The organism is Candidatus Viridilinea mediisalina (assembly GCF_002532535.1).
Classification (GTDB): Bacteria; Chloroflexota; Chloroflexia; order Chloroflexales; family Chloroflexaceae; genus Viridilinea; species Viridilinea mediisalina.
The window spans coordinates 56,941-104,446 of record NZ_NQWI01000002.1 but is presented as its reverse complement, the minus strand read 5'-3'; the positions used below and the strand labels follow the sequence as shown (position 1 = coordinate 104,446).

General features: G+C 57.8%; 35 protein-coding genes, 1 tRNA gene and 1 riboswitch (1 of these 37 cut by a window edge). Of the genes, 19 read left to right on the top strand and 17 right to left on the bottom strand.

What is annotated here, in order from left to right; genetic code table 11:
* Nucleotides 1-264: 264 nt before the first annotated feature.
* Entirely contained in the window at nucleotides 265-2,547 is a 2,283-nt protein-coding gene (locus tag CJ255_RS01065) for a cobalamin-dependent protein (protein ID WP_097642235.1), read from the bottom strand.
* 469 nt (nucleotides 2,548-3,016) lie between these two features.
* Between CJ255_RS01065 and CJ255_RS01060 the strand changes: the two genes are divergently transcribed.
* The 15 genes from CJ255_RS01060 (at nucleotide 3,017) to CJ255_RS00990 (ending at nucleotide 22,367) form a co-directional block, all read left to right on the top strand.
* Nucleotides 3,017-3,412 carry an ArsR/SmtB family transcription factor gene (locus CJ255_RS01060; RefSeq protein WP_097642234.1) on the top strand — a complete coding sequence of 132 codons (396 nt, stop codon included), beginning with the start codon at nucleotides 3,017-3,019 and terminating at the stop codon, nucleotides 3,410-3,412.
* Nucleotides 3,406-3,642 carry a thioredoxin family protein gene (locus CJ255_RS01055; protein WP_097642233.1) on the top strand — a complete coding sequence of 79 codons (237 nt, stop codon included), beginning with the start codon at nucleotides 3,406-3,408 and terminating at the stop codon, nucleotides 3,640-3,642. The genes CJ255_RS01060 and CJ255_RS01055 overlap by 7 nt, the downstream gene beginning before the upstream one ends.
* Before the next feature lie 142 nt (nucleotides 3,643-3,784).
* Entirely contained in the window at nucleotides 3,785-4,840 is a 1,056-nt protein-coding gene (locus CJ255_RS01050; protein ID WP_097642232.1) for a permease, read from the top strand.
* A 34-nt stretch (nucleotides 4,841-4,874) separates the two neighbouring features.
* Nucleotides 4,875-5,999 carry an ACR3 family arsenite efflux transporter gene (arsB, locus tag CJ255_RS01045; protein ID WP_097642231.1) on the top strand — a complete coding sequence of 375 codons (1,125 nt, stop codon included), beginning with the start codon at nucleotides 4,875-4,877 and terminating at the stop codon, nucleotides 5,997-5,999.
* Nucleotides 6,000-6,059: 60 nt separating this feature from the next.
* Entirely contained in the window at nucleotides 6,060-9,395 is a 3,336-nt protein-coding gene (locus CJ255_RS01040) for a hypothetical protein (protein WP_124681775.1), read from the top strand.
* Nucleotides 9,392-10,414: an MraY family glycosyltransferase gene (locus tag CJ255_RS01035; RefSeq protein WP_097642229.1), complete on the top strand. Its 1,023-nt coding sequence runs from the start codon at nucleotides 9,392-9,394 to the stop codon at nucleotides 10,412-10,414. Before CJ255_RS01040 ends, CJ255_RS01035 begins: the two co-directional genes overlap by 4 nt.
* Before the next feature lie 198 nt (nucleotides 10,415-10,612).
* Nucleotides 10,613-11,266, top strand: a complete 654-nt coding sequence (locus CJ255_RS01030; RefSeq protein WP_245863095.1) for a uracil-DNA glycosylase — start codon at nucleotides 10,613-10,615, stop codon at nucleotides 11,264-11,266.
* Nucleotides 11,267-11,404: 138 nt separating this feature from the next.
* Entirely contained in the window at nucleotides 11,405-11,950 is a 546-nt protein-coding gene (locus CJ255_RS01025; protein WP_097642246.1) for a hypothetical protein, read from the top strand.
* Nucleotides 11,951-12,058: 108 nt separating this feature from the next.
* Complete coding sequence (locus CJ255_RS01020; RefSeq protein ID WP_097642228.1) at nucleotides 12,059-13,735, top strand: ribonuclease J; 1,677 nt, start codon at nucleotides 12,059-12,061, stop codon at nucleotides 13,733-13,735.
* A gap of 233 nt (nucleotides 13,736-13,968) precedes the next feature.
* Nucleotides 13,969-15,426 (top strand): thymidylate synthase, encoded by a 1,458-nt coding sequence (locus tag CJ255_RS01015; protein ID WP_097642227.1) that lies wholly within the window; start codon nucleotides 13,969-13,971, stop codon nucleotides 15,424-15,426.
* Between the two features lie 38 nt (nucleotides 15,427-15,464).
* Complete coding sequence (gene dcd / locus CJ255_RS01010; RefSeq protein ID WP_097642226.1) at nucleotides 15,465-16,031, top strand: dCTP deaminase; 567 nt, start codon at nucleotides 15,465-15,467, stop codon at nucleotides 16,029-16,031.
* Nucleotides 16,032-16,113: 82 nt separating this feature from the next.
* A riboswitch (cobalamin riboswitch) is annotated at nucleotides 16,114-16,261 on the top strand.
* 221 nt (nucleotides 16,262-16,482) lie between these two features.
* Complete coding sequence (locus CJ255_RS01005; RefSeq protein WP_097642225.1) at nucleotides 16,483-18,849, top strand: prenyltransferase/squalene oxidase repeat-containing protein; 2,367 nt, start codon at nucleotides 16,483-16,485, stop codon at nucleotides 18,847-18,849.
* Nucleotides 18,850-19,035: 186 nt separating this feature from the next.
* Nucleotides 19,036-19,980 carry an ABC transporter ATP-binding protein gene (locus CJ255_RS01000; RefSeq protein ID WP_217352373.1) on the top strand — a complete coding sequence of 315 codons (945 nt, stop codon included), beginning with the start codon at nucleotides 19,036-19,038 and terminating at the stop codon, nucleotides 19,978-19,980.
* 224 nt (nucleotides 19,981-20,204) lie between these two features.
* Entirely contained in the window at nucleotides 20,205-21,485 is a 1,281-nt protein-coding gene (locus CJ255_RS00995; protein ID WP_097642224.1) for an ABC transporter permease, read from the top strand.
* A gap of 360 nt (nucleotides 21,486-21,845) precedes the next feature.
* Nucleotides 21,846-22,367 carry a hypothetical protein gene (locus CJ255_RS00990; protein ID WP_097642223.1) on the top strand — a complete coding sequence of 174 codons (522 nt, stop codon included), beginning with the start codon at nucleotides 21,846-21,848 and terminating at the stop codon, nucleotides 22,365-22,367.
* A 159-nt stretch (nucleotides 22,368-22,526) separates the two neighbouring features.
* Here CJ255_RS00990 and CJ255_RS00985 read toward each other — a convergent pair whose 3' ends face one another.
* The 8 genes from CJ255_RS00985 to CJ255_RS00950 all read right to left on the bottom strand — a co-directional run bounded on the left by CJ255_RS00985 (nucleotide 22,527) and on the right by CJ255_RS00950 (nucleotide 28,352).
* Nucleotides 22,527-22,769: a hypothetical protein gene (locus tag CJ255_RS00985; RefSeq protein WP_097642222.1), complete on the bottom strand. Its 243-nt coding sequence runs from the start codon at nucleotides 22,767-22,769 to the stop codon at nucleotides 22,527-22,529.
* Between the two features lie 56 nt (nucleotides 22,770-22,825).
* Nucleotides 22,826-24,094: a serine--tRNA ligase gene (gene serS, locus CJ255_RS00980; RefSeq protein ID WP_097642221.1), complete on the bottom strand. Its 1,269-nt coding sequence runs from the start codon at nucleotides 24,092-24,094 to the stop codon at nucleotides 22,826-22,828.
* A gap of 17 nt (nucleotides 24,095-24,111) precedes the next feature.
* On the bottom strand, nucleotides 24,112-24,567 hold the full coding sequence (locus CJ255_RS00975) for a hypothetical protein (protein ID WP_097642220.1): 456 nt from the start codon (nucleotides 24,565-24,567) through the stop codon (nucleotides 24,112-24,114).
* 126 nt (nucleotides 24,568-24,693) lie between these two features.
* Nucleotides 24,694-25,188, bottom strand: coding sequence for an NUDIX hydrolase (locus CJ255_RS00970; protein ID WP_097642219.1), 495 nt, complete (start codon nucleotides 25,186-25,188; stop codon nucleotides 24,694-24,696).
* Nucleotides 25,189-25,199: 11 nt separating this feature from the next.
* Nucleotides 25,200-25,700 carry an NUDIX domain-containing protein gene (locus CJ255_RS00965; RefSeq protein ID WP_165774516.1) on the bottom strand — a complete coding sequence of 167 codons (501 nt, stop codon included), beginning with the start codon at nucleotides 25,698-25,700 and terminating at the stop codon, nucleotides 25,200-25,202.
* Nucleotides 25,701-25,714: 14 nt separating this feature from the next.
* Complete coding sequence (locus CJ255_RS00960) at nucleotides 25,715-26,887, bottom strand: peptidylprolyl isomerase (protein WP_097642217.1); 1,173 nt, start codon at nucleotides 26,885-26,887, stop codon at nucleotides 25,715-25,717.
* Nucleotides 26,888-27,160: 273 nt separating this feature from the next.
* Nucleotides 27,161-28,117, bottom strand: coding sequence for a GDP-mannose 4,6-dehydratase (locus CJ255_RS00955; RefSeq protein WP_097642216.1), 957 nt, complete (start codon nucleotides 28,115-28,117; stop codon nucleotides 27,161-27,163).
* 158 nt (nucleotides 28,118-28,275) lie between these two features.
* Nucleotides 28,276-28,352 (bottom strand) — tRNA-Val (locus CJ255_RS00950).
* Nucleotides 28,353-28,496: 144 nt separating this feature from the next.
* Between CJ255_RS00950 and CJ255_RS00945 the strand changes: the two genes are divergently transcribed.
* From CJ255_RS00945 to CJ255_RS00935, 3 genes are all read left to right on the top strand, one after another.
* Nucleotides 28,497-29,201, top strand: a complete 705-nt coding sequence (locus tag CJ255_RS00945) for a response regulator (protein ID WP_097642215.1) — start codon at nucleotides 28,497-28,499, stop codon at nucleotides 29,199-29,201.
* Complete coding sequence (locus CJ255_RS00940; protein WP_097642214.1) at nucleotides 29,198-30,385, top strand: sensor histidine kinase; 1,188 nt, start codon at nucleotides 29,198-29,200, stop codon at nucleotides 30,383-30,385. Before CJ255_RS00945 ends, CJ255_RS00940 begins: the two co-directional genes overlap by 4 nt.
* A 100-nt stretch (nucleotides 30,386-30,485) precedes the next feature.
* Complete coding sequence (locus CJ255_RS00935) at nucleotides 30,486-32,741, top strand: VC_2705 family sodium/solute symporter (RefSeq protein WP_245863093.1); 2,256 nt, start codon at nucleotides 30,486-30,488, stop codon at nucleotides 32,739-32,741.
* 135 nt (nucleotides 32,742-32,876) lie between these two features.
* Here CJ255_RS00935 and CJ255_RS00930 read toward each other — a convergent pair whose 3' ends face one another.
* Together CJ255_RS00930 and ligA are read right to left on the bottom strand one after the other, a co-directional pair.
* Complete coding sequence (locus CJ255_RS00930) at nucleotides 32,877-36,077, bottom strand: hypothetical protein (protein ID WP_097642212.1); 3,201 nt, start codon at nucleotides 36,075-36,077, stop codon at nucleotides 32,877-32,879.
* Between the two features lie 675 nt (nucleotides 36,078-36,752).
* Entirely contained in the window at nucleotides 36,753-38,780 is a 2,028-nt protein-coding gene (ligA, locus tag CJ255_RS00925; RefSeq protein ID WP_097642211.1) for an NAD-dependent DNA ligase LigA, read from the bottom strand.
* Nucleotides 38,781-39,189: 409 nt separating this feature from the next.
* On the opposite strand from ligA, the gene CJ255_RS00920 reads away from it, so the two are divergent.
* Nucleotides 39,190-39,531, top strand: a complete 342-nt coding sequence (locus CJ255_RS00920; RefSeq protein WP_097642210.1) for an isoamylase early set domain-containing protein — start codon at nucleotides 39,190-39,192, stop codon at nucleotides 39,529-39,531.
* A 207-nt stretch (nucleotides 39,532-39,738) separates the two neighbouring features.
* Here the strand turns inward: CJ255_RS00920 and CJ255_RS00915 are convergent, their stop codons facing one another.
* The 6 genes from CJ255_RS00915 to CJ255_RS00890 all read right to left on the bottom strand — a co-directional run.
* Complete coding sequence (locus tag CJ255_RS00915; RefSeq protein ID WP_097642209.1) at nucleotides 39,739-40,917, bottom strand: phospholipase D-like domain-containing protein; 1,179 nt, start codon at nucleotides 40,915-40,917, stop codon at nucleotides 39,739-39,741.
* 367 nt (nucleotides 40,918-41,284) lie between these two features.
* Complete coding sequence (locus CJ255_RS00910; RefSeq protein ID WP_097642208.1) at nucleotides 41,285-42,214, bottom strand: ADP-ribosylglycohydrolase family protein; 930 nt, start codon at nucleotides 42,212-42,214, stop codon at nucleotides 41,285-41,287.
* Between the two features lie 288 nt (nucleotides 42,215-42,502).
* Nucleotides 42,503-43,921: a CdaR family protein gene (locus CJ255_RS24595; protein WP_097642207.1), complete on the bottom strand. Its 1,419-nt coding sequence runs from the start codon at nucleotides 43,919-43,921 to the stop codon at nucleotides 42,503-42,505.
* 7 nt (nucleotides 43,922-43,928) lie between these two features.
* Nucleotides 43,929-44,750: a diadenylate cyclase CdaA gene (gene cdaA / locus CJ255_RS00900; RefSeq protein WP_097642206.1), complete on the bottom strand. Its 822-nt coding sequence runs from the start codon at nucleotides 44,748-44,750 to the stop codon at nucleotides 43,929-43,931.
* A 72-nt stretch (nucleotides 44,751-44,822) separates the two neighbouring features.
* Entirely contained in the window at nucleotides 44,823-45,773 is a 951-nt protein-coding gene (locus tag CJ255_RS00895) for a hypothetical protein (protein ID WP_097642205.1), read from the bottom strand.
* 141 nt (nucleotides 45,774-45,914) lie between these two features.
* Nucleotides 45,915-47,506 carry the end of a tetratricopeptide repeat protein gene (locus tag CJ255_RS00890; protein WP_097642204.1) on the bottom strand. 1,696 nt of this gene lie beyond the right edge of the window, so the window shows 1,592 of its 3,288 coding nt (coding positions 1,697-3,288); the start codon falls outside the window, past its right edge; it ends in the stop codon at nucleotides 45,915-45,917.

Genomic DNA, 47,506 nt, shown 5'->3' with positions numbered 1-47,506 from the left:
GACCTCAGCCGACTAACGTCGGCACTACCTAATCTCTCACGTTCGTAGTGCCGACGTTAGTCGGCATCCGGGGGTTGTTGGCGACCTCAGCCGACTAACGTCGGCACTACCTAATCTCTCACGTTCGTAGTGCCGACGTTAGTCGGCATCCGGGGGTTGTTGGCGACCTCAGCCGACTAACGTCGGCACTACCTATGGCACAAACTGAAACCATCCCTTTGCCTTCTTTTGCGGCTATCGGCCTTTCGCCTATCGGCCTTTCGGCTATTTTAGGAATTGGGCCGCAAGTTGACGTGCGGTGGCACGGAAATCGCCTTCGATGAAGTTGCCCCCCTGCACGCGCACCCGCAGATCGGGGCGCTCGTAGAAGGCCATTCCACCAAAGATAAACATCGGACGAGGCGGTTCGATGCGACTCAGAATCTGGCCAGTCTCGACCAGATTATGGGCCGCTTCAATGGTTGTGGCCGAGAAGCCAAGAATCTGGGGGCGCACCTGGCGTACCAGTGATTCCAACGTAGAGTTGGGCACATTCTGGCCCAGATAGATCACGCGGAAACCGGCCCACTTGAGAAAGAGGGCCACCATGAGTGCGCCGAGTTCGTGCATCTCGGCTTGGGCGCAGCCAACCACTGCAAGGGGGCCGGTGGGCTGATTGAGTTGCATATTGAGCAGATTGTGCAACTTGCCCTCCACAAAGCGACTAGCAAAGTGTTCGGCGGCTACCGAGACTTCGCCGCGATGCCAACCTTCGCCAATCGCCACCTGCACCGGCATAAGCAGTTCGGTACAGAGCGACTCGGAGGGGTAGAGCGCACTCGCCTCTTTCCAAATCTCCTCGGCATTATTGACATCAAAGGCAACCAGGGCGCTCATCATGCGCTTCTGGAGCATGGGGAAGCTGCGGCCAGTGGCGACCGGCAGGCCAGCAGGTTGCACCGGCACAGGGGCTTTGGAGGGCGGAATGGGCTGCGATTCAGCCTGGGGCGCGGCGGCACCACCGGCCCCCATACGCAACCAGGGCGGTAGGCCAAAGGTGGGCGCGGATTGCTGTTGGGCAGGCGGCGGTTGATCCGCAGGCTGTCCAGTCCCAAAGGGGCTATTGAACATGCTTGGAGGCGGATTGAAGCTCTGAGCAGCGGGCGGGGGCGGGGGTGGCGGCGGGGCCGCTTGGGGGGGCGCCTGGGGCGGGGCCTGGGGCGGGGGCGCAGAGGCAAAGGGCGGCGCACTCGGCTGAGGCGGCGGGCTACTCGCCTGGGCACCCGGAGCAGAACTAGCGCCACTCGCCATCCAAGGTGGCATGGTAAAGGTCGGCTCCTGCGCTTGCGGTGGCGGCGGGGGCGCGGCGGCGGGCGGCGGCGGCGCCTCAAAGCCTGTCATGTCCTCCACAAACGCCTCTGTCGGCGTAGGGGGCACAAAGGGTTCCCCATCATCCTCGCCAAACTCAGCGAAAGGCGCATTAGCACTCTCAGCCATCACCGGACTATCCGCCTCAACCTTCTTCTCCAGCAGTGTAGCCAAGCCAACGGTACGGGCCACAGAGGGCGAATCGAGCGCATCGGGTTCAGCCAGACCAACCAGCAGCACGCCCCAGGGCTTTGCACGCACACTAATCGGAATAGCAACCGCCGCACCAGCGCGCCCCAGCATACCATATTCGGGATCGCTACTCACCAAGGGTTGCAAGATCAGATGGCCCTGCTGCAACGCCTGGCCCACCAGCCCCTCCTCAGTGGAGCGGGCGGGCGGCGGAGCACTATTGGCACTCCAAGCGACGGGCACCACCACGCCACCAGCATCACGCAGCAGCATCGCACTCACCGCGCCACAATGCTGGCGGAGCGCCTCCATCGCATGGGCAACCACCTGGTCATATTCCAACTCCGGTTCAGCCAGCAGCGCCTGCATCTCGGGCAATTCAGCAAGACAAGCGACCAATTCGAGGCGTTGAGCTTCCGGGTGGGTACCCAGCGCATAGGCAACCCAGGCCCAATGGGCGTAGTTAGCCACCGGGTTGCGCTGCACCTTTTCGAGCGTCGTCTCGCCCCGGGCCAAATTGAGCAGCAGGCTCGCCCGGCTCACCATGCGCTCATCGGTCGTCAGCACACCCTCAAACTGGTAGCGCCGCACCTTCTCGGTACCACGCTCGGTAATCGCCTGGGTAATCATCGCGGCCCAGAAGACCGGGCTATCAACCACAAAGAACCACTCCTGGCTCAGGGGTGTACCAGCGGGCACCGGCACAAAGGTGACATTGGGTATCGCTGGTGGCTCAACATCAGCCTCGCCATAGACAGTCACACTGCGACAGTGGGGGGCCAACTGGGCAATGCGCCCCTGATGGAGTTGAAAGAGCGAAAAGCGCAACGTGCCCAACGAGACATGGGCATCAACGCCCTGATCTTGGGCCATAATCTCCAATTGGCGTCCAATAATAATGAGGGCATCAGCAGGACGACGCCAGCGGCGCTCTGCCGGAATATGGCTCACCAGCTTCATGAGCGAAGTGCCCGATACACGATCTGGGGGCTTGGCAGGGTTGGTCATAAACGCCTTCTTCAAACATGCTCGAAACTACCGAACCTTAACATTGGCAAGCCGAGCAAGGACAATTCCAGATTAGGTCACCATAACACGGCCAAACAACAACATGGCCTCAACGGTTGTAGGGTACAGCTTTGCAGACTTGGGGTATACTCAACCCACTGTATTATACTACACACAAAACAAGGAGGGTGTCAAATTAGTAAAAATTCAACCTTGTTTAAGGTTATATTAGTGTAATTGGGTACAGGAAAAGAAAATTACATATAATTACAGTTTTTTTGTGAGGTGTGCTAAACGCATTGCCACAGCAGTGAAGTGTAAACCCAAAACCCGGAACTAGCATAATTACCAGATACTGCTGTTTTTTTCAGTTTGGAAGCGCTGGGTAGGGGCACGGCGGCGCCGTGCCCCTACTTACAAAGCAATCCCACGGATTTGCAATATGCAAAAAAAGGAATATACTAAGCTCATGGATAACGCAACAGCCACACACCAGGCCCGCCTCTTCAAGGCACTCATGCATCCGGTGCGCATCCAGATCCTCGAACTGCTCCGTGGGGGTGAGCAGTGTGTTTGCCATCTAGAAGCCTATCTCGATCTACGGCAAGCCTATGTCTCACAGCAACTTGCGGTCTTACGCAAAGCGGGCCTCGTGAGCGACCGCCGCGACGGGCCCAACAGCTACTACCAGATTGCGCGGCCTGAACTATTGCAACTCCTCGACCTCGCTCGGACCATGGTCTGCCCAGAGGGTTCAACCCTCGCCAAGCATAGGGTCACATGCCCATGTCCGCGCTGCAACCCATCACGAGATGAAGCAATCCAAACCCGTATCCTGAAACTGAAGGAGGAGCTACCATGCTAACCATCAAAGTCCTCGGCACTGGTTGTGCCAACTGCACTCGCCTCGAAGAGCGTGTACGCAAAATAGTCAATGATCGGGGGCTCCAAGCTGAGATTGAGAAGGTCACTGATTATGGCCAGATGATGCGCTGGAACATTCTTCGCACCCCCGGCCTCGTCGTTGATGATGTGCTCGTCGTGTCGGGGCGTATGCCAAGCGAGGATGAGATTACGAACTGGCTTGCGAAGTAGCAGGAGGCTGTCTGAAAAGTCTATGAACTGGCGTTGGAGTGCCGGCTTCAGCCGGCTAAAGTCGGCACTCCAACGCGTGCCCACTAGCTTTTCAGGCAGATTCTACCAAGGACATTCAATTTTTACTATATGAGGTACTCTGATGGCACAGACGCTACCAACTCCCACTACCAGCAGTCAACGTGATCAGCGCAGTTGGCTCCTGGTGATCACGGCAACCATCCTCTGGTTGCTTGCCTACAACAATGTCAAGCCGGTGGCCAACTGGATCACTTTTACATTGCTGGGCCTAACACCAGGTACCCGTTTGGGCGAGGCACTCGCCTTCTTTATCTATGATGTACCCAAGATTCTGCTGCTGCTGAGTGGCATGATCTTTCTGATCAGCACGCTTCGTACTTTCATTAGTCCTGAGCGGGTGCGTCAGATACTTGGGGGGAAACGCACCGGCATCGGGAATCTACTCGGCGCTGGGTTGGGCGTCTTGACCCCCTTCTGCTCATGTTCGGCGGTACCGCTCTTTATCGGCTTTGTCAAAGCAGGCGTGCCCTTGGGCATCACCTTCTCCTTTCTGATTGCCGCGCCCATGGTGGATGGAGTGGCCCTAGCGATGCTCTTTGGGCTCTTTGGCTGGCACATAGCGGGCCTCTATCTCGTGGCGGGTATGAGCATTGCGGTTATTGCGGGGATGGTGATTGGGCGGATGAAGATGGAGCGCCATGTTGAAGCCTTTGTCTGGGAGATCCGCATGGATGGCGGGGCGGCTGTTGAGCAACAGCTCACCTGGACACAGCGTTTTGGTGAAGCATGGCAGCAGGTACGCGACATTGTAGGGAAAGTGTGGCCCTATGTGGTACTTGGCATTGCCATTGGGGCCGGTATTCATGGCTATGTGCCCGAAGATGCGCTTGCTGGTGTCTTGGGCAAGGAAGCCTGGTGGTCGGTGCCCGCTGGTGTACTACTCGGTATCCCGCTCTACTCCAATGTAGCCGGGGTCATCCCGGTCGTAGACGCCCTCATGGCCAAAGGGGCCGCCATGGGGACAATGCTCGCCTTTATGATGTCCGTTGTGGCCCTTAGCCTACCTGAGTTGATCATTCTGCGGCGTGTCCTCAAGCCCCGCCTGATCGCTACCTTTGCTGGGATTGTCGCGATGGGGATCATCATGGTTGGGTATCTCTTTAATCTGATGATTTAGGATTACCATCCTAGCATCGGCTGAAGGTTCTTGTATGAATGCACAACCCGCAGGTGTAGCACGAAAGTTGTCGTTGTTGGATCGGTACCTGACGCTCTGGATCTTCGTGGCCATGGCGTTAGGGGTGGCACTAGGCTACTTTTTGCCCCAAGTTGAGGGCATTATCAACCGCTTTCAGGTAGGCACAACCAACATTCCAATTGCCATTGGGTTGATCCTAATGATGTATCCACCCTTTGCCAAGGTGAAGTATGAAGAACTAGGCGGTGTCTTTCGCAATCGCAAAGTGCTTGGGCTTTCGCTGCTCCAGAACTGGGTGATTGGCCCCACCCTCATGTTTGCGCTGGCCATCATCTTCCTGCGCGACTACCCGGAGTACATGGTCGGCCTGATCCTGATCGGCTTGGCCCGCTGCATCGCTATGGTGATTGTCTGGAATGATCTGGCCAAGGGCGACACCGAATATGCCGCTGGCATTGTCGCCTTCAACAGTGTCTTCCAGGTCTTCTTCTACAGCATCTACGCTTGGATCTTTATCACCCTGCTACCACCACTCTTTGGCATTGAAGGAATTGTTGTGCAGATCGGTATTCTCCAAATTGCCGAGAGCGTCTTTATCTACCTAGGCATCCCGATGATCGCAGGCTTTCTGACGCGCTTTGTCTTACTACGAGCCAAAGGGCGTAGCTGGTACGAAGGGAGCTTTGTGCCACGGATTAGCCCATTGACCCTCGTTGCGCTCCTCTTCACGATTGTCCTGATGTTCAGCCTCAAGGGCGATATGATTGTGCAGATTCCGTTCGATGCAGTACGAATCGCCATACCCCTCCTGATCTATTTCGTCGTTATGTTCCTCGTCAGCTTTTGGACGGGGCGGCTGATCAATGCCGACTACAGCAAAACGACCACGCTCGCCTTTACAGCGGCAAGCAACAACTTTGAACTCGCCATCGCCGTCGCCGTTGCTGTCTTCGGCATCGGATCGGGCGTCGCCTTTGCTGCCGTGATCGGCCCCCTCGTGGAAGTCCCCGTCATGATTGCCTTAGTCAATGTTGCCTTCTGGTTCCAACGGCGCTACTTTGCCCACGAAGTGCCCGCCGACCCAGCCATGGCCGCTGCCGCCAGCGAAGCGGGCTGTGAGCCGCCAGGCTCACGGTGATGCTACAGTTTGTTGCATTGATGTTGTGGTACAATCGGTTTAGCTACCGCATATTTACCTATGGCTACTATGCAACAGATGCAGACGACGGTTGGGCGTTGGTGTGAGCGGATTGCTGAGGCGTGTTGGCTTTTGGCGTTGACGATCATTCCGCTCTATTTCAATCTCTATTCGGCGCGCCATTTTGAGCCGGACAAGGCGATTATGCTGCGTTCGCTGGCGTTGGTGGCGTTGGCAGCGGTGGTGATCCGTGCGCTTGACCAATTGATCATGCGTGGTGAACAACCTGCGCGTGCGCCCGATCCTGATGCGCCCGCGCCTCCGCCAGCGTGGCGGCGTATGCTTCAGGTGCCTTTGGCTGTGCCAACGCTGCTCTATATTGGCGTCTTTCTCTTTACGACGATCACCTCGGTGGTGCCGCTTGTGAGCTTTTGGGGTTCGTACCAGCGTATGCAGGGTACCTACACCAATATTTCGTACATTATGTTAGCGTTCGCCATTGTTGCGGTGGTGCAACGGCGCGAACAGGTGGAGCGCATCGTTACGCTGAGTATCCTCACTGCTGTGGCGGTGGCGAGCTATGGGATCATGCAGCACTTGCGCCTCGATCCGCTGCCGTGGCAGGGTGATGTGGTTATCCGCATTGCCTCGACGATGGGCAATGCGATCTTTGTGGCGGCCTACATGATCATGGTGCTGCCCTTTGCGCTCTACCGCATGCTTATTGCCCTAGGAGCAATGCGCAAGGCTCAACCCGCCACCGGGCGCGTTGGCAATGAACTGCTCTGGACACTGGCGCGCGGTTTGCTGCTGGTGGCTGGCTTTACCTTGCTGCTGGCGATGCTCAAGTTTGGCGCGGTTGTACGCACGGTGGACTTCCGCTACTGGTGGGTTTTGCCGGGGGCGATCAGTTGTGCCACGGCGCTCTGGTGGCTGCTCACGACCAACTTTGATCGTCCAGGTTCACGCATTGCGCTCTGGCCGGGCCTGTTGGTCTTGGGCTACATGCTCTTTTTTGGCTTCCAGTTTGCCGCGTCGGCTGATGGCAATGTGCAGATGCTGATCACTGATGGCACCGCAGAGCGGGCGCAGGATTGGTGGGCCTGGTTGCTCGCTGCGGGTCTGGCTACTGCTGCGGGCTATGCGTTGGCGCTGTTGTTGCCGCAGCGTTTGGCCCAAACTACGCGCCTGGGGATGGGCATGGAGGCGGCTGCCGCTGGCGTCGCCACGATAGTCATTCTGGCAGCGATCTTCTTCACCCAAAGCCGTGGGCCTTGGTTGGGCCTTGCGGCGGGTGGTTTTGTCTTTCTTTCGCTGGCGCTGTGGCAAGGCTTGCGCCGTGCGAAGGCGCAAGGCATGGCGCGTGAACGCCGTCTGTTGCAGGGTTTGCTCGGTACGTGGGTTGCCCTCAATCTGGCGGGCGGCGCCTTCCTGATCGCCTTCAATCTCTCTGATGCGCCCTTCTTCGAGGAGTTGCGCGAGGTGCCCTACTTGGGGCGTATGGGCCAATTGCTTGAGGTGGACGATGGAACCGGGCTGGTGCGTGTGCTGATCTGGCGCGGCGATGAGCATGCCGGGGGCTCGGTGGCGTTGATTCAGAGTGATCCCCTGCGCACGCTGATCGGTTGGGGGCCAGAGAGTATGTTTGTGGCCTTCAATCCCTTCTATCCGCCCGCGTTGGCCAATATTGAGGCCCGTGGGGCTTCGCCCGATCGTGCCCACCAGGCGCAGATTGATGAACTGATTACCCGTGGCTTCCTTGGCTTTGCCTCACATATCTTTCTGCTGCTTAGCTTTGGGTTGCTCAGTTGGCGCTTGTTGCACCGCAGTAACGAGTGGCGCTGGCAACTCTTCTTTATTGCCTGTCTGAGTGCGGTGGTGTGCCATATTGTTGAGGGCTTTACTGGGATTCCGATTGTTTCGACCCTCATGATGTTCTGGGTGGTCCTTGGTATAACGGTGGCGGGCGGGGCTTTGGCGGGCCACTACCAGATTATGGGCCAACCAGCGGCAGCAGCGGTAGCGGCAGAACCTCCAGCAGCACCAACAAACGAAGCGCCGCCACGCCAAGGGGCTGTGAAACGCCGGGGTGCGGCGGGGCGCGGCGCGGGGGTACGGCCAGCGGCGCCCCGCAGCTTGCAGAAGACCCCACCAGCAGGTGCTTTCTTGGCCTATGGGCTGGTGGCGTTCGTGGCGTTGATTGGTGTCGTGGTCTTTAATCTCAACCCGATCCGCGCCGATATGCGCTTCCAGCAGGGCCAATCGGCTGCCCAACGCACGCCCCAGTCGGCTGAGACGCTCACCATAGCGCTGACGAGTTACCTCGATACGGTGCGGCTCAACCCGCGTGAGGACTTCTACTACCTCAATCTGGGGCGGGTGCTGATGTCGGCGGCTGAAGTGCTGCGCGCCCAAGGGATCGAGACGATTGCCGCTGTGCCCAACGTGAGCGTTGAGAGCCTCTTGCAGCGTAGCGATCAGAATGAGGTGGTGGCCTTCATTCAGCAGGGTACTCCGGGTATGATGTTGAGCTACGCCGAGGCGGTGCTGCTGCGCGCCCATGCTCTGAATCCATTGAATAAGGATCACTACGCCAACCTGGGCCGCCTGCACACCTACTGGTTCCGCTGGACGAACGACCGCGCCCATTTGGAAGAAGCGGCGGCTTGGTATGCACGGGTAACCCCGATTGCCCCCCAGGATGTCATTCTGCTCAACGAGCGGGCGGCGACCCTGATGGCGCTGGGCGACTATACGCGCAATGCAGGCGAAGAGGAAGCCGCTCAGGGCTACTATGAGCAGGCGGCTGAACTGTTGCAGCAGGCAGCCAGCTTTGATCAACGCTACGCCGATACCTTTGTGCGCTTGGGCGATCTGGCGCGCAACGGCTTGAACGACCTTGACCTCGCGGTAGAGAACTACCTCATTGCGATCAGGCTCTCGCACCAGCCAGTCTCCAACGCCATCGAGAATATCTCTAGCGGGCTGGCCGAACGGCGTGATCTGATCATGCAGTTGCACGAGGTCTATGCAGAACTGAGTGCCACCCGTGAAGCGCAGTTGGCCGAACGGATGGCCAATGATCCAAACTTCAACCCAGCGTCAATGAAGAACGATTTGGCGCTGCTGCATGCGGTGACGGGGTTGCTGGCGGTGCGCGGGGGCGAGACGGCGCTGGCCCTAGAGCCCTACGAACGCGCCTCAGAGCTTGATCCGACCAGTTTCATCTACAGCCGCAACTATGCACTGATTCTGAGTGATACACTGCGGCACGACGCGGCTATCTCGGAAACCCACCGCCTGATTGATGCGCTCCAAGGACTGCCCGATAAAGAGCAGAACATTGCCGAGAGCGAACAGTTGATCAGATACTTTGAGTTTCTTGCAAGCCAATGATTCACATTGCGCTGATCGCGTTATTATCGCTCATCTTCTCCATTGTGGCGACGCCGCTGGCCCGGCGGGCGGCGCTGCGCGTGGGGGTCGTCTCGGTGCCACGGACGCGTGATGTGCATGTGGCCCCCGTGCCGCTCTTGGGGGGCGCGGCAATCTATGCGGGCTTTGTGCTGGCACTGCTCATCCTCGGGGATCGTGAATACATTGTTGAACTTGTCGCCATCCTGGTGGGCGCAACGCTCGTGTCGCTCTTGGGGCTTGCCGATGACCGTTGGGGCTTGCATGCGGGCCTAAAGCTCGGCGGCCAAATCTTGGCCGCGGGGCTGCTCTTTTGGGGCGGAACGCAGGTGCAATTTTTGCCCTATCTCTGGCTCAATCTGGCGGCAACCATCTTGTGGGTGGTGGGGATCACCAACGCGATCAACTTTCTTGACAACATGGATGGGCTTTCGGGCGGTATCGTCAGCATTGCTGCCGCCTTCTTTCTGTTGCTGGCCGCCATGAACGAACCGAGGCAGGTCTTGGTAGGGGCCATGGCCGCCGCGCTGATTGGGGCATGCATCGGGTTTTTGCGCTACAACCTCAATCCAGCCACGATCTTTATGGGCGATACGGGCAGCCTCTTTATTGGCTTCATTCTCGCTGCCATCGCCATAAAGTTGCGCTTTCCAGCCAATACCCCCCTGGTAACTTGGATGGTACCGATCTGCGTCTTAGCGTTGCCCATCTTCGACACATGCTTAGTCGTGGTGGCGCGGCTACGGCGCGGCGTCAACCCCTTTACCACAGCGGGCAAAGACCACCTCTCGCACCGTTTGCACGCCTTGGGCCTGACCAAGCGCGAGGCGGTATTGACCTGCTATTTGCTTGCGGGGGCATGTGGGCTCGTGGGCATCTATTTGACCCAAGCGAGCATTAGGGAGGGCTATGTGGTGGTGGGCGTCATGGCGCTCGCGGGAATGATCGGCATCATCTGGCTGGAGCGGGTCTGTCCTTCGGGGGTGGTACAGAGCCGTTGAAACATACTTGTCTCTCAGTCGCCCAACGGGTATAATGGCTGTGTTGCAGATTGTAGATTGTAGATTGCAGATTGTAGATTGCAGATTGCAGATTGTAGATTGCAGATTGCAGATTGCCAAACATGGCGTCCCAATGAGCGTTAGCGTTCTTGATAATGTGGCATGTTCAAGGGTAATTGGTATAAGATGAGCATGAATGTGAATACTGTTGAAACCCTGCGTTTGATTGCCGAGACGACGCAGACATGCCGACTCTGTGGCTTGCATAGTGGACGTACCCATGCGGTGCCTGGTGAAGGGCCTGCCGAGGCCAAGGTCATGCTGATTGGCGAGGGGCCGGGCTTCCACGAGGATCGCCAGGGACGGCCCTTTGTTGGTGCTTCAGGCCAATTTCTTGATCAGTTGCTGGCCATGGCGGGGCTCCAGCGGGGCGATGTCTTCATCGGCAACGTGATCAAGTGTCGCCCACCGAAAAACCGCGACCCACAGCCCGATGAGATCAAGCTATGCACAGAACACTACCTCTTTCGCCAGATCGAGGCGATTAACCCAGCGGTGATCGTTACCCTTGGGCGTTTTTCAATGAACCTGTTTATGCCCGGTGAGCGAATCATGCGGATCCACGGGCAGCCGCGTCGCATCAACGGGCGGCTCGTGGTGCCCATGCTGCACCCGGCGGCTGCGCTACACCAGCCCCAGAATCGGCCCCTGCTCGAGGCCGATTTTCGCCGCCTGCCTGAATTTCTGGCGCAGGTTGAGGCGGAACGGGCAGCAGCAGCAACCCCTGCGCCACCTGCATCTCAGTCAGAAGCAAAAGATGAGCAGCCGTTGCAGCAATTGAATCTCTTTTGATTGAATTGATCTTAGAAGTTGTCTGAAAAGCTCGTGAGCACGCGCTGGAGTGCCGGCTTTAGCCGGCTGAAGTCGGCACTCCAACACCAGATGATCGACTTTTCAGACAGTCTCTTAGCCCCCCTACGTTCCTCATTTATGAAAGCTTATCGTCTCTCGCCTGCTGGTCAGCGGTTAACCCTCATCCTCTTGGTGGCCGCGTTGCTCATTTGGGCCTTTGCGCTCTGGAGCTTTGCCAGCACCCTACGGATTAGCTACCATCCCCTACAATTCTGGCCAAGCCTGCAGCAGAGCCTCGCAGCAGGCTTGGGGGTGGGTCAGGTTGTACCGGCACTGCTCATGCTCTGCCTGATTGTAGCTACCCCCTTGCTGATCTGGAGCCTGCTTGAAGAGTGGGCTGGGTGCTATACCCCAACAACTGATGGCTTACGCTTTACGTCGCTGCTCGGGATCAGCCTCCTCTACCCTTGGAGTAGCATCAGCGCCATCCGGCGCGCCGATGATGATGCCGATGAACCGCTTGATGAATTGATCTTCAACACCGATCAGAGTAGCCAAATTCAACAACCATTGCTCCGCTTCCTGCATCGTCAAGCCTTTGGCGGAACCCGTCTGCCCATCTATGCGGGCTTGGAAGATCGTGATGCGTTGCTGGATGAAATTCGGCAACGGTTAGAATCATAGATGTGACAGAGGGCCATGACCCTCTAAGAAATACCAACCATAACATGAAAGGAGTGAAGTTCATCCCCGGCCCTGGAAGGTCGGTACGTCGGACTTCAAGTGAAACCTATGGCAAAAAATCGTGTTCGCGTTCTGCCACTCGGCGGCGTTGGCGAGGTCGGACGGAACATGTGGGTTGTCGAGTGTGGCGATGAGATCGTCATTCTCGATTGTGGAGTCATGTTCCCCGATGCCGATATGCTCGGCGTCGATCTGGTGTTGCCCGATATGAGCTACCTGCGCGAGAAGACGAGTAAGATTAAGGGTATCTTACTGACCCATGGCCACGAGGATCATATTGGTGCGGTACCGCACCTGATCGCAGATCTGGGCTTTCCGCCCATTTTTGCCACTGGTCTGACCCACGGGCTCTTAGGCAATAAGCTCAAAGAACACCGCTTGCTCGACAAGGTGAGCCAGGTGGTGATTACCGATAGCGACAGCTTTACGGTTGGTAGCTTTCATGTTGAACCCTTCCACATTGCCCACTCTATTCCCGATGCGGTCGGCTTTGCGATTAGCACCCCGGGTGGCATGGTGGTCTATTTGACCGATTGGAAGTTGGATCACACGCCGGTTGACGGCAAGCCCACCAATTTGCAGAAGATCTCTGAGTTGAGCCAGCGTAAGCCGCTGGTGCTGATTACCGATTGTGTGCGTGTCGAGTCGAAGGGCTATACGCCAAGCGAGGCGACGGTTGGTGAAGCCTTTGATAACATCTTTGCCATCGCGCCTGGGCGCATTATTATGGCTACCTTTGCCTCAAATATCAGCCGAGTGCAACAGGCCATCGATTCCGCCGAAGCCTATGGGCGCAAGGTGCTGCTTGCCGGGCGCAGCATGGAGAACAACTCGCGCATTGCGCTTGAAATGGGCTTCTTACGCGCCGAAGCGGGGACGCTGATCCGGCCCCACGAACTCAACTCCTACCCCGACGACCAGATCGCGGTGGTCTGCACCGGCAGCCAGGGTGAACCAATGGCGGCACTCAACCGCATGGCCAACCGCGACCACCAGCACCTCAAGATTAAACCAGGTGACACGGTGGTGGTCTCGGCGACCCCCATCCCCGGCAATGAGGTGAGTGTCAGCCGCGTGATCAACAACCTCTTCAAGCTAGGGGCCGACGTGATCTATGGCGGCGATGCCCGTGTGCATGTCTCTGGCCACGCAGCTCAAGAGGAACTGAAACTCGTGCTGGCGCTGCTCCGCCCAGAGTTTGTACTGCCCTTCCACGGCGACTACCGCCACATGATTATCTACCGCAAAATGGCCGTTGGCATGGGCATCGGCTATACCAACGAGAATGTCCTCATTCCCGAACCCGGCGGAATCATGGAGTTCGCGCCCGGATTTGGCAAGCAGATCAGCAAAACGCCCGTGGGCTACATCTATGTAGACGGCACCACCGTCGGTGATGTTGGCAACGTTGTGGTGCGTGACCGCCAGATGTTAGCGAAGGATGGCATGCTCATCGTCGTCGTCGGGATTGACATGAGCAACGGATCGCTCGTCTCCGGCCCTGATGTGGTCTCGCGGGGCTTTGTCTATATGCGCCAGAGCCAAGACTTGGTTGAGGCAACCAAAGACACCGTGCGGGCGGCATTGGCTCAGCCCAACGGCGATGCTCTCACCAGTGTGGATAGCGCCTACGTCAACCGCAAGATCAAAGAGGTTGTCAGCGAATTCCTCTACCGCGAGACGCGCCGTCGTCCGATGGTGCTGCCAGTGGTGATGGAGGTGTAGTTGTAGATTGTTGATTGCAGATTGTAGATTGTAGATTGCCGAACATGGCATCTCAATGGGCTTTCGCGTTCTTGATGATGCGGCATGTTCAAGGGTAATTGATGTTACGCCTCTTGTCATACGTTGGGATTAGGCCCAAACCTCGTTTTTGGTTTTGTTTTGGCGACGAAGTCGCCAAAACAAAACCAAAAAGCTATTGAGAGAAGACGTAGCATCCTCCGAAGCTCCAGCATATGACATGGCCGATCTACTTTGCATCAAACCTCACGCTGGGCAATGCGGCGTCGGGTTTGGCTTTATGCCTGCTCTGGACACCCCAAGAGCGGGTGGTGCCTGCGCTCGATCCGATGAGCTACGCGCTGGTGGGTAATCTCTACTCGCGTGATGGGGTCAGCTTTCTGGTACGCAATCTGCTGGCGCAACCATGGATTACCGATCTGCTGCTCTGTGGCAAGGATCTGACGGGGAGCGGTGGGGCGCTGGTAGCATTCCTGCGTGATGGCCTTGATGAACACGGGCGCATCAAGGGCGATGGGACGCGGCTGCACCCAGAGATTAGCACGACGGCACTTGAGTTGTTGCGCCGCTCGGTGCGGCTGCACGACTACCGGGGGCGAACGCGGGGCAGTGACGTGGCTGTGTTGGTAGCGCAGCATCGCTGTGCGGCCCGCGCTTGGGCCACAGCGCCGCTGATCTTCCCCTACCATGAACCAGAGAGCAGCACGCTGCCGAGTGCGCCCATGGGTGTGCTGGTGCGTGCGCCTACCATCCGCACAGCCTACCTGCAGATCATCTGGCATGTGCTGCACTACGGGCAACGCAGTGCCACCCAACAGAGTAGCGACCAGCGCGAGGTGCTGGACCTGCTCACGGTGGTGAGTGACGAGCCTGACGATCCAGCGCAATGCTCCTACGCCGACTGGATGCCCTTCAGCCGCGCAAGCCTGGGCGAACGGCAAGCCGATGGGCGCTACAGTGGCTATTTGGGGCAACTACTGCATGCCGACGGCAGCGCGGGGCTGAGTTATACCTATGGTGCGCGCCTGCGCGCCTTTGGCGGTGACCTCGACCAGATCGCGGCCATGGCCAAGGAGTTAGAGGCGGCACGGGCGAGTCGGCGCGCCGTTGCGGTACTCTGGGCACCTGAAGAAGATGCAATCAGCAGCAACCCGCCCTGTCTCAACGTGATCCAAGCGCGCATCCGCGACGAACGCTTGCACCTCACAGCCTACTTTCGCTCCCATGACATCTACCGGGCCTGGGCCAACAATGCCTACGGGCTACGTGCCCTCCAGAGCGAATTGGCGCGGATGGTAGCGAGTGACGTAGGCGAACTCGCTATCCTCTCACACTCAGCGCACATCTACGCACACGACTGGGCTGCGGCTGAGGCATTGATCACGCAGCAGCTACGCCCCAGCGATGCCCGGCTACAACGTGATGCGCGTGGTGCCTTCGTGATTCTCCTCGAACCGCCAGAGATCGTGGTGCGCCACTACAGCCCTTGTGGTGAACACCTCCAGAGCCTGCGCGGTCATTCCGCACGCGAACTAGGGCGCAAGCTGGCCCCCTATGTTGGCGAGATCGGCCATGCGCTCTACTTGGGCCAAGAGTTGCAGAAAGCCGAACTAGCCCTACAGCTCGGACGGGCGGAGGCATACCACCAGGATCAACCTTTGGAAGCAGGGTAGCAACGAACTATCCCTTTGAAAAAAAGTAAGGCAAACCCATGCCCATTAAAGCCGATCACTGGATCCGCAGAATGGCCCGCGAACACGGCATGATCGAACCATTTGTAGATGAACAGATGCGCGACGGCGTGATCTCCTATGGGCTCACGTCATATGGCTACGATATGCGTGTAGCCGATGAATTCAAAGTTTTTACCAATGTCTGGAACGTGGTAGTTGATCCAAAGAACTTCGATCCCCGTTCTTTTGTTGATATGAAGGTTGATCATATTGACATTCCCCCCAACTCTTTTGCCTTAGCCCGTTCAGTTGAGCGTTTTCGGATACCCAGAAATGTCAGTTGCATTGTGATTGGCAAATCAACCTATGCGCGTGTGGGTATTATCATCAATGTGACCCCACTTGAACCTGAATGGACCGGGTTTGTGACGATTGAGATCAGCAACACGACCCCACTTCCCGCACGCATCTACGCCAACGAAGGCATTGGTCAGGTACTCTTTTTGGAGAGTGACGAAGCGTGTGAGGTTTCGTACGCGGACAAAAAGGGCAAATACCAAGGCCAGCAGGGGATTGTCTTGCCACGAATTGATCGGGAGCGGTGAGGCTGGAGTAGCGCCCCCGCACCCCCACCGGAGGCGACTCCGCAACACTATGCTATAATGGCCCCGTCCATTTGTACCTATGCAAACTACATACCGTCGCGGTATCCCGAAAGCCCGGATGCGAGGGTGTAAAGGTGGAAGCTGGTGTGAGTCCAGCGCTGTGCCGCAACTGTAACTGGTAAACCCGTATTACCAGAAGCCAGGATACCTACCGCGACGTGTCTGTTCAGTACCTTCTCGAGCTAAGGAGGCAGAACATGATCCGTGGCCCTTGATCACTAGGCAGTGCTGGGCAACCTGATCGCTGTTACACCCCGCTTCGCGTGAGAAGTTGGGGTTTTTTGTTTTGGTATGACTGCCATACTCCCCAAACTTCTCTGTGTTCTCTGTGCCTCTGTGGTGCATATCTCTGTATCTCTTCAACACTCGCTCGCTATAGGAGACTCAATCTATGTCCATTCGCCATCCCCTGTTCCGTTCGCTTGGCTCTTTGCTGTTGGTGGTTCTCGTGGTGAGCCTTTGGTTTGCGCCGGTGGCGGCGCAAGCGCCGGTGGTTGCCGATGAGCAGCCTTGGGGCCAGAGTTTTCCCTTCTACCAAGATGAGGCGATTGGCCCGGCAATTGCCTATCTGCGTACCCAGCAGCTTGCCAATGGTGGCATCGATTCGTTTGGTTTTGGTGGGGCCGATATGAGTGGCACCAGTCGTCTGCTGCTGGCGCTCAATGCGGTTGGCCATCCAGCAGCCCACTTTCGCCACGCTGAGGGCAAGGGTCTGCTCGATTTTCTGGCTGATGGGCTAGAGAACTATATCTATGCTGAGGGCAATGTGGATGCCGCCAACCTGTTTCCCGGACGCACGGGCCTGGTTTTGGCTGGCGTGGCCGCTGCGGGGGTGAATCCGCAGGCCTTCGCAGGGCACGATCTGGTTGCAGCGCTCAATCAGAGCTACAAGCCCGCCGAGGGCACCTATAGCACGGAGGCAACTGAAGAGTTTGCCAGCGGCAGTGCCAATCCGGTCAACCAGAGCCTGGCAATCTTTGGCCTCGTTGCCGCAGGCCAGCCCATCCCTGAAGCAGCGACCCAATGGCTGATTGAGCAGCAGATGGAGAATGGGAGTTGGGTCAATAGCGTTGATACCACTGGCTACGCGCTACTTGCGCTGCTGGGTAGTGGCAATCTGGCCCCAACCGCTGCGCCGATCCAGCAGGCTGTGGCTTTCTTGCGCGAGCGCCAAGATCGTGAGACGGCCCTCTGGGGCGTTGGCGGCGGCGGCGAGCCAGCCAATAGCACAGGTTGGAGTATCAACGCCTTGGCGACCTATGGCTACACCCCCATCGAGAGCACCTGGGCTACGGGTGGCACCGATCCGCGCACGGCGCTGCGGGGCTTGCAGCAGGAGAATGGGGCGATTGCGGCGACTTTCGTCAATGCCTTCTCGACGATTGAGGCGCTCTTTGGGCTGACTGATCAGCCGCTCTTTATGACCCCGATTGTCCGTGCGGAGCGCACCCTGGCCTACCTCAAGGCGCAGCAGAATGATGATGGAGGCTGGCCTGGCTTTGGTGCTGATTCGGATGTGGGCGCTACCCTCGATAACATATTCGCCTTTGCAGCGGCTGGCTACCACCCCGCTGAAATCAAGAGTGCGACCGCACAGAGCCCGCTCGCTTTTCTCGCTACCGAAACCTTGACCTACACCCGCGATCTGAATGGCACCATCTTTCCTGCCCGGATCGGCAAGCTGATTGTTGGCCTCGTGGCTGCTGGGGCTGATCCGCGTGATTTTGCTGAGACTGATCTGGTTGCCGAACTAGGCGACACCCTGCAAGCGACAGGGGCCTACAGCAGCACCGCTGCGCAAGGCTGGAACTCCGGCGCAGCCGGGGTGGTAGCGCAATCCTTCGCCATCCTTGGGCTGATCGCCGCTGGTGCAGAGGTACCCCCAGAAGCCCTTACGTTCCTGAGCGGTCTCCAGAATGAGGAGGGCAGTTGGGGCAGCATTGATGAAACTGGGCTTGTGTTGCAAGCTCTGGTTGCCGCTGGTATGCCGCAAGATCATGAGGTCATTACCAACGCGGTACGCTTCCTACACACCAGCCAAGCCCCCTATGGTGGATGGGAGAGCTTCGGGGATTTTAGTGTCAACTCAACTGCCTACGCGATTCAGGGGCTGCTGGCTGCCGGAGTAGACCTCAACAGCGCCGAGTGGCTCAGGAATGGCCGCTCGCCTGTGGGCAGCCTAGCGAGCTACCAGAAGAGTGACGGCCCCTTTGTCTTCAACTGGCATGTGAATGTTGAGGACTTATTCAACCCGGCGGCTGACGACCTCTTTTCCACGCAGCAGGCCCTTCCGGCGCTGCTTGGGGCCTTCTATCCCTACCACATCGAGGAGGCGGTCGAGCTACGCACTAGCTTCACTCCGCTCCAGCGCGGCCCCGATCCGGATCGCCTGGTGGCTGGGCAACCAGTGATCAGCCTCAACGACGAGCGCACCAGCGCCAGCATCAGCGTGCCCTTCGGCAGCGACCTCGACGGCAACGGGCAACTGACGTTGGCATGGAGCATTGTTGGGGACACAAGCCAACCCGCTGCTACCACAACCATTACGCCCACACGCGGCACTGGCGTCTTTACGGCCACGCTTGATCTGAGCGCCAATCCCCTTGGTGCTGCTGAGACGCTTGTGCTTGCGGCTACCTTCAGCGACGAAATGAGCGGCGTACAGCATGGTGGCACGCTCAGCAACGAGCCGGTTGTAGTTGAAGCGCGGCTTGAACCGCAGCGGTTTATGGTCTACTTGCCCTTGGTGGTACGCTAGTATTTTCTCCTCTTTCGCTTGCGTGTTGGCGGCTTCGCCGCCAACACGCAAGCAAAAGATTCTTCAGTGTTGACCGAATGTAATAAAGCAGGAAATATCTTTTCATAGGCTTCATGGCACATGTGAGGGTGTCTCTATCTGTGGCATGATCATATTACAAAGGTTTAACGAGTAAGTGGAGACACAATGCAACACATGCTTGAGGTAAAAGATCTATTCTTTCAGTATCCGGGCGCGTCACAGCCATCAGTGCAGGGCGTGAGTTTTGCGATTCGCAAGGGCGAGATATTTGGATTGCTCGGGCCAAATGGTGCTGGCAAGAGTACAACGATTAGCATGTTGTCCTGTCTGATGCCGCCAGGCGGCGGCACGGTGCAGATTGCAGGCCACGATGTAGTGCAACATGCACACGAGGTTAAGCAGCGTATTGGGCTGATCCCCCAGGAATTGGCGCTCTATCCGGCCCTATCAGCACATGATAATCTGCGTTATTTCGGTGGTATCTATGGGCTGCGTGGGCGTATGCTGCGCCAGCGAGTCACAGAGGCGCTGGCTATGGTTGGCCTGTCCAATCGTACACACGATAAGGTTAACACCTTCTCTGGTGGCATGAAGCGCCGGGTTAATATTGCCGCAGGGCTGCTGCATCGCCCTGAAATACTCTTTCTTGATGAGCCAACGGTCGGTGTAGATCCACAGTCGCGCAATTTTATTTTTGACAATGTGGAAGCACTGAACCGTGAAGGTATGACAATTGTGTATACGACCCACTACATGGAGGAAGTCGAGCGTCTCTGTCAGCGTATTGCGATTGTAGATCAGGGTAAACTGATTGCTCTTGATACTCCACGAGCGCTGATTGAGGCCCTCGGTGGTGGGGTGGTGATGCTCAATGTGCCTGAAGGAACACCAGAATCACTTGATGCAACCTTACGTACCTGCCCAGGCGTCCTTGAGGTGCGACGCATTGATGGACGCATTGCCCTAAATACCCAGGCTGTCTCTCAAGCCTTGACTGGTGCCCTTGCTGCGCTGGAAGCTGCAGGGGTTGCGCTCAATGGATTGCAGGTGCTTGAGCCGAACCTTGAGACGGTTTTTCTCGAACTAACTGGACGTAGCCTGCGTGATTAAGGATTCCCGTACACTAAGGGAGGGGTTCGGGGAGGGCTTCGCCCTGCCCGAAACCCCTCCCACGATCCTGGAGGTTCCAGAAACATTATCTGAAAGACTATATAGGCAATAGCGCAAAAGTAACGCTGTGAATACGCCATCCTGGGTGTGCGGGCCAAAGGCCCGCGCACCCAGACAGCGCTCCTTTTGCGCTATTGCCTATATTGCTTTAGGGAGGACACATCATGCTTAATCAAATCCTTGCAACTACGATCAAAGATCTCAAGCTTATGCGGAATGATTTGAGTGCATTGGTATTATTGTTTATGATGCCTTTGGTCTTTATTTTGCTGATGTCACTTGCGCTGGCTAATCTTTTTGATGGAGGTGAGGGCTCGCCGGTAACAATCATGCTGGTGAATGAAGACCAAGGTGCCATTGGCGCACAGGTGTTTGCCGACCTTAAGCATGCGGATGGCTTCACGATGATGACCACCTGGGAAGATGAGCCGCTGACCCGGGCGCAGGCAGAGGCATTGATTATTGACCGGTCGCAACCAATCGCAGTGGTCATTCCTGCGGGTTTTTCAGAGGCCGTCAGTGCAGCAGTCTTCGGCGAAAGTAGCAATGCTCCTAGTGGAGAGATCATCTTAATGAGCGATCCTGCGCTGCCCATCCAGGTTTTGGGGCCAGTACAGGGTGCAATGAGTGGTTTGAGTCAGCAGGCTGCCAGCCAGGCGATTGCCCCCCAGGGCATGGCGTTGCTCCTAGATACTATTGAGCAGCAGGGAGGCTCGATTCCAGGTGAGGCTCGTGAACATTCGTTGGAGGTTATCACTGAGGGCAATGCGAGCGATGGTCCGCTTGTGAGCCTGAATATCCAATCGCCAGCGGGCATGCAAACAGTGCGCCGCCCGAATGCAGTCGAACAGAATGTTCCAGGCTATACGCTCTTCGGGGTCTTTTTCATCACCCAGATGCTCGCAGGCAGCATGATGGAAGAGCAGCGTAGTGGTACGTTCCGGCGCTTACTGACCGCACCAGTGCCACGCTGGGCTTTGCTGCTTGGCAAACTGCTGGCCTTCTTTCTAATTAATCTGATCCAGATTGTGCTTATGTTTGCTGTAGGCATCTTTGTACTGCCACTCTTTGGGGCACCAGCCCTTGGCCTCGGCGAACACCCCTTGGCGCTTATCCCCGTGGCGATTGCCGTCTCGCTGTCCGCCAATGGTCTCGGTTTACTCATCGCAGCCCTGTCACGCACAGCGGAACAGGCCAACGGCATGGCGTTGCTCTTTATCTTGCCAATGGCCGTACTCGGCGGCGTTATGGCACCACGCTTCATCATGCCCCCTGCACTCCAGACGATTGGTCTCGCCTCTCCGCACACCTGGGCACTCCAGGGCTTTCAGGATGTCATTATGCGTGGCGCCAACTTCTCTGGGATCATGCTAGAGACAACCGTGCTGCTGCTCTTCGCGTTTGTCTTCTTCAGTCTGGCGCTCTGGCGGCTACGCTGGGTTTAAGGGAAGCGGATGTTGTTGATTGCCCCGTTGCTTGGCCACCCTGAGCGAAGGTTCGTAGGAACGTTCCTGTTTGTGCCGTAGGTAGTGCCGACTTATGGTCTTCCAGAAATTAATCCGGTGTCGCGGCACGGACTAGACCTGATAGATATGCCAGATCTGCGAGGTCTGGTTAGCGGATTATTTACTGGAAGACCATTAGTCGGCTCCCAGTGTTGCCAAAGACCTCAGCCGACTAAAGTCGGCACTACGATGCCTGCGAATATGTACTGTTCAGCATGACAGGCTGCTGGGGTACGTAACAATTTCTGCTTCCCTAAGTGGACGGTACGTGTATCCTTAACCTTCTGAAATTTGAGCACCATGAAACCCTCCCTGCTCCCCCTCATCCTTTTGTTGCTCACCGTGCTGGGGGCCAGCCTGCTGGTGCCAGTGCATGCCGAAGCGCCCCGGCACCAAGCGGGTCTGGTGGTGCGCCTCAATGCCGCTGAGGTGATCACGCGCTGTGTGAGCTTTCACGAAGCACAGATCAGCGGCGCAACCCTGCTCCAACGCTCTGGATTGGAACTTGAGGTACTAGAGAGTCCCGGCATGGGCCTCTTTGTCTGCGGCATTGCGGGCGTCGGTTGCGCGGTAAGCAACTGCATGTGCGCCTACCCCGAAGCCACCTGGGGCTACTGGTTACGTCAAGAAAGCGGCTGGCGCTCATCGCCTGTAGGCGCGAGTGGCCGCACCGTGCGCCCCGGCGACGTGGATGGCTGGGTCTGGGGCCGCCCCAATGGGAGCAGCGCTGGCCCCCTGCCCGACGTGAGCTTTGGGCAGATCTGCGCACCAGAGGAAGCCGAAGCCCAGTGGCGTGTTTGGTTGCCGTTGGTGAGGCGGTAGGCAGTAGGCAGTAGGCAGTAGGCAGTTTAGGGAAAGTGAGTGCGCCGCACCCCTCCGCTGGCTTCGACAAGCTCAGCCAGCGGAGGGGTGCGGCGCGGCGGTGCGGTGGCTTCGAATTCCTGCTTCCTACTTCCTGCTTCCTACTTCCTGCTTCCTAACCTACTGCCCCATCCCTTCCCAATACTGCTCCGCTGAACCATTAAAGTAGACATGCACCACTTGGTTGGCGGTGATCTGCTGTACCGCATCCCAGACTTCATTGTCATTAGGGCTATGCACAACGAGCATGGCTTGTTCAGGGGCGTATTCGTCCTCACCCGGGGGAATGACTAAGGCGAGCCATTCACCCGGATGGCGGGCTTCAATGGTGGCAATCAGTTCAATGTGGCCTTTTTCAAGCATAGCGCTATAGGGGCAGCCGCAGCTACAATTGGTGCCGCAGCTTCCCTCTATCTCCTTCACCGAATCACCTCCACCCCCCCCATATACGGGCGTAGCACCTCCGGCACCAGAATGCTGCCATCGGCTTGCTGGTAGTTCTCCATGATTGCAATAATCGTGCGCGGCAGCCCCAGGCCGGAGCCATTGAGCGTATGCAGGAACTCGGGTTTGGCTCCAGGTTCAGGGCGGTAGCGCAGATTGGCACGGCGCGCTTGGAAGGCTTCTACGTTGGAACAGGAACTGACCTCAAGCCATTCGCCCTGACCAGGGGCCCACACTTCAATATCGTAGGTCTTGGCGGAACCAAAGCCAATGTCGCCGGTGCAGAGCAGCTTGGTACGGAAGGGCAACCCAAGTAGCCGGGCGCACTCCTCGGCATCGCTCCGCAGTTTCTCGAGGGCCGCATAGCTGCGCTCCGGCGTCTCGAACATATACATCTCGACCTTATCAAACTGGTGGCCACGCTTAATGCCGCGCACATCGCGCCCGGCGCTCAACTGCTCCTTGCGGAAACAGGGCGTATAGGCAACGTGATAGATGGGCAGTTGATCGGCATTGAGAATATCGTCACTATAGAGGCTAGTCAGGGGCACCTCAGCCGTCGGCACCAGCCAGAGGCCCGACTCCTCATCACGGTAGAGATTATCACGGAACTTGGGCAACTGGCCGGAGGCCCAGAGCACCTGCTCCTTCACCACAAAGGGCGTATAGACCTCGGTATAGCCTTGGCGCAAATGAAGGTCGAGCAGCCACTGGATGGTGGCGCGCTGGAGGCGGGCGCCGAGGCCACGCAGCACATAGAAGCGCGAGCCCGCCAGTTTCACCCCCTGCTCAAAATGGATCATGCCCAACTGCTCGGCCAATTCCCAATGAGGCTGCGCCGCAAAGGACAGGGTTCGCTCCTCACCCTCCTGGTAGATCACCGGATTGGCGCTATCATCGGCACCATCGGGCACATCGGGGTGGGGCAGATTGCGTAATTCAAGCATGGCATTGCGCTGGCCTTCTTCAATTGCCGCGACATCCTTATCGAGAGCAGCAATCTCAGCACCAACCGCCCGCATCGCGGCAATTTGAGCCTCACGCTCTGGGCCTGGTGCCATCTTACTAATCGCCTTTGAGACCGCATTGCGTTGCGCCTTCAGATCCTCAACCTTACGCAACTGCTGGCGACGGGCCTCATCAAAGGCCAACACCTGATCCACCAGTGCAGGTTCAACGGCAAAACGGGCCAACTGCTGCTTCACATAGTCAGGTTGTTCACGAATAAGCTTAAGATCGAGCACAGCGCAACGCCTTTCTATCAACGTCCAAGATGTTTAATGGCTTGCAGCAACTCAAAGACCGAAGCCTGATCACCGGCATCACCAAGTGAGCGAAAGAGGCGCGTCACCTGCTCCCGCTGCTCAGGATCGGCAATCCGATAGGCAGCCAAATAGATTTCATCGTCCTCGCGTACAAAGTAGGTAGACGCCGGTGTCCCACCATTCGCCAGAGCGCGCCTAATTGCCTGCTTGAGCAGCGGGTGGGAGACGGGAATCAGATCTTCATCAGGAGCGCCAGCAGGCAAATGAGGCTCAGTGGGGGCATCAAGCAACGGCTCGCCCCAACTGGAAGCTTGGTGCGCCTGGCGTTCAACATCTTCAACCCGTGGCCCGTGTTGGTCAAAATCACCCCAGGCGCGATTGAGCATCCAGACCACAAGGCTCAACAGGACGATGCCAAAACCCATGATGTAGAAGAAGAGCGTCCAGTCCATAGATTATAGTTCGTAGCTATGTTACCGTTTGCGAGGATGCGAGGATGCGAGGATGCGAAGCCCGCGCCGCTTCGCCTCACGCATCCTCGCCTCGCAAGATGGTAAAGCGAGCGTCCGCATCAATGCCTACAATAAACTATACCCCCAGCCCACGGGCGCGCCATTGTGGTAGGGCATGACCCCGTGGAACTGACGGGGATCGTCATTGAAGATCAGCGGCAAAAAGAGTTTATCGCCGGGCCAGATGGGCAGTTCACCGGCCAGGAGTTGCGCTATTGCCACCCATTCCAAGCGCCCCTCTTCATTCTGTGCTGGCGCTTGGCCAGCAAAGCGGCGAATGAGAAAGAGGAAACCAAACCAATCTTCGCCATGCTTGCCAAAGCCGGGCCAACTCACCGTTCCGCGCAGACTCACATCGAGCGCCTCAAGCTGCGCCTCCTCGCGCAACTCCCGCCGCATGCCCGCCACCACATCCTCATTGGGTTCAAGTTTCCCACCTAAACCATTGTACTTCCCCAAATGCTGATCGCCCGGACGGGCATTGCGATGCACGAGCAAGACTCGCTGGCCATCGGGTGAAAGCACATAGCCTAAGGTAGCCATGATCGGCGTGTAGGGCACACAAGGCTCCTTTACCACTCACCACAGAGCCCCCGTTCGCCCCGCACATACTCGGCGATACGACGGCGACTCCCAAGTTCTAGGTTGGTGGGCAGATCATACACGAGAAAGAAGCGCGCATCAACAATCTCAAGATCTGCCACAGGCGGTCGCGCCGGGCCCAAAGGGTTCAGCACCAACACCGTGATATAGTTGGTCAGCCCACCGCCATAGGCATAGAAGAGACCGTGCAGATAGCCTGGTTCACTCAGACACCCGGCCTCTTCTTGAACTTCGCGGATCGAGGTGAGCATGGGGCTTTCGCCGCGTTCCACGCCGCCGCCGGGGAGCGCCCAAGGCAGTTGGCCACCGCGATGGCGCACCAAGAGAATCGTATTCTCTTGGGGCACCAAGACGCGCACCCCCAACTCAACTGGGCGCATAAGCATACGCTGCAAGCGCCGGAAGCTCAGGTAGGAATTGTAGGTCAGCGTGAGCAACGTCTCACGCAAACCTGTGGCAACGATACTCATACCACTAGGGCGCATCACAAGCCTTCAGGCTCAGGCACACTCACCAACTCATCAGCAGGCACCACAACCTTGATCTGCTCATTTGCTTCCGCCTCCATCTGCAAGGACTCAATCCATGGGATGAAGGTGGTGGCAAAAGCCTGCTGCCCGGCCATAGACTGCAACAAGCCGGGGTCATCAAGCGGACGCAGTTCGGGCGCATCAAGCAATTCGATGATATGGAAGCCATAGAGCGTCTCGACCAAGCGTAGCTCGCCTACCTCCATGCTAAAGACCGCTTCCTCGAAGGGTTCAACAAAGAGGCCACGAGGGGCCCAACCCAAATCGCCCCCAGCCATCCCCGAACCTGGGTCGTCGGAATATTCCTGGGCTAAGGCAGCAAAATCGGCCCCATTCTCAAGCTGGCGCAGCAAATCTTCAGCTTGCGCCTGCAACGCAGCATCATCGCTATCCTCATCATCCTCATCGCGGGCCAGCAGAATATGGCGGGCACGGGCCTGCTCCACCGTCGTATACTTCATGATCATGCGTTCAATGATCTGATCACGCTCCAACAAGCGCCGCAAATTGGCCACATCGCCCACTTCAATCTCATCCAGGAACATGCGGAACGTGTCATCATCACCGCCCGCCTGGCTCAGTTTAATCTGCTCAATCTGCTGCTCCACAACATCCTGATCCGCCATAATGCCCTCAGCCGCAGCGGTCTGGATCAGCAACTCAATCTGGATCAATTGGTTCAGCAGTTCTGTCGGATCAGCCCCCGGCATATAGAGGCGCACAAAATCACCGCGTAGAACCGTGCCGTCACCAACTTCAGCAATCACCTCGGTGCTGCTATAGACCCCCACAGCCGCCGGCAGCAACTGCGGATTAAACTGATCATCGGCATCAAACAGTTCACCCAAATCAAGCTCAGGCGCACTTGGCGCTTCCGGTTGGGGCACAGGTTGGGGCGGAGGGGCGGGAACCAAAAAGGCCAAACTGGTGCCAACGAGCGCCAGCACCAAGATAGCAATTATGACAATCACCAAGCGTGGGCGCGAACGCCCCGTCGGTTCAGCCTCTTCATCAGCATACTTCCCATCATCAACATCATCCTGATGGGTTGACGGCTGATCATCGAAGCCTGTCTTGGCTTCTTTCTCCTCATCAAATTTGTCGAACTGATTATCCTTGTCGGTCACAGAAAAACTCCTCACTATCAGTTATAACCTAGAGTCAGCGAGCATCTTTACCTTTGGCATGCTACCACACTTTGAGGCTAGGGGAGGTTTCTGAGAGGCTGTCTGAAAAGTCTATGAACTGGCGTTGGAGTGCCGGCTTTAGCCGGCTAAAGCCGGCACTCCAACGCGTGCCCACTAGCTTTTCAGACAGTTTCAGAAACGGCCTTTCAGCCAGAAACATCCCTAACAACTCTTTTGGGGGAGGCGCAGCCTCCTCAAAGCCCCCACCGGGGGCTAACGTAATGCGTCACGCCAATAGGCCAGAAGCTCATCTACAATCTCTGACATTCCAATGGTAGGTTCCCAACCTGTCGCAGCACGCAGCTTCCGATTGTCGCCCAGCAGAATCGGCTCGTCGCTAGGGCGCAGGCGAGCCGGGTCTACCCGCACCTCCACAGGCACGCGCCCACGCGCCAAGACAAGCTGCACAATCTCGCCGATGCGGGTCGCCTGTCCCGCGCAGAGGTTGTAGACTTCGCCGGGCTGCGCGTGTTCACTGAGCAGCCAGAGGGCGCGGGCTACATCACGGGTATGGGTAAAATCGCGCTGGGGCTCTAGGTTGCCCACGTAGAGGATAGGTTCTTGCTGGCCCAACTCAATCGCTGCCATCTGTTGGCAGAAGGTCTGGATGGAGCAGCGGTCGCCCTGGCGTGGGCCAACATGGTTGAATGAGCGCGTCACAAAGACGTGGAGGCCAAAATTGTCGTGGTACTGCAAGCCACTCAGTTCAGCGGCTACCTTACTAACCCCATAGGGACTAGCGGGGCGCATGGGATGGGTTTCGCTAATTGGCACCTGATCGGGGCGCACGGTGCCATACTGGGCACTCGTACCGGCAATATGTACCCGCGCCTGCGGGGCATGGCGGCGCACCGCCTCCAACAGATTGAGCGTCCCCTCCACATTGATCCGCATCGTATGGATCGGTGCCTCCCACGACGCACTAGGATAGCTCTGCGCCGCCAGGTGGAAGACACGATCGGGGCGTACTGCCGCCAGGGTGCGATCTACCGCAAAAGGGTCTTCAATATCACCCTCGTGAAGCGTCACCCGCCCCCGCAAATGGGCAATCGGACGGGGGTCGCTACGCCAGCGCTTCAAGGCGTGCAACTCCAACCCCGGCAACGTCAGCAGATAATCGGCCAGAAAGCTGCCCACCGGGCCAGTCAAACCAGTGATCAGGATACGCACGGTGCCTCCGAGTGAAGGAAAGAGGAAATGAGGAGATAGAAAATTAGAAAATCTGTTTGTTATTGCGGGTTCGTGGCGAAGCCACGAACCCGCAATAACGCACAAGGGCTTACCCCAACCCCAACAAAAAATACCGCCCACATGGGCGGTACCGATACTGGTGGGCGATAGTGGATTTGAACCACTGACCTCCACGATGTCAACGTGGCGCTCTAACCAACTGAGCTAATCGCCCGAACAGGGATAATGCTACCATCGTTTAGGGTTGCTGTCAAATCTGTGAACAGTGCCCCCACACCCCACCTTTGACGAAAGATGGTATAGTAGACGGCACAAGATCTACTCGTTCTTGATCCGCGATGTTGCGCGAGGTGCTGCGATGGAGGCAGCCACAATTCTGGTCGTAGATGATGAGCAACCGATCGTTGATCTGGTGGCTAGTTATCTGGATGCCGAGGGTTTTGTTGTCCATCGGGCCTTTGATGGGGTCTCGGCGCTGAGTTTGGCACGGGCCGTGAGGCCCGATTTGGTGATCCTTGATGTTATGCTGCCCGGCGTTGATGGGGTAGAGGTCTGTCGCCGCCTGCATCAAGAGACGTCGGTCTATGTCTTGATGCTGACCGCCCGTACCGATGAGGTTGATAAGCTGATTGGGCTCTCGGTGGGCGCTGATGATTATCTCACCAAGCCCTTTAGCCCGCGTGAGTTGGTGGCGCGGGTCAAGGCGATTCTGCGCCGTTCGCGGACGCAACAAGAGAAGATGGTTGAACGCCCGGCGCTCCAGTTTGGTTCGCTCAGTATTGATCCCGAGCGCCGTGAGGTAAAGCGGCGGGGTGTGATGGTTGAGTTGACGCCCCGTGAGTTTGATCTGCTCTATGCCCTGGCGAGTTACCCCGGGCGCGTCTTTACCCGCGACGAGCTACTACAGCGCGTCTGGGGGCCCGATTTTGCTGGCATTGATCGCGTGGTTGATGTGCATGTGGGCACGCTGCGCCGTAAACTTGAGGATGGTACCCAGGCCGATCTGCCGCTTGTGCAGACGGTGCGTGGCGTGGGTTATAAGTTTGTCGGTGGCCAACGATGAGATGGTATCGCCAACTACGCTATAAGCTCTTTTTTTCACATCTCATTATTGTGGTGATTGCTGATGTGGTGCTGTTGGCTACCGCTGGGTTCTTTGCGCGGGCGGGTTTGGTTGATGTTGCGCCGCTTACGCTGGGGGCCGCTGCTTCCGAAACCGGCCCGATTGAGCCCACGGGGGTGGGCGCGGTTGAACCACCGCTGCTGCAACAGTTTGAGGCGGTGTTGCAACAGGCGCTCTTTGTGAGTGGCTTCGCTGCGTTGATTACCGCAGTGGTGGTGAGCCTCTTCGTTTCGCGGCGGATTGTTGAACCATTGCATACCCTTTCGACGGTGAGTAGCCGCTTGGCTGAAGGCTTCTACCGCGAACGGACGCGCATTTCGAGTGATGATGAGATTGCGCAACTTTCTCAGAGTGTGAATCAGTTGGCCGATGCGCTGGAACAGACCGAGCGCCGCCGTTTGGCCCTCTTAGCTGATGTGACCCATGAGTTGCGTACCCCCCTGGCTACGATTGGTGGCTATATGGAGGGCTTGCTCGATGGGGTGATTAAGCCGAATCCTCCGACCTTCAAGATGATTCTGCAAGAGACCAACCGTTTGCAGCGTTTGATCGAGGATCTTGAACTGCTCTCGCGGGTTGAGGCGGGCCAATTGCCGGTGGTGGCCCGCTGCACTGAGGTTGAAAAGGTGCTTGAAGAGGTTGCCGCTCAGTTTGAACCGCTCTTTGCTGCCAATCAGGTGACGCTCCGCATGGAGTTGCCGCGCCAGTTGCCGGTGGTTTGGGCCGATCCCGACCGTGTGAGCCAGGTGGTGATCAATATTCTCTCCAATGCCTGCCGCTATACGCCCGCCGGAGGGGTCGTGCGCGTAAGCGCAGCCTATAATGAACGGCTCGTGCAGGTCACGATCCGCGATAGTGGCGTAGGGATTAGTGCCGAGCATCTGCCCCATGTCTTTGAGCGCTTCTATCGGGTGGATAAGTCGCGTGCGCGCCAGAGTGGCGGCAGTGGGATTGGTTTGGCGATTGCGCGCCACTTGATCTATGCCCAGGGGGGCGAGATTTGGGCTGCGAGTGAGGGTGAGGGCAAGGGTACAAGTTTCTACTTTACGCTACCAATTGCCCCAGGTGCGTTTGAGATGGGCCCGGGCCTTTCGTTGCCTCCGGCGGCGGTTGAGGCGCCATGATGCAATTGTAGATTGTAGATTGTAGATTGTAGATTGCCGAACATGGCATCTCAATGAGCTTGAGCGTATTGCTTATGCGGAATGTTCAACAGTACTTGGTATGAGTTCAGCAATGGCCTGGAGCTTCTTGCTACTCTTGTTCATCATTGCAAGCGCCTTGGCGCTGGCCTTCTTTCTGCTTGATCGCCTCTTTCCGCCGATGGAGCGCATCCGCGACCGTTATGCTGAACGGCAGCATGCTACGCCCCTTGAGCCGCCCCGCCCCCAACCGCCGCCCCTCAGCTACGAGCCGCCCCCCCCGCCACCGCACCTTGAGCATGAAGCAAGCACAGAGTTGCCGCTTACGCCACACGGCTACCAAACGCCCCCTTGGTTGCCAAGCTATTGGCGTGCTAATCTGCGCCTGATTGTGCCGCTGCTGCTGATTTGGCTGCTTAGTGTGATCCTCTCGGCCCTGCTGGCCCCTATGCTCAATCAGGTTACGGTGCTGACCGGCTTTCCCCTGGGCTACTATATGCAGAGCCAGGGTATGCTGATCATCTTTGTGCTTTTAACGCTGATCTATAGCTGGGCGATGCGCCGCATGGATCGCGCCCATGGCCTTGAGTTGGAAGAAGACCAGACCCAACGTAGCTACCGTAAACGCCTCGAGCGCAGCTATGCCGCCTTTGGCCTCGGCTTGATGCTGCTTGTTGGCGTGATGGGCCTGCTGGATGTGAACCTCAACATCTCGCCTACGTTGATCAGTTGGTCTTTCCTCATTTTGACCATCAGTATCTATGCGGTGATTGGGCTGCGGACGCGCACCGAGCAGCTTGATGAGTACTATGTGGCTGGGCGGCGCGTGCCGGCCATGCTCAACGGCCTGGCCACCGGCTCCGACTGGATGAGTGCGGCCTCTTTCATCAGCATGGCTGGGGCGCTCTTTCTGCTTGGCTTCGATGGGCTGGCCTATATCACCGGCTGGACGGGCGGCTTTGTGCTGCTGCTGCTGCTCTTGGCACCCTATCTCCGCAAGTTTGGCCAATTTACCATTCCTGATTTGATCGGCGCTCGCTACCCCGGAGCGGGTACGCGGGTACTCAGTGCGGTGATCTGCATCATGATCAGCTTCACCTACCTGACCGCTCAAGTGACCGGGATTGGGATTATTATGAGCCGCTTTCTCGGCATCAACTACCTGCTCGGTGTGGTTGTGGGCCTCTCGGCGGTGCTGCTCTGCTCGTTCCTCGGCGGCATGCGGGCAATCACATGGACCCAAGGGGTACAGGGGATCATCATGGTCTTCGCCTACCTCGTGCCCGTAACGTGGCTCTCATTGACCCTAACGGGTATTCCTCTGCCCCAATTGATGTATGGCGAAGCCCTGCACCATATCGTGGCGCTAGAGGCCGCTCAGGGCTTTGAGTCGAGCTATATTGAACCCTTTAGCGACTGGACTACGGCCAACTTTATTGCGCTCTCGCTCTGTCTCATGGTGGGCACTGCGGGCATGCCCCATATTCTTGTGCGTTTCTACACGGTACCCAACGTACACGCGAGCCGCAGTAGCGTCGTCTGGGCGCTGGTCTGGATCTGCATCCTCTACCTGACCGCGCCAGCCTATGCGGCCTTCTCGCGCTGGGAGGTGCTGCAAAATGTGGTTGGCCGCCCAGTCTTGGAGTTGCCCCATTGGGCCACCAATTGGGAGCGCACTGGTCTTTTGGTGATTGCCGACGACCCGGCCCTCGGCGGGAATGGCGATGGCATTTTGCAGTACGATGAGCTGCAGATCAACCAAGACCTGATTGTGCTGGCCATGCCTGAGCTTGCCAACCTGCCAACGACCGTCGTAGCACTCGTGGCTGCCGGTGGTATGGCCGCAGCGCTCTCGACCGCCGACGGGCTGCTGATGGTGATCGCCTCAGCGGTGGCTCACGACATCTACCACCGCACCTTGAACCCGCGGGCAACCTTGCGTGAGCGGCTCTGGCTTGGGCGGGCTATCATCTTGGGGGCGGCAGTGTTGGCCACCTTGGTCGCCATGCAACGCCTGGCCATTATTGTGCAGATGGTGGCTTGGGCCTTCTCGTTGGCCGCCGCCACCATCTTTCCCATTCTGGTTCTCGGCATCTTCTGGAAGGGCACCACGAGCCACGGCGCAACCTTTGGTATGCTCAGTGGCCTTGCGGTGACGATTGCCTACATGGTGGTGACCTACCTCGATCCTGGACGAGCCCTTTGGGGCATTGGCAGCACCGCTGCGGGCATCTTTGGTGCGCCGGTCAACTTCTTCATCACATGGTTCATTAGTCTGATCAGCCCACCTCCCTCAGCGGAGGTGGAGACGTTGGTGGATAGTTTGCGCCACCCGTGAAGAGAAGAGATACAGAGATATTCACCACAGAGGCACCGAGGGCACAGAGATGATGAGGTGGAGGTAAGCGCAATTACGGACGACGCTCCCACCTCCAAAACCTCTGTGTTCTCTGTGCCTCTGTGGTGCAATTCTCTAACGTCTCACGAGTGGCAGGAAGACCGCGAAGCCCTCTTCCTCGCCTGGGATGTAGAGTTCTGACACCTTGGTACTCGTGCCCGCTTCGTACTGGTTGATCACGCCGTAGTTGTTGGCGGTGCTGACGGTACGCAGACCCTGCTGGTCGGTCAAGGCTGCGGGGAGCGTGAAGGCCCAGTTGCCGTTGCGGTCGGCTTGGGTGGTACCCAGCGATTGCAGCGTCTCGACCCGATTGTCGCGGTTGTCGAGGAAGATCTCGATGGTGCAGAAGGGGCAACTGCTGTCAATCGGCGGACGACCACCCGGCGGCTGGCCCGGATCGCCCGAGGTGCCGCGCACGCGGGTGCCATCAATCACCGTGACCTTGCCCGGGTTGAAGAAGGCGAGATCGTCGGGCACAATTGGGCCAAAGATGATCGCCTGCTGGCTGGCAACAATACGGTTGCTACGGTAGGTGTTGGCGTTCGCACCGACAACGTTGGGCAAGTGGTTGAGCGCCGCGTTCTGCCGCGCAACAATGTAGTTGTCCTGCACGACGGTGAAGTCGCCCGACATGCGGATGCCTTCACCACAGACGCCCACATTGTTTCCTGCGGTGTCGCGCCCGATGTAGTTATTCTGGATCAGGTAGTTGCCGACGCTACCCACCTGGATGCCAATCGGCTGGGTTACTTCGGGATCGTTGCTGCGAATGCTCAGGCCCACGAGGTAGTTGCGCTCGGCTGCACTCGGCCCGCCCACTTGGGTGCCCTTGCCGCCAATCACGCTGATGCCATCGCCTGAAATCCAATCCATGCTCGTGCAGACCTCAGCCCCACTGGTGGGAATGGTGCCGTCGGCGCGCGTACCAATGTAGTTGCCTACCACCCAACTGTCGTCGCTACGGATGGTCATGGCGCTCACCCGCGAGCCAGCCACCACGTTGTTGCGGTAGACATTGCCCCCCTCTTGGGCGGGCGGCGTCTCGGCGTCCTGAATGGTGGCCTTGTTGTCAATCGCGTTGTTGCCATTGATGTAGTAGATACTCTGGCCATCCTCATTGAGACCGAGCCAGTTCTCTTCGATGAAGTTGCCGCCAAAGTTGACCTGGAGACCAAAGCCTTGCAAGCCCAAGCCACGAATGATGTTATCGCGGCTATCCACGATCATGATGTGCTGATTGTTCGTACCGCGCACAAAGATTTTGGGGCCATCAGCACGGCCACCGGGCTGGGTGGTGCCATCAATCACGATCTGCCCACCCTCCAAGCGACGGAAGGGGTTGCTCGTGGCGCTGTTGAGATCAATGCGCCAGACGCCGAGTGTCGCGTTGTGGCGAGCATCGCTAGTGGGAATGTCAAATTCAATCAGCACCGGACGCTGCTCGGCAGGCAAGGCCCGCGCCTGCACAATCGCCCGCCGTAGCGTACAAGGCTGCGTAGCGCAGGTGGTTGACTGGTCGGTGTCGGGATCGCTGGTGCTATTGACGGTAATGGTGGTCTGGAAGCTATACTCAGGCGCATCCGGCACGGCACGCGGGGCCACGGTGGCATACTCGGTGGGCGCGGTGGCACGCGGCGGCGCAGGCGGCGCAGGGACGTTGATGACGCCACTGGGCCCGTAGAGCTCGCGTGAGACGCGGCTGGTTGTGCCGGCATTGAAGCCCTGAATGGTACCGTTGGCGGCAGTCGTGATCTGGGTGCGGATGCCCTGGTTCGCGCCCAGGCCGCCTGCGGGCAAAATGTTCTCTGCCGTCCAATTGCCCTGCGCGTCGGCGGTGACGGTGCCGAGCGAGGTGAGCGTCTCGATGTTGCCGTCATCGTCATCGAGGAAGAGCTCAATCTCGCAGTTGGGGCAGTCGCAGTCGAAGGGCTGGTGCGGCGCAGGCGGATTCGCACGGTCGCCAGAAGTCCCGCTAACAGTCCGCCCACTGATCGCAGTCACCTTGGCCGGGTTGAAGTAGCTATACCTCACGCTGACGCTGGGGAAGAAGAAGACCGGCGCAATCGAGTCTTCGGTGAGGTTGCCACGCATCAGGTTGGCCCCCAACGAGACCCCACCGCCACTAATGCCAATTGCGCCCGTCTGGGGCTGTTCGCCCTCAGTGGTCTTGTTGGGATCGTCGTTGCGTACGCCCGCACCATAGATCGTATTGTTGAGCAACTGGTTGCCGCTGCTAGTGAGGCGAATGGCATCGCTACAGATGCCCACCTTCTGCCCGGCGCTATCAATACCGATAATATTGTTCTCAACCAGATTGTTGGCCGTGTTGATGTCAATCGCCACCGGCGGCGTATTGAGCGGATCTTTACTCGCCCAGAGCAGACCAGCAAAGCGGTTGTTGCGCACCGTATGGCCGGTGCCCATCAAACTCACCCCCGCACCGCCAAACCAGTTGTTGTAGCGCGCATTGGGGCGACACTTGCGGTCGGCAGCAATCGTCGGCACCGTGCCATCGGCGCGTGTGCCAAAGAGGCTATCTTCAATGGTGCCATCCTTGCCGCGCATGGTGATCGCCACCGTGCGCGAGCCGGTAACTACCACGTTGCGGAAGACATTACCGACACTTGCGGTAGCATCGCCAAAGCTGGCGCGGCTATCCACCGAAGGATCATCGCGCAGGAAGAAGATCGCCTGGCCACTCTCCTGCAAGCCACTCCAGACATCCTGGACAAGGTTGTTGCTGGCGTTGAAGAGGACATTGTAGTAGATAAAACCCAAGCCAATCAGACGGTTCCCATTGCCATTGATCACCAAACGGTCGGCCTGGGTCGAACCGTGGATAAAGACCTTGGGGCCATCAGCAGCAGCGCGGCCCCCTGGCTGGGTGCGGCCATCAATCGTCACTTGGCCGCCCGCGAGGTCGCGCAGGTTGGCCCCCACGCCCTCATTGAGCACAATCGTCCATGTGCCTGCCGCGTCACCCGTATTGGCCTGATCAGCGGGCAGATCAAAGCGAATCAGAGCCGGGCGCTGGCTGGCCGTCAGGCCACGCGCCTGCACAATTGCCCGCCGTAGCGTACAAGGCTCATCGGGGCGATTAGCGCACGTCCGCGAACCATCAAGATCCAAATCCGCCGTCGTGTTCACCGTAATCGTCGTAACATAGGTGGGCTCAGTGGCTACAGCCGTAGGCATGGCGGGAATACCCGCCAGAGTGACGAGAGCGATAATGAGGCTGAGGGCCAGAGGCAGAGCGAATGGCTGCCGGTGGCGCATGGTCTTGCTCCTTCTTGCTGTACGCGAGTCCCAAGGATAAGGGCCTGAGGGATGGTTTCAGAAAGCGGAAGACCGCTTTATACTGTTACGAGGATGCGTGCGGCGAAGAGGCGAGGGCTTCGCGTCCTCGCGTCCTCGCAAACGGTAATGTTGCGAGGATGCGTGAGGTGAAGAGGCGCGGACTTCGCGTCCTCGCGTCCTCGCATCCTCGCAAACGGTAAAGCCTCCACGAACCATCCCTCTAGGCAAGTTATAGCGCATGGCTCTCGTGCTGCTCTCGTTTGGGTTGCAAGAGGGTTGAGAGACGGCACCGCCGTGCCCCTACGGTCAACTGGGGAAGAGGATTTTGTTGATTGCCCCATTGTTTTGTCACCATGAGAGGCCGTAGGTAGTGCCGACTTATGGTGTTCCAGTAAATAATCCGCTAACCAGACCTCGCAGATCTGGCATATCTATCAGGTCTAGCCCGTGCCGCGACACCGGATTAATTTCTGGAAGACCATTAGTCGGCTCCCCATCGCTGCAAAAGACCTCAGAGGCTGTCTGAAAAGTCTATGGGTTGGCGTTGGAGTGCCGGCTTTAGCCGGCTAAAGTCGGCACTCCAACGCCTGCTCACTAGCTTTTCAGACAGCCTCTCAGCCGACTAAAGTCGGCACTACGATGCCCGCCCATGGACTATGCTGCGATCAGCGCCCGCAGCCCGGCTTCGTCGAGGACGGGAATGCCCAATTGGGTCGCTTTGGTTAGCTTGCTGCCGGCGCTGCTTCCCGCTACGACATAGCTCGTCTTTTTGCTGACACTCTCGCTCAGTTTGCCGCCATGGGCGGTAATTAGCGCCCCCGCCTGCTCGCGGGTCATGCTTGGCAGTGTGCCAGTTAGCACAAAGGTCTTGCCTGCCAGGCTTGTACTCAGCGCATCCTCGTTCGCTTCGCGCTCCCAGCGCAGCCCGGCGGCCCGCAGTTTTGCAAGCAACTGGCGCGACTCCTCGCGCTGGAAGAAGGTGACGATACTCGCGGCCACCACCGGCCCAACGCCCTCAAGGGCAACCAGGTCGGACTCGCTGGCCGCCATGAGTGCATCAAGGGTGCCAAAGTGGCGCACGAGATCGCGGGCGGCCACACTCCCCACAAAGCGGATGCCTAAGCCCACAAGCAGCCGCTCTACAGAGCGCTGCTTCGAGGCCTCAATCGCTTGGAGCAGGTTGGCGATCCGTTTGGGCCCGTAGCCCTCAACCCCCGCAAAGCTCTCGGCGTTGAGCGCATAGAGATCTGCGACATCACTGATCCATCCGGCGCTCACAAACTGTTCGGCTTGGCGTTCACCGATCCCGGCAATATCCATGGCCCCCCGGCTGACAAAATGTTCCACCTTGCGGACCAATTGGGCCGGACAGATGCCAAAATTGGGGCAGCGCCATGCAGCCTCACCCTCGACGCGCTCAAGTGCGGTGCCACAGGCCGGGCAATGGGAAGGGAAATGCCACACTTGCACACTCGCATCACGGAGATGCAACACCGGCCCAACCACATAGGGAATCACATCACCCGCCCGTTTCACCGTCACAAAATCACCGATGCGGATGTCACGCTCGCTGATATAGTCGGCATTGTGCAAGCTGGCGTTACGCACCGTCACCCCACCAATCACCACCGGCTCAAGTTCGGCATTGGGCGTTAAGACCCCCGTGCGCCCCAGGTTGACCGTAATGGCTGCAAGGCGGGTGACCGCCTCGCGGGCGGGAAATTTGAACGCGACGGCCCAACGCGGATCGCGTTGAACGACGCCAAGCTCACGTTGCAGCGCAAAATCATCTACCTTGACCACAATCCCATCGGCTTCAAAGGGCAACTGTTCGCGGCGCGCCATCCACTCGTGGCAGAAGGCGACCACCGCAGCAAAGCGATCAAAGTGTTGGGCATCACGATTGACCGGCAGGCCCAAGGCGCGCAGGTAGTGCAACGTCTGCCACTGGCCCGTCAGGTTGACCCCTTGGACGGGGCCAACCGCATAGGCAAAGAAGCGCAAGGGGCGTTCGGCAGTAACGGCGGCATCCTTCTGGCGCAGCGAACCGGCGGCGGCATTGCGTGCATTGGCGAAACACTTCTCACCAGCCGCTTCCAGGCGCTGATTGAGCGCGGCAAAATCATCACGACCCATGTAGATCTCGCCGCGCACCTCGATCTGCGTAGCCAGCGGGAGCGCAAGCTCAGTGGGCACGCGCAGACTCAGCGGGATTGCGCGCACCGTACGCAAATTGGCCGTCACATCCTCGCCAACCGTCCCATCGCCACGGGTTGCGCCCTGCACCAAATGGCCCTCCTCATAGCGCAAAGCAATCGCCAAACCATCAATCTTCGGCTCAACCACAAAGCTCAGGGGTACATCAGGGCCAAGCAGGCGCAGCACACGGGCGTGCCACTCATGCAATTCCGCCTCGTCCATCGCATTGGCTAGAGAGAGCATCGGCTGAGGATGGGTCACCTTGGCAAACTGTGCAGCCGCCACACCAGCGACACGCTGCGTCGGTGAAACGGGGTTAATCAACTCAGGATGCTGCGCCTCAAGGCCACGCAGTTCACGCATCAGCGCATCATACTCCGCATCGCTCAACTGCGGATCATCAAGCACATAGTAGTGATAGTCGGCGACGCGCAGCGCAGCGGATAGTTCATGGATCCGTTGGGCAGGTTCAAGATGAGTCATGGATCAAATTCCTTTTCTTGTAGATTGTAGATTGTAGATTGTAGATTGCAGATTGTAGATTGTAGATTGCAGATTGCAGATTGTAGATTGCAGATTGTAGATTGCCTCAGCCCTATTTCCTATTTCCTATTTCCTGTTTTCTGTATCCTTCCCTTACCACAAAACCCGTAGACCTACTGAGTAGTTTAGCGCAATTCCTCACTAGCAAGCCAGATAGCTAGGTACGCAACCCGTAGTAACACCGATACGCAATCCGTGATGGTACGCAGAGACATGCGGCGGTTACTATGCTACGCTATTCACAAGGCTCCCTTGCATGATACCAGGTAGCATCCTGGCGCAAGCACTTCGCCACACCTGACATACCACCAGGAGCCGGGCCTGGCGTTAGCCGCTAAGGAGGTACCCTGTGATCACACAACAATTCACCGGCGATGGGCAGGTACTTGCCACCTTTCGCCTAAGTACTAGTATCTGGGCCGACAGCATCTACCTAGTCGGCGACTTCAACGAATGGAATACCCGCGCCACCCCCATGCACCGGGGTGAGCAGTATTGGGAAGCGAGCCTGATCCTCAAGCCAGGCGGCACCTACTACTATGCCTACTTGATTGACGGCACCGACTGGTGCAGCGAGCATACGCGCGCCTTCCGTACCATTGGCGGTGCAACCCAACCGATCACCTTCATCCCGATTGAAATCCTCCAAGCACGGCGCAAAAGCAGCGCCCATGAGGTACTTACTTCTTAGTGGCTACTCCTAATATGCCAGCCGGTAGAGCCGCCCCGGCGGGGCGGCTCTAGCTTGTGCCCTTGACCAATTTGAAAAGTAAGGTGCTGCCATAGACTGCCCCCTCAAGCGTTTGCGTACCTATGTACCAAGATGATACCTTCTGGTGCCTGTTGCGTCAATGCGAAGAAGCTGGCTGAAACGGCTATGAACTGGTCATCCTTGGGATCACTGGCAGCGAGGGGGGCGCTGCGCCTGGGCATAGACCCGCGCAAACTCCTCGCTATAGGCAGCAGCCAACACTGGATCGTAGATGATCAACGTATTCTCATCATTGATCGATTCAGCCCGAGCGGTAAAATTGTAAGAACCTGTAATGACAATGCGTTGATCAATGATGATCACCTTATGGTGCATGGTGTAGCAATTGCCATCGTGAAGAATGTCTACCCCTTCGGCTTGCAGCAGCGGGAACTCTGAGCCGACGCCACGGGCGTTGCGTCGCTCGAAGACGACGCGCACACGGACTCCAGCGTGGTGGCGCTCGACCAAGGCGGCCCCAATCTCATCATCGGTGAAGGCGAAGGCCATCACCTCAATCCGCTCTTGGGCTTGGCTGAGCAGGCGCACAATGTGGGGCCGCACCGGCTCATGGGGCGAAAAGTAGGTCTCGATGGTAACACGCCCGATATGTGTGGGCGAATAGGGCGTTGGGCCACTCTTCATACCCCCAAAACGCCCGGCAGCCATTCGTTCAAATTCGGCACGATAATTGGCGACAATGGCTGGATCATGGATACGCAGCAGATTGTTGTTGTTGCGGTAGGTATCGTTGTTGGTCACATTCCACGAGCCGGTCCAGACCACCCGCTGGTCAATGATCACAAACTTGCTATGCTGAAAGCTACTGCCCTGCTGCCAACTGATGGTCACACCGGCATCCTCAACGCTACCGGCCCATTTAGCCTTCCGCGGATCAACCAGATTATCGCGGTCAAGCGCCAGGCGCACCTGGACGCCACGGGTCTGGGCTTGGGCCAGGGCTTGGGCGAGGCTCATAAGGTTATACTCAAAACTCGCCAATTCAATCGTATGGCGTGCCGCCGCCAGATCGGCCAAGAGCGCCCGTTCAGCCGCAGGCGCAATGCGGCGCTTGGGCTGATCGGGATAGACCAGATCGGGCGTGGTGAAGAAGAGCGTAATGCGCCCATCACCGCTCACCGCCGCCGGGCGTGGTCGCTCGACCAAACCCAAGGCCACCGGATCAAGCCCCAAAGCGACCAACCAGCGTGTTGGGCTGCTCTGCCCACTCAATACCAATCCAGCGACCAACAACCCCAGCAGCAGCAACAACGTCGGGCCACGCCGTCGGGTACGGCGCGGCCCAGCCGATAGATCGTCAACCATAGAAAAGCCCCCATGAGATCAGCGGAGTGTAGCACCTCTACTAGATCTACCGCTGCTGGGGGCAAAAAGATACGGTTTTGGTGGGGGGGAGAGGAAACGAGGTTACAAGAGGTTTGAACCACAGAGGCACAGAGAGCACAGAGAGGTGGAGGATGTAGGGATGGGGAAACAGAATATGGGTGTTTGTCGTGTCAGGATGTGCCACATACCTGAAACTCTCCATACCTCTGTGCCCTCTGTGCCTCTGTGGTTCAATCACTCTGTATCTCTCCAAGAGGAGACAGAACACAGGTGTTTGCAGCATCAGGATGTGCCACATACCTGAAACTCTCCATACCTCTGTGTCCTCTGTGCCTCTGTGGTTCACTCAACTCTGTATCTCTCCACGGAGTTCCAAGAGCGCATCGGCCAAGGCTAGGATCGTATCGGCCCACAAAACAGTCGCTTGCCAATCTTGGGGAATCGCGGGCAGACCATAGTAGGCTCCTGCAAGTTGCCCATAGATCGCCCCGGTGGTATCGGCATCTTGGCCGAGATTGACCGCGAGGATCGCACCGGCTACAAAACTTTCGCTGGTATAGAAGGCCCAGAGGGCCGCTTCGAGTGCATCCACCACATAGCCAGTCCCGCGAATTGCGGGGGGCTGCTTCTGACGATAGCTACCCTGGGCTATACTTGCAACTAAGGGCATAAGATCGAGATCGGCACCCAGGGCGGGATCAGTCAACGCATCCTTGCTCGCGCCTGCCATGGCTCGCCAGATCAGGCGGGCATAGAAGCGGCATGCATCCACCGCCGCTGGGGCAGCGTGGGTTGTACATGATTGGAGTGCAGCCCATGCGATCGCTTGCGCCTCATGTGAAGCAGCAAGCACCACCGGAACCATCCGCATCAACGAGCCATTCCCGGCTGTATTGGGATTCGGATCGCCCGCCATAGGATCGCCCGTCGTCTGGTAGCGATAGAGCGCATCGCGGGTGGTATTTCCAATATCAAAACAGTGACCCAGCACCGAGTTTTCGCCCTGTTGCCACCAGCGCAAATAGCGATCCATCTGGTCGCGCGCAACACAATCGCGCATAGCCACCAAACTCTGAGCCAAACAGATAGCCATGCTCGTATCATCGGTCCAACCGCCGGGGGGCAAAGCAAAGGGGCCACCGCCCACAATCTGGGTTACTTGGGGCATAAAGGGATTCAGCGGCCCAGTAAATTCCAGCGTCGTACCAAGAGCATCGCCCGCCGCCAAGCCGATCAGTGCGCCACGAGCGCGATCCCTGAGTGTAAGATGAGCCATGGGGAACCTTGTTCTACTGCCTACTGCATGCTTCCTACTATAGTCTTTCAGAGGTTGTCTGAAAAGTCCATGTGCTGGCGTTGGAGTGCCGGCTTTAGCCGGCTAAAGCCGGCACTCCAGCATGTGCCACATCGTGTGGAACGACACTAGGGCCCTTTTCAGACAGTTTCTCAGATAATGTTTCTGGAACCTCTAGGATCGTGGGAAGGGTTTTCGGGGAGGGCTTCGCCCTCCCCGAACCCCTCCCCTTTCACCATTCTTTATCTGAAGGACTATACACTATACTTCTCATGGTACCACTGTTGGCGTTACTTCAGGTACAGGTTCGGGTTCTGGTTCGGGACTTGGGGCCACCGGAGTTGGTTCAGGCAGAGGCTCTAGGGTCGGTTCGGGGGTGGCATCCGGGGGCGGGGGCGGCACGGTTGGCTGCTCCTCCACTGGCTGCGGTGTTGCCGTCGCTGGGGCGCGGAGGGTTACATCAATACTTGGGAGATCAGTGGTCAGACGAATTCCAGCGGGCAGTTCCACCTCAGGCGTTAGGCTGTAGAAGCCCGGCCCGAGCCCGCTTAGGTCTACTACGGCACTGATCGGATTCTCGGCGAGTTCGTTGAGCGCCGTGCTACTGCCGGTGACCGTGAGGTTGATCACCACTGGATTGAAGTTCGCGATCAGACCAGGGGCAACCCCGACGAGTTGAACTTGGGTGGGTAACCCGATCTGGAAGGGGCGTTCGATGGGGGCAATCTGCACCGTGACGGTCACATGGTCGGGTTCTCCAGCGCGAGGCGAGGTACCATCGGGAAATTCGAGGGCCAAGCTGGCACTCAGGTCTTGGCGTGCGCCACTCAGATCAAGGCTGGTTGTGGTGAGCAGATCAACCGCATCAAGCGGCCCTGAGCTACCGGCCAAGGTTATCAGAGGCGGATTTACCTGCACTGAGCGAATCTCAAAGCCGGGTGCGGGCAGACCAATAATCTGTGGTTCAACCGGCACCAACTTGAGACCCACGACTGGATTGATTGGCACCTGCACGGTCACCGTACCAGGCTCAACGCGCACACCCTCCACGGGCTGGCCCGCCCCATCCAGAGGCGTGAGCGCCAACGGCGCCACATAGGTGGCGCGCAGTTGTTCAACATTGACCAAGGCACGCACCTCTTCAACGAGCATAACGCGACTGATCGGGCCATAGACGCGCACCATGTGGATGGGCTGGCCCCCAGAACTCACCCGGGGCTCACCTCGTTCAAAGCTAAAGGGGATATTCCCCTGGATTTCTACACTGATCGCCACCTCTGCGCTGCTCAACTGTTCGAGGCGCACGGGCACCTGGGCCGGTGCAACGCCACCAGGGGCCACATTGATCGCAACATTACTGCGGGTCGCCTCAACATTAATCGGCACCATATGTTCACCGGGACCCAAGCCACTCAGATTGGCCACCACGCGCAGATCAACGCGGCGCAAGCTCGCCAATTGCCGCTGATCAGTACGCAGAGTCACATCAATGGTGGGAAAGACCTGATTAGGCACACCACTCGTATCAACAATCACCAGATCATCATCGAGGCCCACAACTTGGAGGGGCATCTCAGGAAAGGTAACATTCTCATCAGGGTTTTGACTAAACGAAACGAAGGCCCACAGTGCGAAGCTCAGACCAAAGGCAAGAGTCAAGCGCAAGAGGGAGGCACGCAAACTTTTCATCGGGGACTCACTTAGCGGCTGCTTCCTCCAGCGAAATACGCAACAGGTCGGCCAACATCACCCGCAGGCGTGCCTCGGTGAGGTAGCTAACCATGCGTCCATCCTGCATCAGCGAGATCGCCCCGGTCTCTTCGGAGACCACCACAGCAATGGCATCGCTCTGTTCACTAATGCCCTTCGCGGCACGATGGCGTGTACCGTAGCGCCGTGGCCCAGCGACATCTTCACTAAGGGGCAGCACCACATTTGCCGCAAGGATGCGGTTGCCACGCACAATCACCGCCATATCGTGCAGCGGCGAATTGGGGTAAAAAATGTTCATGAGCAGTGGCATCGAGACGCGGGAGTCGAGGATGACCCCGCGATCAGCATACTCCTGCAACTGGCTCATGCGTTCAATCACGATCAGCGCACCAACCCCTTGTTGCGAGAGTTGCTGGGTGGTACGGGCAATCGTATTGATGGTGGTAATCACTTCTGAGCGATTCAACCCAGCCATGGGGCGACTGAGCAGTTCTGACGAGCGCCCAAGTGATTCGAGGGCCCGGCGCAATTCAGGTTGGAAGAGGATCGGTACGCCGACAATCAATGCTGGTGTAATGATCGTTGTGAGCAGCCACCCCAAGGTGGTCAACTGGTCACCAGCCACGGCCCCCAGAACGATCGCAAGAACTAACAGGATTCCAACACCGCGCAGCAATTGTACCGCACGGGTGCCGCGAATCACACCAAGCAGCCAGTAGAAGAGAATGGCAACAATGATGATATCGAGGATAGCAAAGGGGGACGTCAGCGGATTAAGCCGCGCCCAGATACGGGTAAGATCCATGGTTCACCACAAAGGCACACATGAGCGAGAGTTGCTTGGTTATACAGCGTGTAGCACCCAAGCCTTGTGCAACTACGGTTCCAACGCTACCTCTAGCCGATAGACCGCCCCCGGTGCTGGGGGCACATAGGTCGTGACGTGCAGGTAGATGCGCTCGGTATTGCTTGCACGATGGATGATCTGCGAAGCCAAGCCGATGAAATCATCATTATAGTCCAACTCATTCCCTTGGTGATCATAGAGCGTGAGGATTGTGTCAAGACCGGGATCGAGATCAAACGTGGTAAAGCGATAGGTCGCACCAGCAATCACATCAATCGCAACCCAATCCTCATCGCTGGGCAGGTGGAAGGTACGCGCTTGGACTTCACCAACCGTAATGAGGCTTGCATCCGCTTGGCGATCATCGGGTTCATAGGCATCGGGGGCGGGCGGCAGCAACTCGAAGACGCGCAACTTGTAGCCCAAGCCAGGTTCAGCAAGGGCATAGGCCGTGATCTGGAGGTACAATTGTGTTGTATGCTCTGCTTGGTAGTAGATCCGTGACGCAAGACCTCCATAATCATCATTATAGGCTACCTGGTTGCCCTCTGCATCGTAGAGCGTAAGGATTGTATCGGCACCATCCTCAAGATCAAAGGTTTCAAACTGATAGATGTACTCATCTCGGACATCAACACGCACCCAATCTTCGTCATACTCATTGCTAAAGGTTCGCGCTTGCACCTCACCAATCTGGATCGTTTGAGCCAATTCACGGCGATCATCAGGCTCATAGCGATCATCATAGCGCGTCTGAGGGCTTGCGGTGGGGCGTTGGATTACCTCAACATCGGCCTCAGCAATGGTGGTGCGTGTGGTCGCGGGGGCGGGCTGCGAGCCTAGTTGCCCCGTCATAGGTGTCGTGCTTGCTTCTGGGGTGGCGGTAGGCGCATTGAGCGCAAGATCAGCAAGCCCACAGGCTGTCAGCAGCCCAAGGGCGCAGAGGAGGACAATAGTACGCTGTAGGACGATTGTTTTCACAAGCGATTCCAGGTCTAGAGAGAGGGAGAGGGCGCAGAGTTTTTCACCACAGAGACCACAGAGATGGATGAACGCGAAAGCCCATTGAGACGCCATGTTCGGCAATCTGCAATCTACAATCTGCAATCTACAATATCATGCTCACTCTCGGCGCACGCCTTGGCGCTGTTGCAGCATGAGGTTCGCGGCGCTCAAGAGGGCTTGCACCCGTTCCGCTTCAATCCCTTCCATCTTCAACATGCGGTGGTAGAGTTGCACCGCCTGGGCAAACTCCTCGCGGCGCATGAGCATATCGCCAAGCATGTAGTAGGCATCGAGATCGCGCTGGTTGAGGCCAATCACCTGGTGTAACTCAGCAATAGCGTTATCGTAGTCGCGCTGCTTGGCAAAGATGCGTGCAATCTGCTTCTTCTCTTCAACCGCCTCCGATGAACGGCCCATGAGCGTATACATTAGCGAGAGCCATTGGCGCGCATCAATATCGTTGGGCGCAATCTGGACAATCTTATCGTACATTTGACGCGCCTTCTCGTGGTCACTGAGCGTCCAATGGACTTGGGCGGCCTCTTGGAGCGAAGCGACCGCATCTTTGAGTTGGCCCGCCTTCTTTTGCAGTTCCGAGGCGCGCACGAGCCCTTCTACGCCCTTATCGAGGTAGCCACGGCGCAACTGCATGCGGGCGAGGCGGCTGCTGATGGCGATATGGTTGGGTGCCAATTTCAGCGCATACTCGAACATCTCGATGGCGCGATCAAGCTGCTGACGCTCTTCATAGTGACCAGCCAGATCCTCAAGTTGTGCCAACGCCTCACTCAGTTTTCCTTGGCGGAAGTAGACATCGGCCAGCTTGGTGTAGATCGCACGGTCGTAGGGCAAAAGCTGACGTGCCTCCAAGAGGGCTTGCTCGGCTCCATCAATGTCGTCGGTGGCGGCATAGGCTTCAGCCATACGCCGCACAAAGTCACCCTTGTTCAGGGGGACGGCAAAGGCATGGCGCACGCCCGGATCGGGCACCTTGCGGCTCGCTGCGGCTTGCCCACGGCGCAAATATTCGAGCGCCTCTTCAGCGTGGCCCAGGGCAATATGGCTATCGGCAGTAGCTTGGTAGATCAAGACCGCAGGAAGGAGCAGGTCTGCTTCATCATTCACTAACGCCTCAGCCTGCTCAAGACTCAATAGGGCCGAACTATGCTGCCCGGCGTGCTGCTGGATAACGGCCAAAATGTAGTGCAAAATCGGCGCATCAGAGGTAAGGAGGGCGCTCCGATACTCCGCCTGCACCGGCCCCAACTCGTGAGGCTGCTGTTTGAGCAACTCGAGCAGCGAGGCCAGCGAATCCCAAATCGCCACAGGTTGCTCGGCCAGCAGCGCGAGGGTCATATTGAGCCGGGCGACGGCAATCGGATTGTTGGGATCGCCCAGTTCCAAGGCGCGGCGGAACTCGGCCAAGGCGGCCTCGTAGCGTTCCAGTTTCAGCAGGGCCAAACCATACTGGGCATGGACATCACGGTTCTTCGGTGACCACTGTAAGAGACGGCGGAACTCTTCAAGTGCCTTGTTAGACTGGCCGAGGCGTTGGTAAGTTGCCGCAACTTGGAGCATTTGGGTTACCGCTTCTTCGATCCGTCCGGCGTTCCGCAGCAACTCAGCCAAGCGCGAGCGGGCATTGAAGGTATCGGGCGAGAGTTCAATGAAGCGCAAGTAGACATCAATCGCCTCTTCAGGCTTACCAC

Bases quoted from the DNA above. Each gene is read 5' to 3' on its own strand.
- CJ255_RS01025 (WP_097642246.1), top strand. From the start codon at position 11,405: ATGAAAGCTTATCGTCTCTCGCCTGCTGGTCAGCGGTTAACCCTCATC.
- cdaA (WP_097642206.1), bottom strand. From the start codon at position 44,750: ATGGATCTTACCCGTATCTGGGCGCGGCTTAATCCGCTGACGTCCCCC.
- CJ255_RS00990 (WP_097642223.1), top strand. From the start codon at position 21,846: ATGAAACCCTCCCTGCTCCCCCTCATCCTTTTGTTGCTCACCGTGCTG.
- ligA (WP_097642211.1), bottom strand. From the start codon at position 38,780: ATGACTCATCTTGAACCTGCCCAACGGATCCATGAACTATCCGCTGCG.
- CJ255_RS01020 (WP_097642228.1), top strand. From the start codon at position 12,059: ATGGCAAAAAATCGTGTTCGCGTTCTGCCACTCGGCGGCGTTGGCGAG.
- CJ255_RS01065 (WP_097642235.1), bottom strand. From the start codon at position 2,547: ATGACCAACCCTGCCAAGCCCCCAGATCGTGTATCGGGCACTTCGCTC.
- CJ255_RS00940 (WP_097642214.1), top strand. From the start codon at position 29,198: ATGAGATGGTATCGCCAACTACGCTATAAGCTCTTTTTTTCACATCTC.
- CJ255_RS00945 (WP_097642215.1), top strand. From the start codon at position 28,497: ATGGAGGCAGCCACAATTCTGGTCGTAGATGATGAGCAACCGATCGTT.
- CJ255_RS01005 (WP_097642225.1), top strand. From the start codon at position 16,483: ATGTCCATTCGCCATCCCCTGTTCCGTTCGCTTGGCTCTTTGCTGTTG.
- CJ255_RS00975 (WP_097642220.1), bottom strand. From the start codon at position 24,567: ATGGACTGGACGCTCTTCTTCTACATCATGGGTTTTGGCATCGTCCTG.
- CJ255_RS01055 (WP_097642233.1), top strand. From the start codon at position 3,406: ATGCTAACCATCAAAGTCCTCGGCACTGGTTGTGCCAACTGCACTCGC.
- CJ255_RS00915 (WP_097642209.1), bottom strand. From the start codon at position 40,917: ATGGTTGACGATCTATCGGCTGGGCCGCGCCGTACCCGACGGCGTGGC.
- arsB (WP_097642231.1), top strand. From the start codon at position 4,875: ATGAATGCACAACCCGCAGGTGTAGCACGAAAGTTGTCGTTGTTGGAT.
- CJ255_RS01015 (WP_097642227.1), top strand. From the start codon at position 13,969: ATGACATGGCCGATCTACTTTGCATCAAACCTCACGCTGGGCAATGCG.
- CJ255_RS00985 (WP_097642222.1), bottom strand. From the start codon at position 22,769: ATGCTTGAAAAAGGCCACATTGAACTGATTGCCACCATTGAAGCCCGC.
- CJ255_RS01000 (WP_217352373.1), top strand. From the start codon at position 19,036: ATGCAACACATGCTTGAGGTAAAAGATCTATTCTTTCAGTATCCGGGC.
- CJ255_RS24595 (WP_097642207.1), bottom strand. From the start codon at position 43,921: ATGAAAAGTTTGCGTGCCTCCCTCTTGCGCTTGACTCTTGCCTTTGGT.
- CJ255_RS01060 (WP_097642234.1), top strand. From the start codon at position 3,017: ATGGATAACGCAACAGCCACACACCAGGCCCGCCTCTTCAAGGCACTC.
- CJ255_RS00910 (WP_097642208.1), bottom strand. From the start codon at position 42,214: ATGGCTCATCTTACACTCAGGGATCGCGCTCGTGGCGCACTGATCGGC.
- dcd (WP_097642226.1), top strand. From the start codon at position 15,465: ATGCCCATTAAAGCCGATCACTGGATCCGCAGAATGGCCCGCGAACAC.
- CJ255_RS00935 (WP_245863093.1), top strand. From the start codon at position 30,486: ATGAGTTCAGCAATGGCCTGGAGCTTCTTGCTACTCTTGTTCATCATT.
- CJ255_RS00930 (WP_097642212.1), bottom strand. From the start codon at position 36,077: ATGCGCCACCGGCAGCCATTCGCTCTGCCTCTGGCCCTCAGCCTCATT.
- CJ255_RS01035 (WP_097642229.1), top strand. From the start codon at position 9,392: ATGATTCACATTGCGCTGATCGCGTTATTATCGCTCATCTTCTCCATT.
- CJ255_RS00995 (WP_097642224.1), top strand. From the start codon at position 20,205: ATGCTTAATCAAATCCTTGCAACTACGATCAAAGATCTCAAGCTTATG.
- CJ255_RS01040 (WP_124681775.1), top strand. From the start codon at position 6,060: ATGGCTACTATGCAACAGATGCAGACGACGGTTGGGCGTTGGTGTGAG.
- CJ255_RS00965 (WP_165774516.1), bottom strand. From the start codon at position 25,700: ATGAGTATCGTTGCCACAGGTTTGCGTGAGACGTTGCTCACGCTGACC.
- CJ255_RS01050 (WP_097642232.1), top strand. From the start codon at position 3,785: ATGGCACAGACGCTACCAACTCCCACTACCAGCAGTCAACGTGATCAG.